General features: G+C 56.9%; 46 protein-coding genes and 3 pseudogenes (1 of these 49 running past the window's edge). 19 read left to right on the top strand and 30 right to left on the bottom strand.

Going from position 1 to position 57,671, the window contains the following annotated elements:
• Window positions 1-370 carry the 3' end of a helix-turn-helix domain-containing protein gene (locus tag FHC48_RS05855; protein WP_059363634.1) on the top strand. 395 nt of this gene lie to the left of the window's left edge, so the window shows 370 of its 765 coding nt (coding positions 396-765); its start codon lies beyond the left edge, outside the window; it ends in the stop codon at window positions 368-370.
• Here the strand turns inward: FHC48_RS05855 and leuA are convergent.
• From leuA to FHC48_RS05790, 13 genes are all read right to left on the bottom strand, one after another.
• A complete protein-coding gene (leuA, locus tag FHC48_RS05850) occupies window positions 357-2,012 on the bottom strand; it encodes a 2-isopropylmalate synthase (protein ID WP_220418779.1) in 1,656 nt (551 codons plus the stop codon). The genes FHC48_RS05855 and leuA overlap by 14 nt on opposite strands.
• 195 nt (window positions 2,013-2,207) lie before the next feature.
• Window positions 2,208-3,755, bottom strand: a complete 1,548-nt coding sequence (gene emrB / locus FHC48_RS05845) for a multidrug efflux MFS transporter permease subunit EmrB (protein WP_008502580.1) — start codon at window positions 3,753-3,755, stop codon at window positions 2,208-2,210.
• Between the two features lie 16 nt (window positions 3,756-3,771).
• Window positions 3,772-4,944 carry a multidrug efflux MFS transporter periplasmic adaptor subunit EmrA gene (emrA, locus tag FHC48_RS05840; RefSeq protein ID WP_021241959.1) on the bottom strand — a complete coding sequence of 391 codons (1,173 nt, stop codon included), beginning with the start codon at window positions 4,942-4,944 and terminating at the stop codon, window positions 3,772-3,774.
• A gap of 126 nt (window positions 4,945-5,070) precedes the next feature.
• Window positions 5,071-5,601, bottom strand: a complete 531-nt coding sequence (mprA, locus tag FHC48_RS05835; RefSeq protein ID WP_008502578.1) for a transcriptional repressor MprA — start codon at window positions 5,599-5,601, stop codon at window positions 5,071-5,073.
• Window positions 5,602-5,915: 314 nt separating this feature from the next.
• On the bottom strand, window positions 5,916-7,100 hold the full coding sequence (locus tag FHC48_RS05830) for an MFS transporter (RefSeq protein WP_023325947.1): 1,185 nt from the start codon (window positions 7,098-7,100) through the stop codon (window positions 5,916-5,918).
• Between the two features lie 184 nt (window positions 7,101-7,284).
• Window positions 7,285-8,280, bottom strand: a complete 996-nt coding sequence (gene proX, locus FHC48_RS05825) for a glycine betaine/L-proline ABC transporter substrate-binding protein ProX (RefSeq protein WP_021241961.1) — start codon at window positions 8,278-8,280, stop codon at window positions 7,285-7,287.
• Window positions 8,281-8,289: 9 nt separating this feature from the next.
• Window positions 8,290-9,354, bottom strand: a complete 1,065-nt coding sequence (gene proW / locus FHC48_RS05820; RefSeq protein ID WP_059363618.1) for a glycine betaine/L-proline ABC transporter permease ProW — start codon at window positions 9,352-9,354, stop codon at window positions 8,290-8,292.
• Window positions 9,347-10,549, bottom strand: coding sequence for a glycine betaine/L-proline ABC transporter ATP-binding protein ProV (gene proV / locus FHC48_RS05815; RefSeq protein ID WP_220420514.1), 1,203 nt, complete (start codon window positions 10,547-10,549; stop codon window positions 9,347-9,349). Before proV ends, proW begins: the two co-directional genes overlap by 8 nt.
• A 330-nt stretch (window positions 10,550-10,879) precedes the next feature.
• Window positions 10,880-11,839 (bottom strand): class 1b ribonucleoside-diphosphate reductase subunit beta, encoded by a 960-nt coding sequence (nrdF, locus tag FHC48_RS05810; RefSeq protein ID WP_039025232.1) that lies wholly within the window; start codon window positions 11,837-11,839, stop codon window positions 10,880-10,882.
• A 9-nt stretch (window positions 11,840-11,848) separates the two neighbouring features.
• On the bottom strand, window positions 11,849-13,993 hold the full coding sequence (gene nrdE, locus FHC48_RS05805) for a class 1b ribonucleoside-diphosphate reductase subunit alpha (protein WP_119312217.1): 2,145 nt from the start codon (window positions 13,991-13,993) through the stop codon (window positions 11,849-11,851).
• Window positions 13,966-14,376 (bottom strand): class Ib ribonucleoside-diphosphate reductase assembly flavoprotein NrdI, encoded by a 411-nt coding sequence (gene nrdI, locus FHC48_RS05800; RefSeq protein WP_023617657.1) that lies wholly within the window; start codon window positions 14,374-14,376, stop codon window positions 13,966-13,968. The genes nrdE and nrdI overlap by 28 nt, the downstream gene beginning before the upstream one ends.
• Window positions 14,373-14,612 carry a glutaredoxin-like protein NrdH gene (gene nrdH / locus FHC48_RS05795; RefSeq protein ID WP_008502570.1) on the bottom strand — a complete coding sequence of 80 codons (240 nt, stop codon included), beginning with the start codon at window positions 14,610-14,612 and terminating at the stop codon, window positions 14,373-14,375. The genes nrdI and nrdH overlap by 4 nt, the downstream gene beginning before the upstream one ends.
• A gap of 243 nt (window positions 14,613-14,855) precedes the next feature.
• A complete protein-coding gene (locus tag FHC48_RS05790; protein WP_008502569.1) occupies window positions 14,856-15,182 on the bottom strand; it encodes a DUF883 domain-containing protein in 327 nt (108 codons plus the stop codon).
• Window positions 15,183-15,342: 160 nt separating this feature from the next.
• On the opposite strand from FHC48_RS05790, the gene FHC48_RS05785 reads away from it, so the two are divergent.
• Window positions 15,343-15,687, top strand: a complete 345-nt coding sequence (locus FHC48_RS05785) for a DUF2002 family protein (protein WP_008502568.1) — start codon at window positions 15,343-15,345, stop codon at window positions 15,685-15,687.
• 32 nt (window positions 15,688-15,719) lie between these two features.
• Here FHC48_RS05785 and alaE read toward each other — a convergent pair whose 3' ends face one another.
• Window positions 15,720-16,169 carry an L-alanine exporter AlaE gene (gene alaE / locus FHC48_RS05780; protein WP_008502567.1) on the bottom strand — a complete coding sequence of 150 codons (450 nt, stop codon included), beginning with the start codon at window positions 16,167-16,169 and terminating at the stop codon, window positions 15,720-15,722.
• 493 nt (window positions 16,170-16,662) lie between these two features.
• Between alaE and stpA the strand changes: the two genes are divergently transcribed.
• Complete coding sequence (gene stpA / locus FHC48_RS05775; protein ID WP_008502566.1) at window positions 16,663-17,067, top strand: DNA-binding protein StpA; 405 nt, start codon at window positions 16,663-16,665, stop codon at window positions 17,065-17,067.
• Between the two features lie 38 nt (window positions 17,068-17,105).
• Here the strand turns inward: stpA and FHC48_RS05770 are convergent, their stop codons facing one another.
• From FHC48_RS05770 to FHC48_RS05760, 3 genes are all read right to left on the bottom strand, one after another.
• Window positions 17,106-17,285 carry a hypothetical protein gene (locus FHC48_RS05770; RefSeq protein ID WP_008502565.1) on the bottom strand — a complete coding sequence of 60 codons (180 nt, stop codon included), beginning with the start codon at window positions 17,283-17,285 and terminating at the stop codon, window positions 17,106-17,108.
• A 79-nt stretch (window positions 17,286-17,364) separates the two neighbouring features.
• On the bottom strand, window positions 17,365-17,886 hold the full coding sequence (locus FHC48_RS05765) for a rhodanese family protein (protein WP_021241967.1): 522 nt from the start codon (window positions 17,884-17,886) through the stop codon (window positions 17,365-17,367).
• Between the two features lie 9 nt (window positions 17,887-17,895).
• Window positions 17,896-18,195, bottom strand: a complete 300-nt coding sequence (locus tag FHC48_RS05760; RefSeq protein ID WP_008502563.1) for a helix-turn-helix transcriptional regulator — start codon at window positions 18,193-18,195, stop codon at window positions 17,896-17,898.
• A 190-nt stretch (window positions 18,196-18,385) separates the two neighbouring features.
• Between FHC48_RS05760 and FHC48_RS05755 the strand changes: the two genes are divergently transcribed.
• Window positions 18,386-18,544 carry a YqaE/Pmp3 family membrane protein gene (locus tag FHC48_RS05755; RefSeq protein WP_008502562.1) on the top strand — a complete coding sequence of 53 codons (159 nt, stop codon included), beginning with the start codon at window positions 18,386-18,388 and terminating at the stop codon, window positions 18,542-18,544.
• Here the strand turns inward: FHC48_RS05755 and FHC48_RS05750 are convergent.
• The gene (locus tag FHC48_RS05750) at window positions 18,541-19,470 is read right to left on the bottom strand and encodes a LysR substrate-binding domain-containing protein (protein ID WP_008502561.1); all 930 of its coding nucleotides are present in this window, start codon (window positions 19,468-19,470) and stop codon (window positions 18,541-18,543) included. The two genes, FHC48_RS05755 and FHC48_RS05750, sit on opposite strands and share 4 nt — an antisense overlap.
• Window positions 19,471-19,789: 319 nt before the next feature.
• Between FHC48_RS05750 and FHC48_RS05745 the strand changes: the two genes are divergently transcribed.
• From FHC48_RS05745 to FHC48_RS05715, 7 genes are all read left to right on the top strand, one after another.
• A complete protein-coding gene (locus FHC48_RS05745; RefSeq protein WP_008502560.1) occupies window positions 19,790-20,395 on the top strand; it encodes an ankyrin repeat domain-containing protein in 606 nt (201 codons plus the stop codon).
• 108 nt (window positions 20,396-20,503) lie between these two features.
• Window positions 20,504-22,045 carry an acyl-CoA synthetase FdrA gene (fdrA, locus tag FHC48_RS05740; protein WP_059364738.1) on the top strand — a complete coding sequence of 514 codons (1,542 nt, stop codon included), beginning with the start codon at window positions 20,504-20,506 and terminating at the stop codon, window positions 22,043-22,045.
• Window positions 22,045-23,460, top strand: coding sequence for a DUF1116 domain-containing protein (locus FHC48_RS05735; protein WP_032675378.1), 1,416 nt, complete (start codon window positions 22,045-22,047; stop codon window positions 23,458-23,460). Before fdrA ends, FHC48_RS05735 begins: the two co-directional genes overlap by 1 nt.
• 11 nt (window positions 23,461-23,471) lie before the next feature.
• Window positions 23,472-25,025 carry a xanthine permease gene (locus FHC48_RS05730; protein WP_220418782.1) on the top strand — a complete coding sequence of 518 codons (1,554 nt, stop codon included), beginning with the start codon at window positions 23,472-23,474 and terminating at the stop codon, window positions 25,023-25,025.
• Entirely contained in the window at window positions 25,022-25,978 is a 957-nt protein-coding gene (locus tag FHC48_RS05725) for a carbamate kinase family protein (RefSeq protein WP_032653115.1), read from the top strand. The genes FHC48_RS05730 and FHC48_RS05725 overlap by 4 nt, the downstream gene beginning before the upstream one ends.
• Before the next feature lies 1 nt (window position 25,979).
• Window positions 25,980-27,359 carry an amidohydrolase family protein gene (locus FHC48_RS05720; RefSeq protein ID WP_059364732.1) on the top strand — a complete coding sequence of 460 codons (1,380 nt, stop codon included), beginning with the start codon at window positions 25,980-25,982 and terminating at the stop codon, window positions 27,357-27,359.
• Window positions 27,360-27,485: 126 nt separating this feature from the next.
• Window positions 27,486-28,220, top strand: a complete 735-nt coding sequence (locus FHC48_RS05715; RefSeq protein ID WP_059364728.1) for a bifunctional 2-polyprenyl-6-hydroxyphenol methylase/3-demethylubiquinol 3-O-methyltransferase UbiG — start codon at window positions 27,486-27,488, stop codon at window positions 28,218-28,220.
• On the opposite strand, the gene FHC48_RS05710 is transcribed toward FHC48_RS05715, so the two are convergent.
• Window positions 28,214-28,816 (bottom strand): short chain dehydrogenase, encoded by a 603-nt coding sequence (locus tag FHC48_RS05710; RefSeq protein WP_008502553.1) that lies wholly within the window; start codon window positions 28,814-28,816, stop codon window positions 28,214-28,216. The genes FHC48_RS05715 and FHC48_RS05710 overlap by 7 nt on opposite strands.
• Window positions 28,817-28,913: 97 nt before the next feature.
• Here FHC48_RS05710 and FHC48_RS05705 point away from each other — a divergent pair, with 97 nt between their 5' ends.
• The 3 genes from FHC48_RS05705 to FHC48_RS05695 all read left to right on the top strand — a co-directional run bounded on the left by FHC48_RS05705 (window position 28,914) and on the right by FHC48_RS05695 (window position 31,598).
• Window positions 28,914-29,801: a LysR family transcriptional regulator gene (locus tag FHC48_RS05705; protein ID WP_059364725.1), complete on the top strand. Its 888-nt coding sequence runs from the start codon at window positions 28,914-28,916 to the stop codon at window positions 29,799-29,801.
• Between the two features lie 20 nt (window positions 29,802-29,821).
• Window positions 29,822-31,003: a PLP-dependent aminotransferase family protein gene (locus FHC48_RS05700; RefSeq protein ID WP_059364721.1), complete on the top strand. Its 1,182-nt coding sequence runs from the start codon at window positions 29,822-29,824 to the stop codon at window positions 31,001-31,003.
• Window positions 31,004-31,088: 85 nt separating this feature from the next.
• Complete coding sequence (locus FHC48_RS05695) at window positions 31,089-31,598, top strand: DUF6622 family protein (RefSeq protein WP_039024815.1); 510 nt, start codon at window positions 31,089-31,091, stop codon at window positions 31,596-31,598.
• Between the two features lie 83 nt (window positions 31,599-31,681).
• Here the strand turns inward: FHC48_RS05695 and FHC48_RS05690 are convergent, their stop codons facing one another.
• The 4 genes from FHC48_RS05690 to FHC48_RS05675 form a co-directional block, all read right to left on the bottom strand.
• Window positions 31,682-32,851, bottom strand: a complete 1,170-nt coding sequence (locus tag FHC48_RS05690) for an HlyD family efflux transporter periplasmic adaptor subunit (protein WP_086374946.1) — start codon at window positions 32,849-32,851, stop codon at window positions 31,682-31,684.
• 10 nt (window positions 32,852-32,861) lie between these two features.
• Window positions 32,862-35,060 (bottom strand): type I secretion system permease/ATPase, encoded by a 2,199-nt coding sequence (locus FHC48_RS05685; protein ID WP_059364718.1) that lies wholly within the window; start codon window positions 35,058-35,060, stop codon window positions 32,862-32,864.
• Window positions 35,057-36,460, bottom strand: coding sequence for a TolC family outer membrane protein (locus tag FHC48_RS05680; protein WP_032653105.1), 1,404 nt, complete (start codon window positions 36,458-36,460; stop codon window positions 35,057-35,059). Before FHC48_RS05680 ends, FHC48_RS05685 begins: the two co-directional genes overlap by 4 nt.
• 81 nt (window positions 36,461-36,541) lie before the next feature.
• Window positions 36,542-46,609 (bottom strand): BapA/Bap/LapF family large adhesin, encoded by a 10,068-nt coding sequence (locus tag FHC48_RS05675; protein WP_119312216.1) that lies wholly within the window; start codon window positions 46,607-46,609, stop codon window positions 36,542-36,544.
• 757 nt (window positions 46,610-47,366) lie between these two features.
• Here FHC48_RS05675 and FHC48_RS05670 point away from each other — a divergent pair.
• The 3 genes from FHC48_RS05670 to FHC48_RS05660 are packed head-to-tail and all read left to right on the top strand — an operon-like array spanning window position 47,367 to window position 49,220.
• Window positions 47,367-47,894 carry a tetratricopeptide repeat protein gene (locus FHC48_RS05670; protein ID WP_032675369.1) on the top strand — a complete coding sequence of 176 codons (528 nt, stop codon included), beginning with the start codon at window positions 47,367-47,369 and terminating at the stop codon, window positions 47,892-47,894.
• Window positions 47,875-48,432: an RNA polymerase sigma factor gene (locus FHC48_RS05665; protein ID WP_059364242.1), complete on the top strand. Its 558-nt coding sequence runs from the start codon at window positions 47,875-47,877 to the stop codon at window positions 48,430-48,432. The genes FHC48_RS05670 and FHC48_RS05665 overlap by 20 nt, the downstream gene beginning before the upstream one ends.
• Complete coding sequence (locus FHC48_RS05660) at window positions 48,429-49,220, top strand: anti-sigma factor (RefSeq protein ID WP_059364244.1); 792 nt, start codon at window positions 48,429-48,431, stop codon at window positions 49,218-49,220. The genes FHC48_RS05665 and FHC48_RS05660 overlap by 4 nt, the downstream gene beginning before the upstream one ends.
• Here FHC48_RS05660 and FHC48_RS05655 read toward each other — a convergent pair.
• The 4 genes from FHC48_RS05655 to FHC48_RS05640 all read right to left on the bottom strand — a co-directional run bounded on the left by FHC48_RS05655 (window position 49,212) and on the right by FHC48_RS05640 (window position 51,776).
• Entirely contained in the window at window positions 49,212-49,772 is a 561-nt protein-coding gene (locus FHC48_RS05655; protein WP_059364246.1) for a YceI family protein, read from the bottom strand. The two genes, FHC48_RS05660 and FHC48_RS05655, sit on opposite strands and share 9 nt — an antisense overlap.
• A gap of 105 nt (window positions 49,773-49,877) precedes the next feature.
• Window positions 49,878-50,234, bottom strand: coding sequence for a hypothetical protein (locus tag FHC48_RS05650; RefSeq protein WP_023333137.1), 357 nt, complete (start codon window positions 50,232-50,234; stop codon window positions 49,878-49,880).
• A gap of 502 nt (window positions 50,235-50,736) precedes the next feature.
• Window positions 50,737-51,204: a hypothetical protein gene (locus tag FHC48_RS05645; protein ID WP_045336593.1), complete on the bottom strand. Its 468-nt coding sequence runs from the start codon at window positions 51,202-51,204 to the stop codon at window positions 50,737-50,739.
• A 2-nt stretch (window positions 51,205-51,206) separates the two neighbouring features.
• Window positions 51,207-51,776, bottom strand: coding sequence for a hypothetical protein (locus tag FHC48_RS05640; RefSeq protein WP_227028229.1), 570 nt, complete (start codon window positions 51,774-51,776; stop codon window positions 51,207-51,209).
• Window positions 51,777-52,382: 606 nt separating this feature from the next.
• Here FHC48_RS05640 and FHC48_RS05635 point away from each other — a divergent pair.
• Window positions 52,383-52,806, top strand: a pseudogene (locus FHC48_RS05635) (phage polarity suppression protein); the annotation flags it as partial.
• 679 nt (window positions 52,807-53,485) lie between these two features.
• Here FHC48_RS05635 and FHC48_RS05630 read toward each other — a convergent pair.
• The 3 genes and pseudogenes from FHC48_RS05630 to FHC48_RS05620 form a co-directional block, all read right to left on the bottom strand.
• Window positions 53,486-55,180: a DEAD/DEAH box helicase gene (locus FHC48_RS05630; protein WP_259281134.1), complete on the bottom strand. Its 1,695-nt coding sequence runs from the start codon at window positions 55,178-55,180 to the stop codon at window positions 53,486-53,488.
• A gap of 1 nt (window position 55,181) precedes the next feature.
• Window positions 55,182-56,099, bottom strand: a complete 918-nt coding sequence (locus tag FHC48_RS05625; protein WP_059364248.1) for a DUF1837 domain-containing protein — start codon at window positions 56,097-56,099, stop codon at window positions 55,182-55,184.
• Between the two features lie 179 nt (window positions 56,100-56,278).
• Window positions 56,279-57,399, bottom strand: a pseudogene (locus FHC48_RS05620) (tyrosine-type recombinase/integrase).
• A gap of 88 nt (window positions 57,400-57,487) precedes the next feature.
• On the opposite strand from FHC48_RS05620, the pseudogene FHC48_RS05615 reads away from it, so the two are divergent.
• Window positions 57,488-57,671, top strand: a pseudogene (locus tag FHC48_RS05615) (IS5/IS1182 family transposase); the annotation flags it as partial.

The following is a 57,671-nucleotide window of genomic DNA, read 5'->3' as shown; positions in this document are numbered from 1 at the left end:
GATTCTCGATGAAATCCGCACTATGCCGGTGCTGCCGTTTCACCTGCCGGAGCCGGAAAGCGAGGCGTTACGTCGCCTGTGCCTGCAAATCCGGCAAAACCCGGGGGAAAGCTGGAGCAGCGCGCAGGCTGCGAGCCTGATGAACATGAGCGAGCGCACCCTGAACCGCCATTTTCAGCAGCAAACGGGTTTAAGCTACAGCGAGTGGTTGAGAAGGGCGCGTCTGCTGGAAGCCTTAGTGCGGCTGGCGCAGGGCCAGCCGGTATTACGCGTGGCGTTGGATCTGGGATACGGGAGCCACAGCGCCTTTACGGCCATGTTCCGTCGGGTGATGGGCGTCTCCCCCAGCGATTACTTTAAGAACGACTGACGGCGTTAAAGAGCGCCTGAAGCGACGCGCGCGCCACGTCGCTATCAATGCCCACGCCCCAGCGGCTGCTGCCGTCCTGGAACAGGCAGCGGATGTAGGCCACCGAGCGGCTGTCGCTGCGTTCGCCTAACGTATGCTCGTGATAATCCTTAATCACGAACGGGGCGTTGACCCAGCGGCTCAGGCCATGAGCGGCGGCGGAGAGCAGACCGTTGCCGTGACCTTCCAGCTGGCGCGTTCCTCCCTGCGTGACGACGCTTGCCGTCAGCCGCAGCTGGCCGTCCTGCTGGCCGTCGCTGCGGTAGGATTGCAGCGCATAGTGCGGCGTGGCTACCAGGCCGTAACGGGTGCGGAACAGCTGCCACAGCGCATTTTGCGTCATCTCTTTTCCGTGACGGTCGGTTTCCTGCTGCACGTGCTGGCTGAAATCCTGCTGCAGGGCGCGGGGCAGTTTCAGACCATGATTCTGTTCGATCAGCCACGCGCTGCCGCTTTTCCCTGATTGGCTGTTCACGCGGATCACCGCTTCGTAGGTGCAGCCGATATCCTGGGGATCGACGGGCAGGTAAGGCATCTCCCAGCGATCGCCAGGCCTGCGGGCATCAAAGCCTTTTTTGATTGCGTCCTGGTGCGAGCCGGAGAAGGCGGTATAGGCCAGCCGTCCTGCCCACGGATGGCGCGGGTGCACCGGCAGCTGATTGCAGGTTTCCACCACTTCCACCACCCGGTTCATATCGCTAAAGTCCAGAGTCGGGCTGATACCCTGGCTGTAGAGGTTCATTACCAGCGTCACCAGGCAGACGTTGCCCGTGCGCTCGCCGTTACCGAACAGACAGCCCTCCACGCGGTCAGCCCCCGCCATTACGGCCAGCTCCGCGCAGGCGACGCCGGTACCGCGGTCGTTATGCGGATGCACGCTGATGCAGACATCGCGGCGGCGGCTGAAGTGGCGACAGAAGTACTCGATCTGGTCGGCATAGACGTTCGGCGTGCTCACTTCGACGGTGGCGGGTAAGTTGATCACCATCGGGCGTTCGTCGCAAGGCTGCCAGATCTCCGCCACGGCTTCACAAATCTCCAGCGCAAATTCCGGCTCGGTAAAACAGAAGGTTTCCGGAGAGTATTCGTACTGCCAGCGGGTGTCGGGATTTTCTTCACACAGCTGACGAATAAGCCGCGTGGCACGCGTCGCCAGCTCAACGATTTGTGCTTTCTCCATGCCGAATACCAGGCGGCGGAACAGCGGGGCGGTGGCGTTATACAGATGCACGGTCGCCTGCTTCGCGCCGCGCAGGGATTCAAAAGTGCGATGGATGAGATCTTCCCGTGCCTGAGTGAGCACCTGAATCGTCACGTCATCCGGGATGCGGTTCTCTTCAATCAGCTGGCGAACGAAATTGAAATCCGTCTGCGAGGCGGAAGGAAAGGTAACTTCAATCTCTTTAAACCCGCAGCTTAACAGCAGATCCCAGAACTGCAGCTTGCGCGTGCTGTCCATCGGTTCGGCCAGAGCCTGGTTGCCGTCGCGCAGGTCGGTCGAGAGCCAGCGCGGCGCGCGGGTGATGCGTTGTTCCGGCCAGCGACGGTCGGGCAGGGAAAGGGTGGGAAAGGGTTGGTACTTGTCGGCGGGTGTGTTCAGCATGATGCGCTCCTGTTGTCTTTTCACTATCGTGAATCGATTTCAGGCGCGCTGCTTTATCGGCACTGACAATGGCTGTCGCGTTCTGGACACGGTGGCAATGGTTGCCCGGTGGCGCTGCGCTTACCGGGCCTACGGAAGTGTCAGTTATCGTAGGTCGGGTAAGGCGTAACCGCCACCCGGCAACCCGCGCACAAACTAGTGCGCGCCGCCACCGCCACCACCGGCACCAAACGGCGGTCTGGCAAACCACACCAGCCCCAGCAGGACGATAAAGATCCCTGCCGATATCCAGAAAATCTCGTTGGCCGAGATAATCAGCCCCTGGTTGGTGATCTGCTGGGCGATCCAGCCGGACGCCTGCTGCTCCGTCATCCCCATTCCCTGCAGCTGACTGTACATCTGCTGTGCGTTAGGGTTGAACGGGTTCACCGCTTCGGTCAGCTGCGCGTGGTGCATTGATTCGCGGTTTGTCCACAGGGTGGTGGTGATCGACGTCCCGATGGAGCCCGCCAGCGTACGGGTGAAGTTCGACAGGCTCGACGCGGCCGCCAGACGCTCGGGCGGCAGGCCAGAGAGCGTGATGGTGGTCAGCGGCATAAAGAAGCACGCAACCGCAAAGCCCTGAATGAACTGCGGCCACGCCGAGGCGCCAAAGTCCATTCCCGGCTCAAAGGTATACGCACGCCAGTAGAAGCACACCGCGTACATGATGAAGCTGAACGTCACCAGCCGACGCATGTCGAGCTTATGGGCGAAGCGGCCAATAATCGGCGACAGCAGGACCGGGATCACCCCGACAGGTGCCGACGCCAGACCCGCCCAGGTGGCGGTATAGCCATACACCTCCTGCAACAGCTGCGGCAGCAGAACAATCGCGCCGAAGTAGAGCATATAGGCGAGGCTGATACACAGGCAGCCGATGGTGAAGTTTCGCGACTTAAAGAGCGAGAGATCGACGATCGGGTTGTCGTCCGTCAGCTCCCAGACGATCAGGAAGCTTATCGACACCACCGCGACAATGGTCAGGATGATGATCTCCTGCGAGTTGAACCAGTCGAGCTCTTTACCGCGGTCGAGCATGATCTGCAGACTGCCGATACCCAGGATCAGCAGCGCCAGCCCGATGCTGTCGATACGGCGCTGTTCGGTGCGCGTCTCTCGTCCCCGCAGCGACTGCAGCGTCATCAATACCACGACGGCGCCAATCGGTACGTTGATGAAGAAGATCCAGCCCCAGTGGTAGTTATCGCTGATGTACCCGCCCAGAATCGGTCCGCAGATAGGCGCGACGATAACGGTCATCGACCAGAGCGCCAGCGCGACGGAACGTTTTGCGGGAGGGTAGTTGCTCAGCAGCAAACTCTGGGAGAGCGGGATCAGCGGCCCCGCGACAATCCCCTGAATGACGCGGAAGAAAATCAGCATCGTCAGGCTGCTGGACATGCCGCACGCCCACGAGGCCAGAACAAACGCCACCGTGGACCAGAGGAACAGCTTCACCTCACCGACGCGCTTTGCCAGCCAGCCGGTGATCGGAATGGATATGGCGTTTGCCACCCCAAACGAGGTAATGACCCAGGTCCCCTGGCTCAGCGACGAGCCAAGGTTACCGGCGATGGTCGGGATCGCCACGTTTGCGATGGTGGAGTCCAGCACCTGCATGAATGTCGCCAGCGACAGCGCGATGGTCATAATGACCAGCTGCGCGCCTTCCAGCGGTTTTTGCGGCTTTTGCTGTTGCATAACGCTCACCTTCGGATTAACCGGCGTTTGCCTTCACGATGTCATCGATCAGCTTGTTGACCGGATCGAGGCTAATTTCACGGGCGTTACTTTCATAAACCGGGCTGCTACGCACCTGGCTTGCCAGGATCTGACCGTCGCGGTTGGCGGTGTCAACCGTCACCAGCGTGGAGAGGCCGATACGCAGCGGGTGATCCGCCAGCTGTTTGGCATCCAGTTCGATACGCACGGGCAGACGCTGTACGACTTTGATCCAGTTACCGGTGGCGTTCTGCGCAGGCAGCAGGGAGAAGGCACTGCCGGTCCCCATATCCAGACCCACCACTTTGCCGGTGTACTTCACGTCATCGCCATAGATGTCGCTGACAACCGTTGCGGTCTGGCCGATACGCATATGCGCAAGCTGCGTCTCTTTAAAGTTGGCGTCGACCCACAGGTTGTCCGCCGGCACAACCGCCATCAGCGGCGTGGTTGGGCTGATCTGCGCCCCTGGCTGGACGGAACGGCGGGAGACATAGCCGGTCATTGGGCTGACGATTTTAGTACGCTGCAGGGCAAGCCACGCGTTGCGGACTTCGGTCGCCGCCTGCTGAACGGCAGGCTGGTTTTCCAGGCTGGTGCCCAGCACCATCGCCTGGTTGGCGTTGTACTGCTGAATGGCCACGTCCAGCTGTGCCTGAGCGCTGGCGACGGCGTCGCGGGCGTGCTGCAGCTCTTCACGGCCAATCAGGTTGGCGGTGCCGAGCGGCACGCGACGGTTCAGATCGCTCTGCGCCTGCGCGAGTGCGGTTTTCTGCACGTCGATATTGGCCTGCAGCTGTTTGCTGTTGATCATCAGCTGGCGGGTCTGACGAACGCTGGAGGCCAGCGCGGTCTGCGCTTTTTCAAACGCCTGCTGGGCGTCGGTTGGATCGAGCGTCACCAGCACATCGCCTTTTTGCACAAAGTCGGTATTGTCAGCCCAGACTTTCGTCACGCTGCCCGACACCTGCGCCATAATTTGTACCTGGTTCCCTGCCACGTACGCGTCGTCAGTCTCTTCAGCATGACGCAGTACTAAAAACCAATAGATCCCATATGCCACGGCAATAATGATAAAGAGCAAGGTCAACAGAAGAAGGGCGCTCTTACGTTTGCCTTTCTTGTTGGCCGGTTGCTGCGGGGTAGTGCTCTCCGCATTTGCGCTCATTGTTGTTCTCCACGATCTTCTTATTTTCACATCGGCTGAGCCGACCTGTTGTCAGAAAGGCCAGCAGTGTGACGTGCTGGCCTGTCGGTTTTCTTATAAATCTGGATTGTTGAGCGTGTCGTCGCGTTAGCGCAGCGCCTCAAGAACGGCGCCTTCTTCATCCATCTGGTCCAGACGGGTGAGCAGCTTGCGAGTGATGTGCTCAAGCTGGTCGCGCTCGGCGGTGCTGAGAGCGGACCAGAGTTTGTGCAGGCAGTTGTGCTGAGGTGGCAGCACCTCGCGCAGGAATTCGTGACCTTTATCGGTCAGTTGCAGATGCAGGCAGCGGCGATCGTTATCGCTTTCACGGCGCTCAATCCAGCCGCGCTTTTCCAGCTCATCGGCAATTCGGGTGGCGTTGGTGCGGGAGGAGCCCAGCGCGCAGCTCAGCTCAGAAGGCTGAATGCTGTGGTTTTCCTGAGACTCCAGCGTGATCAACGCCATAAACAATGTCTCGTTAATCCCTTGAGCTTTCAGCATTTTATTGCGGTTTTCCAGTAGCTTACCCTGCATGTGCATGCACAGGCGAGTCAGCAGGATTTCCTGATACGGGAAGTCCTCATGGCGACTGGCGCGGAATTTAAGCATTTGTTCAATGGGCGTAAACGAACTATCCATTTGGGCATAACCTCATTAATTACAGCCGATATAGTAACGATAGTGACAAATAATGTAAATGAATTATTTGTGCGGTTATATCCGCCAAATTAATGTCACCATCAGAAAGCGCCGGGTAAGTCCGTGACCCGGTGAGCACAGAAAGCGTAGGGGATGAACCCGCTGAAGAGAGGATGTGAGGACGGGGGTCTGAACTATTCATGCCGATTGTAAATATGTCACCCACATTAAAATTTCTGGGATAAATGATTACGTTTACATTAACAGAGTGAGGGGCCCCTTTACACCCTAAGAGGCCCAAAGCAATGTAAAACTTAGTGAATTGCATCCTGGCGATGGTAGCCGCGCCACCATACAAGCAGGTTAATCGTGGCGACGATGGCGCCAATTGCACATACCCCTGACCAGCCAGCATGCTGCCACGCCGAGGCGGAAATGAGCGAGCCCGCCGCGCCGCCAATAAAGTAGCTGGTCATGTACCCGGCCGTCAGGCGGTTACGCGCCTCCGGCTTCACGCGATAGATGACGGTCTGATTGGTAATGTGAACGCCCTGCACGGTGAGATCGAGTACCAGGATACCGACGATCAGCGCCAGCACCGAGACGTGCCCATACCAGATTGCCGCCCAGGAGAGCAGAAGTAACACCAGCCCCGCGGAGGTTGTCAGATGGGATTTGCCCTTGTCGGCCAGCCCGCCTGCGGGGCGCGCGCCCAGTGCGCCTGCGGCACCGGCCAGGCCGAACAGGCCAATCACCCCTTCGGAATAATTAAACGGCGGCGCGGCCAGCAGAAACGCCATCGACGTCCAGAGAATGCTGAAGTTGGCGAAGGTGAAGCAGCCCAGCAGGGCGCGGGTGCGCAGAAGTTTATCCTGGGTGAACAGGCTGAAAACGGAGGCCAGCAGCTGCGGGTAATTCAGGTGATTTTCCTGCTTCACTTTTGGCAGCCCGCGCCACAGCGCCAGCGCCATGACGACCATCAATACGCTCGCCACCCAGTATACGGTGCGCCAGCCGCCGAGGCTTGCCAGCAGCCCGGCGACGGTACGCGCCAGCAAAATCCCCAGCAGCAGGCCGCTCATGATGGTGCCCACCACCTTGCCACGTTTTTCCGGTGAGGCGAGGGTCGCGGCGAGCGGCACCAGGATTTGCGCCACCACGGAGAACAGCCCCGTCAGCGCGGTACCGATAATCATCATCGTCAGCGACTGGCTGCTGGCGGTGATCAGCATCCCGCCGGCGGCCAGCAGGGTCATGGACACGATCAGCATCCGGCGTTCAAACATATCGCCGAGCGGCACCAGGAACAGCAGCCCGGCGGCATAGCCGAGCTGGGCGGCGGTGACGATAAAGCCTGCGGAACTGGCGGAGAGATTGAACGCGCGGGCGATGGTGTCGAGAAGAGGCTGCGCGTAATAGTTGCTGGCGACGGCCAGACCCGTTGCCACGGACATTAAAAGGATGAGTGCGGGGCTAAGCCCTTGAGTGGTTTTTGTCATTAGTTTCAGGAATCGTTAGTGAAGTGATTATTTTTCCGGAAACCATAATAGCCAATGATTGTGAATGTGGGGCGATTGTTACGTGCTGGATTGTGCGGTTTAGGTTGGGTGCGGTCTGATCCCCTCACCCCGGCCCTCTCCCAGTGTACGATCCGGGGAGAGGGTTAGGGTGAGGGAAAAGGTTTTACTTCTGCGCCGCCAGCGCCGCTTTCACCCAGCCGTCAAACTGCTGCTGGTGGGCCTTGATCCAGCCGTCGACGTGGCCTTTAACATCCGCCTCAGACGATTTGCCCGCGTGCATCATCGCGTTCTGGGCGTTGATGTCTGCCAGCGGCAGCTTCATCACCGAGAACAGCTTCGCCGCCGCCGGGTTTTTCTCCGCCCAGGCTTTGTTCGCCACGATATGCATGGTGTTCACCGGGAAGCCGTAGTTCATGCCGTTCGGCAGTTTGGTGTCGATATCTTTCTGCTCGCCCGGCAGGGAGGAGAACGGCACCTGCAGCCACACCACGTCTTTACCCGGCTTCAGCACGTCGCTCACCCAGTACGGCGTCCAGGTGTAGTAGATCACCGGTTTACCCTCTTTGAAGCGGGCAATGGTGTCGGCCATCATCGCTGAATAGTTGCCGTGGCTCACGTCGACCGTTTTCGCCAGATCGAACGCCTTGTTCTGGTGGTTAATCACCGCTTCGCAGCCCCAGCCCGGCGAGCAGCCCATCATGTCGGCCTTGCCGTCACCGTTGGTGTCAAACAGTCTGGCGATCTTCGGATCCTTCAGCTGTTCGATGTTGGTGATGTGGTACTGGTCGGCGGTTTTCTTGTCGATCAGGTACCCCTGCGCCGCGCCGGTGACAAAGGTGCCTTCACGGTAGAATTTCTTATCGCCACCGGCGGCGGCATACATATCGTCATGCAGCGGCTGCCAGTTTACGGCGGTAAAGGTGGCGTCACCGGAGGCAATCGAGGTGTAGCCCACGTTGTAATCCACTTCGCTCGGCGTGTTAACCGTATAGCCCAGTTTTTCCAGCGCGCGGCTGACCAGCAGGGTCTGGAAGCTCTCTTCCGAAATAGTGCTCTGCACCGGCTGCACGGTAATGCCTTTGCCCGGCAGGTCAGCCGCGAACGTGCTGGTGGAGACAAGGGTGGCAAACGCTGTGGCAAAAAGTACGTTATGTCGCATCGTTGTTCCTTATTTTCTAAAGGGGCGGGTGAGTAACCCAACAGGGCCGGTGGAATACCAGCGACGGTTGCCGCGACTGCGTGAATCGCGACCGACGGCCTGGGTCAGGCGGTCAAGAATAATGGCGAGGATCACAATCCCGACGCCGCCAACGGTAGCCAGCCCCATGTCGAGACGGCCAATGCCGCGCAGCACCATCTGACCGAGACCGCCAACGGCGATCATCGAGGCAATCACCACCATCGAAAGGGCCAGCATCAGCGTCTGGTTCACGCCCGCCATGATGGTCGGCATCGCCAGCGGGAGCTGAACCTTAAACAGCATCTGGCGCGGGCTGGCGCCGAACGAGCGTGACGCTTCGATCAGGTCCGCAGGCACCTGATTGATCCCGAGAATGGTCAGACGAATAATCGGCGGCAGGGCAAAGATAATGGTGACCACCACGCCCGGCACGTTGCCAATGCCGAACAGCATCACAATCGGCACCAGATAGACGAATGCCGGGGTGGTCTGCATTGCATCCAGCAGCGGGCGGATAATCTTCGCGGCCCGCGGGCTGCGCGCCAGCCAGATCCCCATCGGCAGGCCGATGACGATGCAGAAGAGCAGGGCGGTCAGCACCAGCGCCAGGGTGATCATCGCCTGCGACCAGGCTCCAATTGCGCCGATGGCAATCAGCGAAATCAGCGTGGCGACACCCATCCCGGCGCTGCCAAACTGCCAGGCGATCAGGGAGAACAGGATAATCGCCACCGGGGCCGGCATGCCCAGCATCAGCTGCTGGAAGCCGTTCAGGATGTAATCCACCGGGATGCGGATCCCCTGGAAAACCGGGCGGAAGTGCGTGACCACCCAGTCGATCCCCTCCGTGACCCAGTTGTCCAGCGGGATCAGCGTTTTATGGAACGGGTCCATAATATTGAAGTGCTCTGGCGCAGGCGCGGGTGCGCTGTTCAGCCAGTCCGCCGCACCGCCACCGTCGGCGGGTGCTGGCGTGGAACCCCACGCGTCGGCGGATTGCGCAGCGTTGTCCGCCGCTTCAGTGGTACCCCACGGGTTAGTTTGGTCAGCCATTGTTTGCCCCCTCGCGATCTAAAGCCTGCAGCAGCATCCGTTTGGAGATGATGCCGACGTACTGTTGTTCCTCACCCACGACCGGTACGGCGCAAGGCGCCTGCCCCACGTGAGAGAGCAACTCGCTGAGCGGCGTTTCGGCGTCCACGGCAAGCGGAGCGTCAATTAACGCCGCATCGATGCCCTGGTTTTCGCTGAGCGCGGTTTTCAGAGAATCGATGGAGACAACGCCGACAAATTTATTGCCGCGTTCAACCAGATAACCGTATTCACGGTCTTCGTCCTGCAGCAGCTTCAGCGCGGAGCGCGGGCCGAAGCCAGGGGTTTTACGGATAATGCCGTTTGGCGTTCGACGGGCAATATCTTTGGCGCTAAAGACCTGGCTAATATCCACGCCGCGGAAGAAGGTGCGCACATAATCATTTGCCGGATTATTGAGAATTTCATCCGGCGTGCCGACCTGCACCACTTCACCATTTTGCATAATGGCAATACGGTCGCCAATACGCATGGCTTCATCCAAATCGTGGGAAATAAAGACAATGGTCCGCTGATGTTTCGCCTGTAATTTTACCAGCTCATCCTGCATCTCGGTGCGAATTAACGGATCGAGGGCAGAGAAGGCTTCGTCCATTAATAAAATGTCTGGATTAATGGCTAATGCGCGGGCTAATCCCACGCGCTGACGCATACCGCCGGAAAGTTCATCCGGGTACGCATGCGCATAATTTTCCAGCCCAACCTGACGCAGGGCGTCAAGGGCTTTTTCCTGACGTTCCTGCGCGGGTGTGCCGGCTAATTCCATGCCGAAAGCGGTATTATCCAGCACCGTCATATGTGGCATCAGCGCGAATGACTGGAATACCATCGCAATCTTCTTTCTGCGCACCTCGCGAAGCTCGGCGTCTGATATTCTGGCGATATCCACGCCGTCAATCAGCACCTGTCCGTGGGTGGGTTCAATCAGGCGATTGAGAAGGCGAACCATAGTGGATTTACCCGAACCGGATAATCCCATGATGACAAAAATCTCGCCTTCTTCAATGGCCAGACTGGCGTCTTTAACGCCAAGCGATAGCCCGGTTTTTTCCAGAATTTGCTCTTTCGAAAGGCCTTTCTCAATATATTTGAATGCGCGCTGAGGATGCTCGCCAAATACTTTATAAAGATTTTTCACTTCTAATTTAATTGCCATGCAATAGAGAGTGTCCTGTTATTTGTTTATGTCGATATGATTACCATGGTAAATTGTTAACGGGCATAACCCTAACATACTGAGAATCTGAGACAACCCTGGGTTTGCTTATGACGTAAATTTTCAGGGAGGCGAAACGGCTGAATTTCCCATGAGTAAAGGGCTGAGCGGGATTTGAATTTTTCTCAATTTTTTGCTGCGGCATCGGGGAATTTCGCCTGAATCGGGTGATTCAGGCGAATAGGGCACGGAAATGACAGTGTAGTTGCTTTGTAAATATTGGAGAGGAAATTGTTGGGTTTATATTAAATTAACGAACGTTAACGTTCATTAAAAATCCCAGTCCTCATCCTCGGTTTCCACCGCTTTGCCCATCACGTACGACGAACCCGATCCGGAGAAGAAATCGTGGTTTTCGTCGGCGTTGGGCGACAGCGCGGAGAGAATCGCCGGGTTAACCTCCGCCATCTCTGGCGGGAACAGCGCGTCGTAGCCGAGATTCATCAGCGCCTTGTTGGCGTTGTAGCAGAGGAAGGCTTTCACGTCCTCCTCCCAGCCGGTGCCGGCGTACAGTTCCTCCGTATAGCTCAGCTCGTTGTCGTACAGATCCATCAGCAAATCGAGCGCAAACCCTTTGAGCTCCTCGCGCTCCGCGTCGCTGACCTTTTCCAGCCCTTTCTGATACTTATAGCCGATGTAATACCCGTGCACCGCTTCATCCCGGATGATGAGGCGAATCAAATCGGCGGTGTTGGTGAGCTTGCCGCGGCTCGACCAGTACATGGGCAGCCAGAAGCCAGAATAGAAGAGGAATGATTCCAGAAACACGCTGGCGATCTTCTTCTTCAGCGGCTCGTCGGCCCGATAATACGCCAGTACCAGCTCCGCCTTTCTTTGTAACGACTCGCTCGCTTCGCTCCAGGCGTAGGCCGCGTCCACGTCTTTGGTCTGGCACAGCGTGGAGAAAATCGAGCTGTAGGAGCGGGCGTGCACCGCCTCCATAAAGCTGATGTTCGACATCACCGCCTCTTCGTGCGGCGTCAGCGCGTCACCCATCAGAGCCGGTGCGCCAACGGTATTCTGAATGGTGTCTAGCAGCGTCAGGCCGGTAAAGACGCGGATCGTTAGCTGCTGCTCGGTGTGGCTCAGGGTTTGCCAGGCCGGAATATCGTTGGAGAGCGGGACCTTTTCCGGCAGCCAGAAGTTGCTGGTCAGGCGGTTCCACACTTCCAGATCTTTCTCGTCCTGGATCTTGTTCCAGTTAACGGCGCTCACGCGTGACAGTTTCATCCTTTCTCCTTACAGCGCGCAGGACACGCAGCCTTCGATTTCGGTGCCTTGCAGCGCAAGCTGGCGCAGGCGAATGTAGTAGAGCGTCTTGATACCTTTCTTCCAGGCGTAGATCTGCGCTTTGTTGATGTCCCGCGTGGTGGCGGTATCCGGGAAGAACAGCGTCAGCGACAGTCCCTGATCCACGTGTTTCGTCGCCTCGGCGTAGGTATCGATGATTTTTTCCGGGCCAATCTCGTATGCGTCCTGGTACAAAGCCAGGTTCTCGTTGGTCATAAACGGGGCAGGGTAGTAAACGCGTCCGGTTTTGCCTTCTTTGCGAATTTCAATCTTCGACACGATCGGGTGAATGCTCGACGTGGCGTGGTTGATGTAGGAGATAGAGCCGGTTGGCGGCACCGCCTGCAGGTTCTGGTTGTAGATGCCGTAGCGCATCACGTCATCACGCAGCCGCTGCCACATCTCGCGCGTCGGCAGGACGATCCCGGCGCGGGCAAACAGCTCCCTTACTCGCGCCGTTTTCGGCTGCCAGTCGCCTTCCAGATACTGGCTGAAATACTCTCCGCTGGCATAGCGCGACTGTTCAAAGCCCGCGAAACGCTGGTTGCGCTCGCGCGCCAGCATCATCGAAGTATGCAGCGCGTGCCAGGTGACGGTGTAAAAATAGAGGTTGGTGAAGTCCAGCCCTTCCGGGCTGCCGTAGGCGATGCCTTCCCGCGCCAGGTAGCCGTGCAGGTTCATCTGCCCAAGGCCAATGGCGTGCGACGCGGCGTTGCCCGCCTCGATGGACGGCACGCTGCGGATGTGGCTCATGTCCGACACCGCCGTCAGCCCGCGAATGGCGGTTTCTATCGTGCGGCCAAAGTCGGGGGAATCCATGGTGTGGGCGATATTCAGCGACCCGAGGTTGCAGGAGATGTCTTTGCCGATCTCCGCGTAGTCCAGATTCTCGTCATAGCGGGAGGCGCTGTTGACCTGCAAAATCTCCGAGCACAGGTTGCTCATGTTGATGCGCCCGGCAATTGGGTTTGCGCGGTTCACCGTGTCCTCGTACATGATGTACGGATAGCCGGACTCAAACTGAATTTCGGCAAGCGTCTGGAAGAAATCGCGGGCGTTGATGGTTTTTTTGCGGATGCGATCGTCGGCCAGCAGCTCGTCGTACAGCTCGCTGATGGCTACGTCGCCAAACGCTTTGCCGTAAATTCGCTCAACGTCATACGGCGAGAAGAGCGCCATGTCGGCATTCTCTTTAGCCAGCTTAAAGGTGATATCCGGGATCACCACGCCCAGCGACAGGGTTTTGATGCGGATTTTTTCGTCGGCGTTTTCGCGCTTGGTATCGAGGAAACGCAGAATGTCGGGGTGGTGCGCGTGCAAATAAACCGCGCCCGCGCCCTGACGCGCGCCAAGCTGGTTGGCGTAGGAGAAGGCATCTTCCAGCATCTTCATGACCGGGATCACGCCGGAGGACTGGTTTTCGATGCGCTTAATCGGCGCGCCCGCTTCACGCAGGTTCGAGAGCAGAAACGCCACGCCGCCGCCGCGTTTGGAGAGCTGCAGCGCCGAGTTCACCGCGCGGCCTATCGACTCCATATTATCTTCAATGCGCAGCAGGAAGCAGGAGACCAGCTCGCCGCGCTGGGCTTTGCCGCAGTTGAGAAAGGTCGGCGTGGCGGGCTGGAAGCGGCCGGAGAGGATCTCGTCGGTGAGCTGTTGCGCCAGCGCTTCATCGCCCTGCGCCAGGGTCAACGCGACCATCACCACGCGATCTTCAAAGCTTTCTAAGTAGCGCTTACCGTCGAAGGTCTTCAGGGTGTAGCTGGTGTAGAACTTCCACGCGCCAAGGAACGTCTGGAAACGAAAGCCGCTGGCGTGGGCGCGTTCAAACAGCTTCACGACGAAGGCGCGTTCGTAGCGGGTGAGGACGCGTGCGTCGTAGTAACCTTCGTTAACCAGGTGGTCGAGACGTTCATCCTGGCTCGCGAAGGTCACGCTGTTGGGCCGCACGTGGGCGGCAAAAAAGGCGTCCACCGCCTCACGGTCTTTATCAAACTGAATGCGTCCCTCCCGGTCATAGAGGTTAAGCATCGCGTTTAATGCGTGGTAATCCGGCGTCGCCTGTATTACCCGTTCTGCGGTTGTCGTTGCCAAAATTCGTTCACTCCTTTACGCACGTTTTCGACGTCCTGCTGCGTCCCCATCAGCTCAAAGCGATAGAGATACGGCACGCCGCATTTTTGAGAGATGACATCTCCGGCGCGGCCAAAGGCATCGCCGAAATTGCGATTGCCCGCCGCGATCACGCCTCGGATTAACCCGCGGTTATGCGGATCGTTCAGAAAGCGGATCACCTGACGAGGCACTGCGCCCGCCGTACCGCCGCCGCCGTAGCTGGGCACCACCAGAATGTACGGTTCTTCTACCCGGATGCGCTCCCGTTCGTTAAGGGGAATGCGCACCGCAGGCAGCCCGACGCGCTCCATAAAACGGAGCGTGTTTTCCGAGCTGCTGGAGAAGAAGACCAGCCCACTCATGCCCGTGCGGCCTGCGCGGCGATGCGGTTGATCATGTCCGGGCGGAAGCCAGACCAGCTGGTCTCCCCGGCCACCACCACCGGAAGCTGACGGAAACCCTGCGCGCGAAGGGTATCGGCGGCCTCGGGCTGCTGGTCAATATTCACCATCTCAAACGCCACGCCGCGGCTTTCCATCGCCCGTTTGGTCGCGTGGCACTGAACACAATCGTTACGAGTGTAAATAATAATGCTCATGATTCGTATTTCCATTTAAAATGAGAGAGCGGCGCGAATCATCGCGTCAGGTTGTATGTATCTTGCTAAAGGGAATACTAGATGTAGTTGTCTTAAGTTTCAACCATACAAGATATGGGAAATTTAGATTGATGATGCCCTGATGATGAGCACAGCGGGGCAGGGGGTGTTATACGGGTTTTTCAGGCTTGCGGGCATTAAAAAGCCCCGGCGCCAGCGGCGACCGGGGCTGATGGCTCGCGCTTACTTACGCAGGCTAAGCAGAGCGCCGACGAAGATCCCGACTGCCGCTACCGTGCCGAGCGTGCAGAGCGGTTTTTCGCGCACGAAGGTCGTTGCGCAGCTGACCGCATCGCAGGCAGCCTGTGTGGTACGCGTGCGGCCATTTAGGCGTGCGCGGGTTTCACGGAGCAAAGACTGAGCCTTACGTTTTGCGGCATCCGCTTCGTCCTTCGCGTCACTTCCCCAGGATTTCAGCACCTCTTCCAGCGTGTCTGCTAATTGGCTGACATCATTACGAATATCCTGAGCGTCGTCGTTAATATCGTTTCGGTTCGGTCTGTTAAACATACGATCCTCCGTAATTTTGTGTTCCCGTTCAGTTTAGTTCAGAAATTTAATATCTGAAGCGCATCACGCGATATCCGCCAGTTTATGGACTATTCTGAAAGCCCTGCTAATGCTGAATACTGTAAGGTTGCCGGGCAGGAAAAGATAACGAGGAAAAGATATGTATTTACGACCTGACGAGGTGGCACGCGTTCTTGAAAAAGAGGGATTCACCATGGATGAGGTGACGCCAAAAGCGTATGGATATCGCCGTGGCGAGAATTATGTTTACGTTAATCGTGAAGCAAGAATGGGACGTACCGCTCTCATTATTCACCCGACGCTGAAAGACAGAAGTCTGTCATTTGCTGAGCCTGCCTCGGATATTAAAACCTGCGATCATTATCAGCAATTTCCGCTCTATTTAGGCGGAGAGACGCATGAGCATTATGGTATTCCGCATGGTTTCAGCTCGCGTATGGCGCTGGAACGGTTTTTGAAGGGACTGTTTGGCGACGTACAGTAAATTTGCGACTGGCCTGCGCCAGTCGCTTCACATCACGCTTTAGCCTGGCTGTACTGGCTGACCTTAAACAGGCGGCGACAGTAGTCGAGGAAATAGCCATACACCGCCCCCATCAGCATTGAAATCACAATATTCGAACTGACCGCCGCCGCGATCTGGTGCCAGTCCGCGCCCACCGTCAGCAGAATGGCCACGTAAACCGGCGACTGGAACGTCACATAGGCCAGAACGTCTGCCAGGTTTTTCACCCAGCCTGCGGGGCTGATACGCCGCGCGAAGCGCATGACGGCATCGCGGTATAAACCGTAAGGCCAGGCAATAATAATATTGACCGGAATCGCCACCAGACGAGAAGAAAGTGACTGCTCGAAGGACATTCCGGAGAGGAATATTTCGATCAACATGTTCACAACGGAACAGTAGACAACCATCGCGAAAGTATCCGCCACAGCATGGCGAAGGCGTGATTGCGGTGAGAACATGTCTGAACTCCTTGAGAAGAACACAAAAGAAACGATTTTCCCGAAGCGGTTAGTGCTTTAGGTTGGTTTGTTTGACGTGTATAGCGTATATCTCTACGTTTGAACTAACAACTAGTGATTAATTTTTATTTAATCGCGTTTTGTCCACAAAATTCTCTAAAATTGATGGTTTTTTGTTCGCTTCGTTATAATCTGTCTCGTGCGATGGTTTTTTGTTTTAAATCATTAGCTTAACTATCTTGATGTTGAAAGGTGAGTCAGTGCTTTTGTGGGTAGCGCAGAATGCTGAAATTTTGATTAAGGTTGACCCTTTATATTGCAGTGATGATTGAATCCCTGCGTATCGCTCAGACGTTATAAGATAATATTAACGGCGACAGTTAAACATATTTACGCTATTGGCAGGGCAGCCCGCGGGTAGATATTTCAGCGGAAATGAATTATTCTGTCGGTGATTTATCTATTTACCCTAAACAAAAGGTTTTCAAATAATATGTCTTTGACGTTACAGAATCTTAATAATATCCGAACTCTGCGCGCCATGGCACGCGAATTATCCCTGGACGTTCTTGAGGAAATGCTGGAAAAAGTCAGGGTCGTTGCTGAAGAGAAACGTAGTGAGCTGGCGGAATTAGAGCAGCAGAGAGCCGAGCAGCAGGAGAAAATTAATGCTCTGCTGGAGCGGATGAAAGCCGATGGTATTTCACCGACCGATCTGCTGGGCTCTGAACTGGCGCAGACGGGTAAATCCACGAAAAAGCGTAAGCCGCGTGAAGCGAAATACCGCTTTATTGACCAGAACGGTGAAGAGAAAACGTGGACCGGCCAGGGCCGTACGCCAAAGCCTATTGCCAGCGCGCTGGCAGAGGGGAAATCACTGGATGATTTTCTGATCTAATGCGTGAACCGGGCGGAACATACCGCCCGGCACTCTTTTCAGCAGACGCCGAAATCACCGTCTTCAGTATACGGCGCTAGCTCGGCGGCTTTCAGGGTATATTTCTCGCCTTGTTCATTGCTGGCCTGTACCGCCACCACGCTTTCACCGTTCACTTCGAGCACTTTCAGCTTCGGGCCGCCTTTACGCGGTTGTACATAATCACCGACAGAAAACATATTACCTCCTCATCGTTTTAGCGATCTTCACCTTAGCCCACGTATGACACCGGGTACAGCGTATTTCACCGATTACTGCTTATGAGGTACGCCGGTTCCAGGGCATCACCTTCAGCAGTCGCGCCATGCCGCAAAAACCGGTCACACCGGCGAACAGCAGCCCGGCCCCCACGAAGCCGCTGAGCAGGAAAAAGCCGTCTGAGACGCTATAGCCCAGCACTACGCCGCAGAGAATGAGCAGCCCGGCAGCAATTTGCACCTGACGCATCAGCGGCAGCGGCTGGGTTTTGTCTTCGACTGTCTGCAGACCCGCCTGCTTCCAGCCCTGAATGCCTCCTTCGACCACAAATGCCTGAGCGGGGGCGGCCGCCTGCGCAAGGCGATCGGCATTGCCTGAGGTGCGGGCGCCAGACTGGCAGTGAAAAATCACCGTTTCACCCGCCTGCGTTTTAAGTCCGCCGGGTAAGGTATCCAGCGGCACGGACTGCGCGGCGGGAATATGCTCGCGGGCGTACTCGTCGGCATCACGAATATCAATCAGTTTTGCGCCATCGGCGATGCGGGCATTGGCCTCGCGCGGCGAAAGAAGGGGAAGTGACATGGCGGCTCCTTACGGGCAATAAAGGGTTTTCAGGGTGCTGATAAGCTGATGCACCGCGTCGTTTTTAATGAAATAGAGAATGCGCTGCGCCTCGCGGGTGCTGGCGATCAGGCCTTCCTCACGCATGCGCGCCAGATGCTGCGACGTGGCGGAAGGGCTAAGACCCGTCGCGCGGGCCAGCTCCCCCGCGCTGGTGCCGGGGGCGCCGCACAGCGTGCAGAGGATCAGCAGCCGACGCGGGTTGCTCATCGCTTTTAAAAGCGTTGCGGCCTGCTCTGCGCTGGCCTGAAGCTGTTCGAGTTCAGTCATAGTACTTTAGCGTTTTCTTAATTAAGGTAATGCTAAAGTACTTGCGCGCATTCTGCCAGCGTAAAAAGCGTAAAAAGCGTAAAAGAGGGTAAACGCGGAGCAGGGATCTGGCGCAGACAGGTAAACTGGCTATGCTTAGAAAGGGTTCTCTCTATTATTTTCAATGGATTAGCTTGCACGGAGTGTTAATATGGGTTTTTGGCGTATTGTTTTTACCATCCTGCTGCCGCCGCTGGGCGTGCTGTTGGGCAAAGGGCTTGGCTGGGCGTTTATCATCAACATTCTTCTGACGCTGCTGGGCTACTTCCCCGGCCTCATTCACGCGTTTTGGGTACAGAGCAAAAGCTAAGCGCGCCACAGTAAATCGCTATAGATATCGGTCAGCACCCCCGCTGGACCAAACTGCTGTTTGATCCAGCGCGTGACCTGGCCTGTCGCGGCATGCTGCGTGGCGAGCAGCATGCGCGAGTCCTGACGCGGGTTATTGATACGCCGCGTCACCAGCAGCCCGTCTTCCACCGCGTCCCGCGCCATATACTCCGGTAAAAAACCTATCCCTTCGCCCAGGATCTGACACTGGCATTTGGTATTAAAGTCCGGCACCAGAATCGCCTCCTGACCGTGCAGCAGCCAGCCCACCTTCTTGTTAATGGTGTGTGCGGTATCTTCCACCATGATGTTGGGATACAGGCGCAGCTGGCTCTCCGCTATCGGTTCCGGAACGAACGCCAGCGGATGCGCCGGCGCAATGGCAAACACCCAGCGGATGGCGCCGATCTCGGTGTAGTCAATCCCACCGCCGTCGAGCAGCGTGTCCGGCGCGCCAATGGCGATATTGGCCTGGTTATTGATGATCGAATCCCACACGCCGTTATAGACCTCGGTGGTGACGGTGATCTGGCAGGTAGGAAACTGCTTTTTCAGCACCTGCAGCAGCCGCGCGGTATGGCGCGGCGTATATAACAGCTGGTTGATACAGATGCGCACCCGCGCCTCGATGCCCTGTGAAATGGTATCAATCCCGCGCTTGATGGCGTGGAAGTCGTTAAGCAGGTCGGTGGCTTTGCGGTAAAAGTAGAACCCGGACTCGGTCAGCTCAATGCTGCGCGTGTTACGCACAAACAGCACCACGTCCAGCCCGGTTTCCATCCGCTTGATGGTGTAACTGATGGCCGAGGTGGTGACGCCCAGCTCGGCGGCGGCTTTGCTGAAGCTGCCGAAGCGGGCGGCGGTGGTGAAGGCCAGCAGGTTCTCTTCGGTAAAGATGGAATTCATATCACAGCTTCCTCAGTCATCAGTTTTGAACATATTTTAACAACGCCTTTACAACACATTTGAAGCCGATCACAGTTCTGACTCTTTACGCAGAGCCCCGTCATGCAAGGCTTTTTCAACCATAAGGATAATGCAGCCTGAGGCGCTAAAAAGCGGTTAAACATAAGAAAAAGGTTGCACGGACGCACGTTTTATCCCGACTGTTGAATTTATCTCAACAATGAATTCACTGTCGATGAATCATTTTTAAGCGGATTCTTTTATGACCAGGCTGTTGCTATTCTCGGGTCAAGAGCAATAAAACATCGGGAGTCTGAATATGTCTGCAACTGAACTGGTTACGGAATTTCTGCTGGCGGCAGAAGAGGGAAATAGCGATGCGCTAAAAGCCTGTCTGGAAAAAGGCGTGGATATTAACGCCACTAACCGCCAGAAAAGAACCGCCGTTACGATTGCCAGCCTGAAAAAACACTATTCCTGCGTGGCGTTATTAATTGCCGCCGGGGCAGATATTGATAAACAGGACCAGACCTGTTTTAACCCCTTCCTGATCAGCTGCCTGACGAACGATTTAACCCTCCTGCGGCTGGTATTACCCGCGAATCCGGATCTCGACCGCCTTACCCGCTTCGGCGGCGTGGGCATTACCCCTGCCAGTGAAAAAGGGCACGTGGAGATCGTGCGCGAGCTGCTGGAAAAAACCGACATTAACGTTAACCACACCAACTTTGTCGGCTGGACGCCGCTGCTGGAAGCCATTGTGTTAAATGACGGCGGTGCGAAACAGCAAGAGATTGTGAAGCTGCTGCTGGATCACGGCGCGAACCCGCACATGACCGACAAATACGGCAAAACCCCGCTCGAACTGGCGCGGGAGAAAGGCTTCACTGAGATTGCCGACCTGCTGCTGGCCGCGGGCGCGTAAAACGACCGGTCAGCCCGTTCCGGCTGGCCGCTAATTTAAAAAAGCATTTTTACCGACGTGCATTTTGCACGACGGCGGCCCCCTTTTATCCGTATTCAGGAGAAAACAATGCCAACCAAAATCGTCATAAAAAAGAACACGTATTTCGATTCGGTTTCCTTAATGTCGGTTTCCACCAAAGCCAATAAATTGCCGGGCGTCGAACAGGCGTTTGTGGCAATGGCGACGGAAATGAATAAAGGCGTTCTGAAAAATCTCGGGCTGCTCACGCCGGAATTAGCGGAAGCCAAAAATGGCGACCTGATGATCGTGATTAAAGGCGACGCGGCGAACGATGAAACGCTGGCGGAAATAGAAGCTTTATTTACCCATAAAGCGAGCAGCGGCACCCATGAAGCGCGCTACGCGACGATTGCCAGCGCCAAAAAACATCGCCCGGAGAGCAACCTCGCGGTGATTTCCGTCAACGGCACCTTCGCTGCCCGCGAAGCGCGCCAGGCGCTGGAAAACGATCTCAACGTGATGCTCTTCTCCGATAACGTGTCGCTCGACGACGAGCTGGCGCTGAAGCAGCTGGCGCACCAGAAAGGGCTGCTGATGATGGGGCCGGACTGCGGCACCGCCATTATCAACGGCGCGGGATTGTGCTTCGCCAACGCGGTGCGTCGCGGGCCGATTGGCATCGTCGGCGCGTCCGGCACCGGCAGCCAGGAGCTAAGCGTGCGCATCCATGAATTCGGCGGCGGCGTGTCGCAGCTGATTGGCACCGGCGGGCGCGATCTTAGCGAGAAGATCGGCGGCCTGATGATGCTCGACGCCATCGACACGCTGGAAGCCGACGAGGGCACAGAGGTGATTGCGCTGATCTCCAAGCCGCCTGCGCCAGCCGTGGCAGAGAAGGTGCTGGCTCGCGCCAAAGCCTGCCGCAAGCCGGTGGTTGTTTGCTTCCTCGGGCGCAATGAACCGCCCGCCGATGAGGACGGACTGCAGTTTGCGCGCGGCACCAAAGAGGCGGCGCTGAAGGCCGTTCTGCTTACCGGCATCAAAAAAGAGTCCCTCGATCTGCACCCGCTCAACTGGCCATTGATTGAAGAAGTGCGCGCCCGCCTGACCCCACAGCAGAAGTACATTCGCGGCCTGTTCTGCGGCGGCACCCTGTGCGACGAGGCGATGTTTGCGGCGCTTGCGAAATTCGACGACGTTTACAGCAACATCCAGCCGGATCCGGCTAAGCGCCTGAGCGACATAAGCGTCAGTAAAGCCCATACCTTCCTCGACTTTGGCGACGATGAGTTCACCAACGGCAAGCCGCACCCGATGATCGACCCGACCAACCGCATCAGCCGCCTGCTGCAGGAGGCGCGCGATCCGGAAGTGGGCGTCATCGTGATGGACTTCGTGCTGGGCTTCGGCGCGCACGAGGATCCGGTAGGGGTGATGATCGAGGCGATCAAAGAGGCGCAGGCCATCGCGAAGGCCGATAACCGTCCGCTGGAGATCCTCGGCTACGTGCTCGGCACCGACCAGGATCCGCAGTCGCTGGCGCAGCAGTGCCAGCGGCTGACCGACGCAGGCGTCATCTGGGCCAGCAGCAGCACCAATACCGGATTACTGGCACGCGAATTTGTCTGCAAAGGGGAGAACGCATAATGACCACCTTATTCAACCAGCCGCTGAACGTCATTAACGTGGGTCTCGCGATGTTCAGCGACGATCTTAAAAAGCAGCACGTACCCGTGACCCCGCTCGACTGGACGCCGCCGGGGCAGGGCAATATGCAGGTGGTGGAAGCGCTGGATCAGCTGGCGGAAAAACCGCTGGCGGAGAAGATCGCCGCCGCCAACCAAATCGCCCTTGAGCGCATTATCCAGTCCCATCCGGTGCTGGTGGGCTATGACCAGGCGATTAACGTTGTGCCGGGGATGACCCGCACCACCATTCTGCACGCTGGTCCGCCAGTCTCCTGGGAAAACATGTGCGGCGCGATGAAAGGCGCGGTCACCGGGGCGCTGGTGTTTGAAGGTCTGGCGAAAGATCTGGACGACGCGGCACGGCTTGCCGCCTCCGGGGAGATCGCCTTCTCGCCGTGCCACGAGCACGACTGCGTGGGCTCGATGGCGGGCGTCACCTCTGCGTCGATGTTTATGCACATTGTTGAGAACAAAACCTACGGCAACCGCGCGTTCACCAACCTCAGCGAGCAGATGGCGAAGATCCTGCGCATGGGCGCCAACGACCAGAGCGTCATCGCTCGCCTGAACTGGATGCGCGACGTGCTTGGCCCGATGCTGCGCGACGCGATGAAGATTATCGGCGAAATCGACCTGCGCCTGATGCTGGCCCAGGCGCTGCACATGGGCGACGAGTGCCACAACCGCAACAACGCGGGCACCACGCTGCTGATCCAGGCGCTGACCCCGGGGCTGATCCAGGCGGGCTATCCGGTGGCGCAGCAGCGCGAGGTGTTCGAGTTTGTCGCCAGCAGCGACTACTTCTCCGGCCCGACGTGGATGGCGATGTGTAAAGCCGCGCTGGACGCTGCCCACGGCATTGAATACAGCACCGTCGTGACCACCATGGCGCGCAACGGCTACGAGTTCGGCCTGCGCGTCTCCGGCCTGCCGGGGCAGTGGTTCACCGGCCCGGCGCAGCAGGTGATTGGCCCGATGTTCGCGGGCTATAAGCCGGAAGACTCCGGGCTGGACATCGGCGACAGCGCGATCACCGAAACCTACGGCATCGGCGGCTTTGCGATGGCGACGGCGCCGGCAATCGTGGCGCTGGTGGGCGGCACGGTGGAGGAAGCCATCGACTTCTCCCGTCAGATGCGCGAAATCACCCTTGGCGAAAACCCGAACGTCACCATTCCGCTGCTCTCCTTTATGGGGATCCCGACCGCCATCGACATCACGAAGGTCGCGGGCAGCGGCATTCTGCCGGTCATCAATACCGCCATTGCCCACAAAGACGCGGGCATCGGCATGATAGGGGCGGGCATCGTTCACCCGCCGTTTAGCTGTTTTGAAAAGGCGCTGTTGACCTTCCGCGATCGCTACTTTTTATAAGGCATGCATCCATGAAAAACATGAAACTGGAGTGGAAAAGAGGTGACTGGGCGGCGTATTTCGGGTTGATGACCAACAACCTGACCAATCTGCTGACCATGATGGGGTTGCTCATTTTTGTCGTCGGCATCCCGAAGGAGATTGTTTATGGACGCATTGCGCCAGCCTTCGGGCTGGCGGTATTGGCCGCGAGTATTTGCTATGCGTGGTTCGGCATGAAGATGGCGCGCCAGACCGGGCGTACGGACGTCACCGCGCTGCCGTCCGGCCCCAGCGCGCCGTCCATTTTTACCGTGACCTTCCTGGTGCTGATGCCGGTCTATCAGCAAACGGGCGATGCGGAGTTCGCGATTCAGATTGGCCTGGTGTGGTGCTTCGTGGAGGCGATGATCCTGGCGGGCGGCTCGTTTTTAGGGGAAACCATCCGCAAGATGATCCCGCGCACCGTGCTGCTGTCGTGCCTCTCCGGCCTGGGCCTGCTGCTGCTGGCGATGAACCCGATGCTGCAGGCGTTCGAAGCGCCCACCGTGTCGTTTATCGTGCTGCTGCTGATCTTCATCAACTGGTTCGGTAAAAAGCCGATTTTCGCCCGCATCCCGACCGGCCTGCTGCTGCTGATAGCCGGTACGGCCCTGGCGTGGATCTCCGGTCTGCAAAGCCCGGAAGCGATCAAAGCCTCCATGTCATCGTTCGGCTTTAACCCGCCGCAGGTGCATGTGGAGGGCTTCCTGCAGGGCTTGCCGCACGCGCTGCCGTATCTGGCCTCTGCCGTGCCGCTGGGGCTGGCGAACTACATCTTTGACCTGGAGAACATCGAAAGCGCTCACGCGGCGGGGGATGAATACCCGACGCGCAAGGTGATGCTGGCGAACGGTCTGGCGTCGATGCTCGGCTGCCTGATGGGCAACCCGTTCCCGGTGACGGTCTACGTCGGCCATCCCGGCTGGAAAGCGATGGGGGCCAGCATCGGCTACACGCTGGCTTCCGGCGTGACCATGTTCATCGTGCCGCTGTTCGGGCTGGGAGCCTTTATGCTCGCCATCATCCCGATGACCGCCATCGTGCCGATTCTGGTGTTTATCGGCGTGGTCACCGCCAACCAGGTGGTGAGGGAGACGCCGAAGGTGGAAGTGCCCGTGATCTTCATCTGCCTGTTCCCGTGGATCGCCAACTGGGCGCTGACCATGATGAACAGCGTGATGGGGGCGGCGGGCACGAATGCCGCCAAAATCGGTACCGACGTGCTGCACAGCAAAGGGATTTACTACGAAGGACTCGTCCATTTGGGGAACGGGGCACCGCTCGCCAGTATGCTCTGGGGCTGTATCGCCATTTTCGCCATCATCAATAAACCGCTGCGCGGCGCCGTGGCCGCCGCGGGCGGGGCACTGCTGGCGCTGTTCGGGGTGATCCACGCGCCGGTGGTGGGCTTTGCCGAAGGCAGTTCGCTGATGTTCGTCACCGCGTATCTGATGATGGGCGGCATGTTTGTGGTGAAGCATTTTCTCGACAGCCGGGAAGTGACGAGCGCTGCGTCGGGTACTGTTGCGAAGGAGCACGTATGAAAGAGCTTATGGTCGTTGCCATCGGCGGCAACAGCATTATCAAAGACAACGCCAGCCAGTCGATTGAACATCAGGCGCAGGCGGTTAAAGCGGTGGCAGAGTCGGTGCTCGAAATGCTGGCCTCCGACTATGACATCGTGCTTACCCACGGCAACGGCCCTCAGGTGGGGTTGGATCTGCGCCGCGCCGAAATCGCCCACGAGCGGGAAGGGCTCCCGCTGACCCCGCTGGCAAACTGCGTGGCGGACACCCAGGGCGGCATCGGCTACCTCATCCAGCAGGCGCTGAACAACCGCCTTGCCGCGCGCGGGGAGCAAAAAGCGGTCACGGTCGTCACGCAGGTGGAGGTGGATAAAAACGATCCCGGTTTCACGCACCCGACGAAGCCGATCGGCGCGTTTTTCAGCGAGGCGCAGCGCGACGAGCTGCAGCGCGCGCACCCGGACTGGCACTTTGTTGAGGATTCTGGCCGGGGATATCGTCGCGTGGTGGCCTCCCCGCAGCCGCTGCGCATTGTCGAGGCCGATGCGATCAAGACATTGACGCAAAAAGGGTTTGTGGTGATTGGCGCGGGCGGCGGCGGTATTCCGGTGGTGCGCACTGAGCAGGGCGATTACCAGAGCGTCGACGCGGTGATTGATAAAGATCTCTCCACCGCGCTGCTGGCGCGCGAGATCCGCGCCGACGTGCTGGTGATTACCACCGGCGTGGAGAAGGTGTGCGTCAACTTCGGCAAGCCAAACCAGCAGGCGCTGGACACGGTGAGCGTGGCGCAGATGACGCGTTACAAAGACGAGGGCCATTTCCCGGCGGGCAGCATGTTGCCCAAAATCGTCGCCTCGCTGGCGTTTTTACACCACGGCGGAAAGCGCGTGATTATCACCTCGCCGGACTGCCTGCCCGCCGCGCTGCGCGGGGAAACCGGTACCCATATTATTAATGAAGGAAGATAAGATGAGTGAAAATAAAAGCCGCCGTGAATTCATCAGCCAGAGCGGCAAAATGGTGACCGCCTGCGCGCTGTTTGGCGCGACCGGTTCCGTCGCGTATGCTGCCGACTCCGCAAAACCAACCTGCGAGACGGGTAAACCGATGACCATCACCGCGAAACATTACTATCTGGACAACGTGCTGCTCGAAGCCGGGTTTAATTTTGACGGCAACGTGGCGACGAGCACCCGCACCGAGCTGAAAACGCTGGAGATTCAAGACGGGAAGATCGTCGCCCTGCGCGATAACAAGCGCCACGACGACGCCACGCTGCCGCACTACGACGCGGGCAACACGCTGATGCTCCCGGCAATGCGCGACATGCACATCCACCTGGATAAAACCTTTTACGGCGGCCCGTGGCGTTCCCTCAACCGCCCGGCGGGCACCACCATTCAGGATATGATCCGCCTGGAACAGAAGCTGCTGCCTGAGCTCCAGCCCTACACCCAGGAGCGTGCGGAAAAGCTGATCGACCTGATCCAGTCGAAAGGCTCCACCCTCGCCCGCAGCCATTGCAATATCGAGCCGGTTTCCGGCCTGAAGAATCTCGAAAACCTGCAGGCGGTGCTGGCGCGCCGCAGCGCAGGTTTTGACTGCGAAATCGTTGCCTTCCCGCAGCACGGCCTGCTGCTCTCCAACTCTGAAAAGCTGATGCGCGAAGCGATGCAGGCCGGGGCGCACTACGTGGGCGGGCTGGACCCGACCAACGTCGACGGGGCGATGGAGAAATCTCTCGATCTGATGTTCCAGATTGCGCTGGACTACGACAAAGGGGTGGATATTCACCTGCACGAAACCAGCCCGGCGGGCGTGGCGGCGGTGAACTACATGGTCGAAACGGTGGAGAAAACCCCGCAACTGAAGGGCAAGCTGACCATCAGCCACGCCTTCGCGCTGGCGACGCTCAACGAGCAGCAGGTGGATGAGATTGCTACCCGCATGGCGGCGCAGCAGGTAACCATCGCCTCCACCGTGCCGATTGGCACCCTGCATATGCCGCTGAAACAGCTGCGGGACAAGGGTGTGTTTGTGATGACCGGCACCGACAGCGTAATCGACCACTGGTCGCCGTACGGTCTGGGGGACATGCTGGAAAAAGCGAATCTCTACGCCCAGCTCTACATCCGCCCGAACGAGCAGACGCTCTCCCGCGCGCTGGGAATTGCGACCGGCGACGTGCTGCCGCTGAACGACAAAGGCGAACGCGTGTGGCCGAAAGCGCAGGACGACGCCAGCTTTGTGCTGGTGGACGCCTCCTGTTCCGCCGAGGCGGTGGCGCGCATCTCCCCGCGCACCGCGACGTTCCATAAGGGCAATCTGGTCTGGGGTACGGTGGGCTAAAAGCGAGCCGGGTGGCGGCTTCGCCTTACCCGGCCTACTGAAACCCTCAAATCGTAGGCCGGGTAAGCGCAGCGCCACCCGGCAATGTTTTATACTGGAAGTCACATTATTAAAGAGGGATCTGCCATGGCACAAAACATCTACGACAACCCGGCGTTTTTCGAAGGCTACGCCCAGCTTCCGCGCTCGGTGCAGGGGCTGGACGGTGCGCCGGAGTGGCCCGCGCTTAAGGCCATGCTGCCCGTTTTAACCGGCAAATCGGTTGTCGATCTCGGCTGCGGCTACGGCTGGTTCTGCCGCGCCGCGCGCGAACTGGGCGCCTCTGAGGTCACGGGCGTTGATATCTCCGAAAAGATGCTCGCCCGCGCAGCGGAGCTTACGGTGGACCCAAAGATTCACTATCAGCGGAGCGATCTGGACGCTCTCAAGCTCGACGAAAGCAGCCTCGACCTCGTCTACAGCTCGCTGGCGCTGCACTACCTTCCGGAACTGGACACGTTATTTGCCAGGGTTCAGCGCGCGCTCAAGCCCGGCGGCAGCCTGGTCTTTTCCATGGAGCACCCGATTTACACCTGCGCCTCGCGTCAGGGCTGGCTGACCGACGATAACGGCGAGCGGTTCTGGGGCGTGAATCATTATCAGGACGAAGGCCAGCGCGTCAGCAACTGGCTGGCGGACGGGGTGATCAAATACCATCGTACGCTGGGCACCACGCTTAACGCGCTGATTAAAGCCGGATTAACGATAAGCAACGTCAACGAATGGGGGCCAACGCAGGCGCAGATTGACGCCTGGCCCGCGCTGGCCGAAGAGGCGGAGCGCCCGATGCTGGTGCTGATCGCCGCCCGCAAGGTTCAGTAGCCGACCTTGTACACCCGCCCGGTCTGCACGCCTTCCACGCTGCGACGATAGGCTTGCGCCACCGTGGCGGCAGGCACGCTTTCGAAGCCCGGGAAGAAGCCATCGTACGTGTCGACCGATTCGGTGAGCACCGTTGGGCTAATCAGGTTGATGCGGATCCCGCGCGGCAGTTCGCAGGCTGCGGCGCGCACAAACCCTTCCAGCGCCGCATTTACCGTGGTGGCATTTACCCCCTGCGCAATCGGCTCGTGCGCCACGATCCCGCTTATCAACGTAATCGAGCCGCCTTCGTTCAGGTAGTGCTGGCCGGTCAGCGCCAGACGCACCTGCCCGAGCAGCTTATCCTGCAGGCCCTGGTTGAAGTCACTGTCCTTCATGGTCGCGAGCGGGCCGAAGTAGAGGCCGCCGCTGGCGGACACAATGGCATCCACCGGGCCGATTTTCTCAAACAGCGCCTGAACGCTCGCCTGCGAGGTGATATCCACCTGCTCGTCGCCCTGCGTGCGGCCCACGCGGATGACCTCGTGGCGACGACTCAGCTCATCCGTTACCGCACGACCGACCGTACCGCTGGCACCAATAATGACGATTTTCATAGCCGACTCCTTATGTTGTGAGCCTTCATTCTTTAATAAATTAAAATGCGGATAAACTGGGCTAAAGTTAGAAGATTGCTAACCAGAGGTTTGGAATATGGATAAGCTTCGCAGCATGGAGACGTTTATTGCCGTGGTGGAAAGCGGCAGCTTCACCGGCGCGGCGGCGCGGCTGGAGATGTCGGCGGTGATGGTGGGCAAATACGTTGCGCTGCTGGAAGCACAGCTGGGCACCCGCCTGCTGGAGCGTAATACGCGCCGTCAGAGCCTGACGGATGCCGGACGCGTCTATTTTGAAGAGGCCCGACGGGTTCTGGAGCAGGTGTCGATTGCCGAAAGCGCGGTTGAACGGCTGCGCGCCACGCCGTCAGGCACCCTGCGCGTCACGGCGCCTACGTCGTTTGGCGGCTGCGCGATCGCCCCGCTGACGGCAACCTTTTTGCAGCGCTACCCGGAGGTACGCATCGAGCTGGATCTGACTAACCGGATGGTCGATCTGGTGGAAGAGGGCGTCGATCTGGCCATTCGCATTGGCGACATTCGTAATGACGATCTGGTGGCGAAATACCTGTGCCCCTACAACATGGTGATCTGTGCCGCGCCGGACTATTTAGCGCAACACGGCACGCCGCAAACGCCAGACGATCTGGTGGATCACCTCTGTCTTTCGCACACGGTGTGGACCGCGCGCAACGAGTGGCGGCTGCCGGGCGTGGAAGGGGAGGTGCGCTGGAAGCGCGATGCCGTTTTACGATGCAATGACGGCTATGGCTTATGCATGGCGGCGCGCGCGGGGGCGGGGCTGTTGCTGCAGCCGGAGGTGCTGGTAGCGGAAGAGCTGGCAAGCGGCAAGCTGGTTCGGGTGCTGGAGCCGTTCACGCCCGCGCCGAGACCGGTGCATTTACTGTGGCGTCAGGATTTGCGGCCGCTGCCTAAGCTGACGGAATTTATTGCCCATATTCTGCTAAGATTGGGCACAATATAAAAAAAGAAGGTAATCAAAGAATGTCTGCAAACAAACTCGCCCGCAGCGCGCAGGGCCTGCAATCCTCTGCCATCCGTGAATTATTAAAACATAGCAAAATGGCGGGCGTGATTTCGCTGGGTGGGGGTATCCCAAACCCGGACCTGTTCGATCGCGAAGGGCTGAAAATTGCCTCTGATGCCGTCTTATCGCAGCATTTTGGGGAAGCATTCCAGTATGGCCTGACGGAAGGCGTGCCGGGGCTGCGCGAAGAAATTAAACGCATCTGCGAGGGGCGCGGCATCACCTGTAAGGCCGATGATGTCGTCATTACCTCCGGCTCTCAACAATCTCTGGACGTGCTGGCGCGCGCGTTAATGAATCCGGGCGATACGGTTGTCGTTGAGCGTCCAACCTATCTTGCTGCGCTGCAGGTCTTTGGCCTGGCGCAGGCCAACTTTGAATCCGTCGGCACCGACGGTGACGGCATGAAGGTTGATGAACTTGAGGCGTTGGTGGCAAAGAAAACCATCAAAGCGGTCTATATCGTTCCAACCTTTGGTAACCCAGGTGGCGTTACGCTGTCTGAGGCGCGCCGTAAACAGCTGGTGGCACTCTCGAAGCGCTATGACTTCGTGATTATCGAAGACGATCCGTACAGCGAAATTAACTATACCGATGACCTCTTCCGCCCGTTAATTGCCCATGCTAAAGATATCGGCAACGAAGAGAATGTGGTGTATACCTCCACCTTCTCTAAAATCCTCGCGCCGGGTACCCGCGTGGGCTGGGTGGTGGTACCGGAGTGGCTGAAGCGCGCGGTGGTGAACCTTAAGCAAACCACCGATCTGCACACCAGCACGCTGTCGCAGCTGATGACATATGAGTACCTGAAGACCGGCCGTCTGGCCGATCAGATTAAAACGATCCGCGAGGCCTATCGCCAGAAATACCGGACGTTCGCCACGGAGCTGGAAGCCGAGCTGGGCGACGTGATGTCGTTCCACAAGCCGAAGGGCGGCATGTTCCTGTGGGCGAAAATGAACAACGGCATGAACACTACCCGCTGGCTGGAAAAAACCTTAAGCAACGGCGTGGTCTTTGTGCCGGGCGAATTTTTCTACTGCAACGAGCCGGACCAGACAACGCTGCGCATGTCATTCGTCACCCCAACGGATGAGCAACTGATAGAAGCGGTTCGACGCCTGAAAAAATCGCTGTAAAAGACCTGCGCATAACGGTGGTTTTGCCGTTATGCGCAATACGCGTTCAGGGCGGCACGGGCCGCAATCGTCCATGGAGATCTCCATGTTTGAATTTCTGATCGGTGTTGTGACGCACACGCCCGTCTGGGTGTGGGTGCTGTTTATCTTCCTTATCTCCCGCGGCATTAAAGCCCGACGGCCCGCCACCGTGACGCTGGAGCGGCTTGCCATTATTCCGGGCATCTTTCTTATCTGGGATATTTACGATCTGATAGTCTATCGCACGCTGACTCCCGGGACTGTTGCATTGTGGACGGCGGGGATCCTTGCCGGTGCCGCGCTGGGGTATGTCCTGATTAAGCAGGCTGTGATTACCCGCGCAGAGGCGCCACGCAGCCTTTACCGCCAGGCCGACTACACCGCGCTGCCGTTTATGATGCTGGCGTTCGGGGTGAAGTATGTGCTGGGCGTGATGAGCGCGGTCTCTCCCCAGACGATGCAGCAGCCCGCCATGAGCGCGCTGGCGATCGTCTCCGGCGGCGTGTTTGCCGGCGTCTTTATCGGGAAATTTGCGCGCTATGTTGGAGTCTATGTCGCCCGGGTTCCGGTCTGATGCCCTCACCCCAACCCTCTCCCGCAGGGAGAGGGAGAAAACCATGTAGGCCGGGTAAGGCGCAGCCGCCACCCGGCGATTGACTACCGCTCCCTCAGCGCCTCTTTCGCTCGGTTGAACGGCTTAATCAGATAATCCAGCACCGTTTTCTCGCCGGTTTTAATATCCACTGTCGCAATCATCCCCGGCACAATCGAGAAATGCCTGCCCGCCTTATTGACCAGGTAATCCTGGCTGGTGCGGATAAACACACGGTAGTAAAACACCTCCGGCTTGGCCTCATCCTGAATGGTGTCCGGGGAAATGGTCTCGACCACGCCGTGCAGCCCGCCGTAAATGGCGTAGTCGTAGGCGGTGATTTTGACCAGCGCTTCCTGGTTCGGATGGATAAAAGCGATATCACGCGGCGAGAGTCGGGTTTCGATCAGCAGGTGATCGTCCACTGGCACAATCTCCATCAGCTCGCCGTTGGGCGGGATCACCCCGCCGATGGTGGTGACCTTGATGTTTTTGACGATCCCGCGCACCGGCGATTTAACCGTCAGGCGGGTGACGGAATCCTGGCGGCCCTTGAGGATCGCCGACACCATATCCACCTCCGCATTGGCCTTGGAGAGCGCCTCGCGGGCCTGGACGTAATACTGCGAACGCACGTCGGTGAGCTTCAGTTCCAGATCGCTTTTCTGCCGCTGCAGGCGCAGCACCTCCACGTGGCTGGCGGCCCCGGTCTTTACCAGCCGCTGGGTAATGGCCAGCTCTTTATTCGCCAGATCTAACGCGGCGCGAAGCTCCCGCTGGGTATCCTCCAGCTGCGCGCGGCGCGAGTTGTACAGCCGCGTTTCGTCGGCAATCAGATCCGGCCATTTCGCCAGTGAAGGCGGGAACTTCAGCGGCAGATCGTTTACCTCGGCGTAGAGGCGGGCGCTGGAGGCCAGCGAGGCGCGGTAGCGCGCCGCGCTTTCGCCGACGTTTGACTCGGAACGGGTCGGATCAAGCCGCGCCAGCACCTGTCCGGCCTGCACCTGATCGCCCTCGTGGACGTTCAGCTCGGTGAGGATCCCGCCGTCGAGAGACTGTAAGACCTGCTCGCGCGAGCTGGGGATCACTTTCCCCGATCCGGTTGACACCTCATCCAGCACGCCAAACCACGCCCAGACGCCCAGCACCACAAACATCAGCAGCGAGAAGATCACGATCCGACGCGCGCCGGTGTAGCCGCTTTCGGAGTCGAGGGCGTTATCCAGATCGTCCATTGCCGCCACGTCACGCTGACTGATTTTCATTTTTCCACTCCCGTCCGGTTGCTGCCTGCTGCTGTTGCTGCTGCATGCGGCTGTTGCTCAGCGCCTGGGCTTTTGGCGCATCCATCACCAGCATGCCCTCTTTCAACACGACCACGCGCTCCACCAGCTCCAGCACCGGTACGCGATGGGTGGCGACGATCAGGGTGCGGTGCCCGAGCCAGTCGCCCAGCCGCTGGATGAATTCCCGCTCGGTGTGCTCGTCCAGCGAGGCGGTGGGTTCATCCATCAGCACAATATTCGGATCGCGCAGCAGCATTCGCGCCAGCAGAATCGACTGGCGCTGCCCGCCGGAGAGCCCCACGCCGTTTTCCATGATCGGGTAGTCCAGCCCCTTGGGCAGCTTCTGCACGAAGCCCGCCGCGCCGGTCAGCTCCAGCGCCTCGAAAATCCCTTCGTCGGTGGCGCGCGGCATGCCGAGGGTGATGTTCTCGCGCAGGGTGCCGTAAAACAGCCGCGCGTTCTGGGTCATAAAGCCGACGTTGCGCCGCACGTCCGCCACGTCGAGATGCGGCAGGCTGAAGCCGTCGAGCCGCAGCTCGCCCGCCGCCAGATCCATCCCGCCCGCCATCGCCTGCAGCAGGGTCGATTTGCCCGCGCCGTTGCGCCCGAGGATCGCCACTTTCTCACCCGGCCCGATCTCGAGGCGGTTAATGCGCAGCGCCATGCGCGGATCGTCCGGCTGATAGCGGAACTGCGCCTGCTCAAAGAGGTAGTGGCCGCGCAGCACGTCCTGGCGGATCGGCGTCTCCTCGCGCTGGTTTTCGGTGGGGAGCTGCATGATGCTGTCTAGCCCCTCTTTTGCCGCTTTGACCTGCTGCCAGCGGGCCAGCACGCCGCACAGCGTCGCCATCGGGGCGATCATGCGGGAGGCCAGCATCGAGGCGGCGACCACCGAGCCGGTGGTCAGGGTGCCGTCGATCACCATCGGCGCGCCGACCACAATCACGGCGGCGTAAACCAGGCTCTGAATGGTCATCCCCCAGCTGATCAGGTTCTGCGTCAACTCGCGGGTGCGCAGGCCGGATTCGGCGGTGATCTGGATATAGCTGTTCCACTGCTGCAAAAAGCGGTTTTCCGCCTGCATCAGCTTGATGTCTTCCAGCCCCTGCACGCTCTCCACCAGCACCGCGTTGCGCAGGGTCGATTCATGGGCCGACTGCTTTGCCAGCTCCGCCAGCTTCTTCTGCAGCAGCAGGCCGGGCAGGACCATGATCACCGCCGCGACCGGGGCGATCCACGCCAGCTGCGGGGCGATGATCGCCAGCACCACCACGAACAGGAGAAAGAAGGGCAGGTCGACAATCGTCGAGATGGTGGACGAGGTGACCATCTCGCGGATCTGCTCCAGCTCGCGCAGCTGTGAGATAAAGCTCCCGGTTGAGCGGGGAATCGCGCTGTTGCGCAGCCGCAGCGCGTGGCCGAAGACGCGATCCGAGACGCGCATATCCGAGCGCTTGCCGAGCAGATCCATAATGTGGCCGCGCGCCACGCGCAGCACGAAGCCAAACAGGGTGGCGATCAGCACCCCGATGGTCAGGACGTACAGCGTCGGGTAGGACTGGGCGGGGATCACCCGGTCATAGACCTGCATGGAAAAGACGATCCCGGAAAGCGACAGCACGTTGATAAACAGCGCGGCGAGCATCACCCAGCTGTAGGGGCGGAGATCGCGCATCACCAGCCGGTAGAGCCAGTCCGGGCGGTACTTTGAAATATAGGCATCCACGCGGCTGTCCTTCAGCGCGGCGAGAGGACGCAGGGCAATGACGTGGCGGATGGCGGGCAGCATGGCCGTCATCGACAGCCGGTTGGTGTAGGCCTGGTCGTCGAAGAAGCTGACTTCCAGCGTGTCGTCGCCGTCGAAGTGCTCGATCGCCCCGACCCGGCCGTCATTCAGCGCCACCACCACCGGCAGACGCCAGCTGTTGATTGACTGCTGGTCAGCGGTGAGCAGCTGAAACGACAGCCCCGCCTCACGCGCCAGCTGGGTGAGGGCGGGCACCATCGGTTTGCCTTTCAGCCACGGTGCGCCTGCGATCAGCGCGCCGGGCGAGCAAGCGACGCGGTAGCGGGTGGCGATAAAGCCAAAGGCCTGCGCCCACTGGGCCAAGGCCGCATCCGTCATGTTTTCACCTTGCGGGATATCACGCTGCTTCATGGCTGGATCTCCACGGTCTGGATGGTGCGGTTATCAAGGTCGAACGCATGACGCAATTGCCCGGTGTTATACAGGCAGTTGAGCTGTAGCTGGTGCAGCTGACCAACGGTCTGCTGCTGGGTGAAGCGCGCCTGATAAACCTCCTGTTCGGCGTTGAGCACGTCGAGCAGGGGGCGCGAGCCGAGGTCCAGATACTGCTGCTGGTACAGTTCGCGGGTGCGGGCGCTGAGCGCCTCCTGGCGACCCTGAATTTGCAGCGTGCTTTGCAGGCTCATCACCTGGCTGCGGGCTTCCAGCAGTTTCTGGCGAACGTCAAGGCGCGTGCGCTGAATGGTGGACTGTGCCGCCTCCACCGCATGTCCGGCGGCGTTACGCCGGGCGGTGAGGCCGCCGCCCTGATAGAGCGGCATCTGCACTTTCACCCAGGCGGAATACTGGGTGCGATCCCGCGTGTCGCTGCCCGCGTAGCGATCGTTCATGTAGTGGCGGACCTCCGGCTCCAGCGAGACGGTGGGCGTCATCTGCGCGTCGGCGTAGTCGAGGTTAGCCTGGGCGACGTTAGCCTGCGCCCAGGCGGCGAGTACCGCGGGAACCAGGCGGTCGTCCGGCTCGGCGACATCGCAGCTGCGGGCCAGCTTTTGCGGAAAGTCGTTGCTGATCGCGTTCAGGCTGTTCCAGCCGAGAAAGCTCATCAGCGTCGCGCGGGCGCTCTCCAGGCTGGCCTGGTACTGCATCAGCTGGGCGCGCGCGCCTTCGATACGGGCATCGGTCTGCACCACGTCAGAGAGCGACGTAGCCCCCTCGTCGTTACGCTGGCGGGTCAGCGTGCCGATGGAGGAAAGAGCCTCAAGCTGCTCTTTGGCGGTGTCGACCATCTGCTGCCAGGTCTGCACCTGTACCATGGCGACGGCGGTATCGTGGGCGATGGTGTCGATACTCACCAGCACGTTGGCCTGCTGCTGCGCCACGCCGGCGCTTTCGGCGCGCACCTGGCTGGCCACTTTGCCGAAGTCATAGAGCATTTGAGAGAGAGAAAGCACCAGCGACGGCGTAAAGCCGTTCTGGTCGCCGTCGTGGGAATACCCGTTGTCCACGCCGGCATTAATCTGCGGATAGTATTTTGACTTCGCGACGTCCACCTCTTCGCTCTGCTGGTAGAGTTTGCCCACGGCTTCGCTGATGGCCGGGTGCCACGTGACGGCACGGTTGACGGCCTCGCCAAGCTGTAATGAGCCGGGCGCGGCGTTGCCAGCCACCGGGGCCACGCGACCGTTGAGCGAGGGGAGTTCCTGCGTTTCGCGAAGCTGTCCGGTATTGATGGTTGCCGCCGGATTTGCGCAGAAAGCGGGCACAGATATCAGGCAGCACGAGAGCCACCAGTAAGGCATCTTCATTCCCATGTCATGTCCCTAATAAATAAAGTACAGCTTTATTATTAATGCCCGGGCGCTGTGCGCCCGGGTCATCTCTTGCAGGTGCTATCAGGTAATGATGTGTTGCTGGTTAACGAGCTCGTCGTACGTGGTCTGCACGTTATCAAGCGTAACGAGTGCAGTATTAGTGTAGGTGGACCCTGCACCATCACGGTCGATGGAGATCACAGTGTTGCTACCGCTTTGTGTGACATGGATATAATTCCCCAACGAGGCGGTATTACCGTCCCAGCCCACCAGCAGATCGCCGATGTCGATCTTGTCCCCCTGCGCCAGCGAGAACCCGGTCCAGTGATCGCCTCCGGCGCTGCTGACGTTACCCGCCGTGGCATTCCCCACCGTACTGTTCAGCACCTGGTAAATCAGCGTATCGCCGTAGGCCGTACCGGTGATGGCGTCGTTATGCTCAGAGCTGATGAACTGCGGCGCCATATTGATGGTCAGCGTAGCGGTATCCGTTCTTCCGGCAGAGTCGGTCAGGGTGTAGTTGAAGGTCTCCTTCGAGGTCATGGTTGAGAGCGATACCCCGCTGTTCAGGGTGTAGGTGTAATGGCCGTCAGCGCCGATCGCCAGCGTGCCGTAGTGGCCGACAATGTTCACCGTTGCGCTGCCGGTATACGGATCCAGCGTGGTGGTCACGCCGTTGTAGCCGGTCACGCTCAGACGGGTATCCACCGAGTGGAGCTGATCCAGCACGCCGCCAGAGTCGGTGCCGTCAAAGATATTGCCGTTGACGGTGTGGCTGCCGGTGACGTCGAAATTACTCAGCGAGTAGGTGGTGCCGTTTACGCTTGGCGTGATGGTGATGGTCCCGACGCTGAGCCCCGGTACGCTACCGGTAAAGCTCAGCGTATAGGTCCCGGCGTTGAGATCCAGCCCGGTCAGCGGGACGTCGATACTGCCGCCCAGCAGCGAGGCGCCGCTGAAGGAGCCGCTGCGGATCGCGCCGTTGGCATCGCTAATCGTCCAGTTCACCGTCAGCCCGCCCAGCGCCAGCAGCGAGGCCACGTTAAAATGCAGCGACGCGTTGTGCAGCGCGGTGTTCGGGTCGACCACAAAGGTTCCGCTGCCGCTGCCCTGGGTTGACGAGAGCAGGGCCGTTGTCCAGCTGGCGACGCCCACGGTGGTATCCGAGTAGACCGACGTGTGGTGCACCGAGGTAAGGTCCATCGTGGCGCTGACATCGTTGACCGCATTCATTGCCTGCGCGGTTGGGGTGATGTTGAGCGATGCCGTATCCTTCGAGCCGTCAGGCGCGGTAACGGTGTAGACGAACGTATCCGGCGTGCTGATATGGTCCGCGCCTACACCGCTCCTCAGGGTATAGGTGTACTGACCGGACGCATTGATGGTCAGCGTGCCGTATTCCCCCTGAATGGTGGTGGTGCCGCTGCTGTTGACCGTCACGCCGTTCACTTCGGTAACCAGCGTGCCCGCTGGAACCGGGTCATTCGCCAGCACGTCGCCGGTGGTCGTTTCGCTGATACTCGCCACGCTGTAGACATGGTCCTGCAGGACGCTCAGCGTGTAGGCCGTCAGGGCGGTGATCCCGGACGCGGTATTCAGCAGGAACAGGTACTCCCCGGCAGGCAGGTTCAGCGTCAGCTGCGGTGACGTGCCCCCCAGCAGCGGCGCGCGCAGCCAGCCCGACTCGACGCGAACCTGCTCGAAGGTCTGGGTCGCATTGTTGAACTTATAGACGTACAGATCGAACACCGATGCCAGCGCCACGCCGCCCACGGAGGCCTGGATGGTCATGGTGCGGGTCGTCCCTTCCTCCACGTTGTAAATAATCGGGTTGGTCAGGTCGTCCAGCAGGTTAAGCCCCAGCGTGCTGCCGAGATTAATGCCCACCAGGGTAAAACCGTTCTGAGACGAGGCGCCGTTATTCACCTCACTTACGGTGGTGTCAAAGGTCAGCGAGGCCGTGTCGTCCACTGCCACAATGCCATTGATGACCGTACCGGCACCCAGAGACAGCACCAGGTTTGCCGACGCGCTGACGCCGTTATGGGTGATGGTGTAGGTGAAGCTCTCCGTCCGGCCAACGACCGCGGCGCTGGTGTCAGTCAGGTTGTAGGTGTAGCTGCCGTCGCGGTTGATGGTCAGCGTACCGTATTTGCCCTGGATCACCGTGCCGTCGGCGTTCACGCTGGTGGTCACGCCCTGCGCGTTAGTGACCGTGGAGATAGTGGTGCCGGCCGGCGCGTTGTCGCTGCCGGCGGTCGGGTCCGTATCGAGGATCACGTTGCCGTTGAGGCTGGTATCGCCCGTGACCGTACCCGGACCGGTCTCTTTCACCGCCACGTCGAGGCTGGTGTAGGAACCGGTCGCCAGCAGGTTGGTGTTGTAGCTCAGCACGCGGTAGTTGCCGTCGGCCAGCCCGGTCAGGTTCAGCGAGACGCCGGTGGCGCCGAGGGTCAGGAGATCGGCAAACTGCGGCTGGCCGGTATCCACCACGGTTGTCCAGACACCGTTGACGTAGTGCTGCACCACCAGCTCAAGGGTATTGAGCAGAGAGAGCACCGCCCCCGTAGCGTTGGCGTTTACCACGATGTCCGCGCTGCCGCCGTTGCCCACCGTGAAGTTCACCTGCGCGGTGTCATTACCGATCAGCGTCAGGACGTTGCCCACGGCGCCGACCAGCAGGAAGCCGTAGTCGCTGTACTGGCTGTTGGTGACGGTCGCCGTGGTGCTGAGGTTCAACTCCTCAACGTTATTGCTGGCGGAGAGCGGCACCACCGGCGCAAGGGCAGAGCCCGGCAGGGAGGTGTTGCCTGCGACGTCGGTCGCGGTGATCTGCAGCGTCTGGCCTTCGATCTGTTTGTTAATGAAGGTGTAGCTGTAGGTGCCGTTGCTGCCCGCAATGGCGGTCACCGTTGAACCGTCCGCAAGGCGGATAGTGACGGTGCTGCCCGCCTCCGCGCTCCCGGTCAGGACGCTACCGTCGGCGTTGAAGGTTCCGGTCGGCGCCGTTGGCGCGGTCGTATCGACGATAATCGTCGTCACGGCTGACGCCACGCTGGTGTTGCCCGCCGCATCGGTGGCCGTAGCGGTAAAGTTATGCGTGCCCTGCGTCAGCGTGGTGGTGGTTTGTGGCAGGGTCCAGTTGCCGCTGCCATCGGCGGTGACCGTGCCCACCAGCGTGATGCCGTCGTAGATCCGGACCGTGGCATTCGCTTCGGCAGTCCCGTTCAGCGTTGGACGGGTGTCGTTAGTCGGGTTCGTACCGGTCACGGGCCCGGTGACGCTGCCGACATCATCAATGACCGAACTGATGACCGGCGCGGCTGGCGGGAGGGTATCGACGTTAATGACATATCCGGCGGTGGGGGCGCTGGCGTTGCCCACCGCATCGGTGGCGGTGAAGGTCAACGTGTGCGCGCCGTTGCTCAGCGCCGGAGATGGCGTAAAGCTCCACGCCCCGCCGGTCGCCGTTACGCTGCCGATCTGGACCCCGTTATCAAAGATTTTCACCGTCGACCCCGCTTCTGCCGTACCGCTGAGCGTCGGCTGCGCGTCGTTGGTGAACCCACCGTTGGCAACCGGCGTCGCCGCATTGCCCACGTCATCCAGAATGCTGGTCAGCACCGGCAGCGCAGGCGGCGTGGTGTCGACGGTGAGGCTGAAGCTGGTGGACGACACGCTGGTATTGCCTGCCGCATCCGTGGCTTGCGCGGTAAAGCTGTGCGGACCACTCGCCAGCGTTGTGGTGAGCACGATGCTCCAGCTGCCGCTGCCGTCCGCGGTGCCCGTGCCAACCAGGGTGGTGCCTTCATAGATCTTCACGGTGGCAAACGGTTCGCTGGTTCCAACAAGCCGAGGTACGGTGTCGTCGGTTGTCTGCCCGGACGTGAGCGGGCCGGTGATGCTGCCCACGTCGTCGATTGCCTGGCTGATAACCGGCGCGTTCGGTGCCGCGGTATCAACAATCAGGGTAAAGCCCGGCGAGGTCGGGCTGACGTTGCCCGCTGCATCGGTGACCGTGGCGGTCCAGGTATGGCTGCCGTTGCCCAGCGGCGCTGATGGCGTAAAGCTCCATGCGCCGGTGCCGTCCGCCTGCACGGTGCCGACCGGCTGTCCGTTTTCATACACGGTAACCGTGGCGTTGGCGGTCGCGGTGCCGTTCAGCGTCGGCGTGGTGTCGTCGGTGCTCTGCCCGGAAGAGAGCGGGGTTTGAATACTGCCCACGTTGTCACCCGCGGTCGAGATGACCGGCGCTAACGGCACGCCCGTATCGACCGTCAGGTTAAACGGTGCCGTTGTGGCGCCGGTGTTGCCTGCCGCATCGGTCGCGTTAAAGGTGATGGCGTGTGGACCTTCGGCCAGATCGCTGCCCGGGGTGAAGCTCCAGTTGCCCTGGGCATTGACCACCGCCGTGCCAATTTCGTTGCCATCAACGAGCACGTGCACGGTAGAACCCACTTCGCCCGTGCCGCTGAAGGTCGGACGCGCGTCGTTGGTGCTGTTACCCGACGTGAGCGTCCCGGTGACCGGACCGATATCGTCAACCACGCTGGTGACTACCGGTACACCAGGGACTGCGGTATCCACGGTAAAGGCGAAGACCGATGAGTTCGCCGAGGCATTGCCTGCCGCATCCGTTGCATACGCGCGCAGGGCGTAGCTGCCGTCGCCCAGCGGCGCGGTCGGCGTAAAGGACCAGTTCCCGCTTCCGTCAACGGTCGTTGTACCAATCTGCGTGCCGTTATTCATGATGTGAATAGTGCTGCCCGCCAGCCCGGTGCCGCTGATGGTTGGGGTGCTGTCGTTGGTCACCTGGCCGCTGGTGAGGTTACCCTGGACGCCGCCAGGGACATCGTCGTTCACATTATCCAGCGTCGGAACCGTCGGAGCAGTCAGGTCAACCACCACGCTCCAGGGGGCGGAGACCGCGCTGAGGTTGCCCTGCGGGTCGGTCGCCCGGACGGTGAAGCTGTGCGAGCCTTCGCCGAGGGCGGTATCAGGAGTAAACGTCCAGGTACCCGTGTTGTCAGCCGTGACCACGGCAATCTGGGTGCCGCCGTCGAAAATAGTCACCACGCTGTTTGCGTCCGCTGTCCCTGTAAGGGTTGGCGTGGCGTCGTTGGTGAGCTCGCCGCTGACCACCGTGGTGGCGGCATTGCCCACATTATCCGTGACGTTGGTGATGACCGGCGTGGCGGAAACGGAATCCACCACGACGGTGAAGCCCGCCGAAGGACCGCTCTGGTTCCCTGCCGGATCGGTCTCGCGGATGGTCAGGACGTGATTGCCCTCTGCCAGGACAGGCGTGGTGTAGCTCCAGGTGCCGGTATTGCCGATTACCACACTGTCCAGCAGCACGCCGTTGTTGTAGATCGAGATGGTATCGCCCACCGCGCCGGTGCCGGTGAGCGTCGGCTGGTTGTCGTTGGTGGTCTGGCCGCTGGTCAGCGGGCCGGTGCCCGGACCAACGTCGTCAATCACGGCGCCGATGGTCGGCGTGCCCGGCGCGGTAAGGTCAACGGTGACGCTGGCCGCCGGAGAGCGGCCGCTGGTCTGGCCGTTAAGGGTCGCGGTCACCTCAAAGGTGTGCAGCCCCTCGCCAAGCGCGGCTGGGGTATAGCTCCAGTTGCCGCTGCCGTCAGCGGTGACCGTCGTCAATGGCGTCGCGCTACCGTCCAGGTAGATAGCGATCTGGCTCCCCGCCTGAGCCGTACCGGTGAGGGTTGGGGTGGTGTCGTTGGTCGTTTTGCCTTTCACGTCGCCAATGATTGGGTCGACGTCATCGTTGATGGCCACGATCACGGGCACGTCAGGAAGATTCGGAAGCGTACCGGTGACGTTATAAGTTGCATCAACGCTGGTACGTCCGGAAGCATCGGTCGCGGTCACGGTCAGGGTCGCGCCATCCTGCGGGGCCGGGCTGACCGCAATGGAGAAACTGCCGCCGGTCGCGACCCCGGTACCAATGACGTTACCGCCACTATCCTTAATGGTGATGAGTGCGCCTGCTTCGGCGGTACCGGTCAGCGGTGTACCTTCTGGAGCAAGGCTAAGATTGCCCGGTGCGGTTGGGTCCTGGGTATCCACCGTCACGCTCAGTGACGCTGAACCGTTTGACGGATTGCCTGCCTGATCGACTGACGAGACAGTAAAGGTATGCGAACCATCCAGGAGCGTTGTGCCTGCGGTCCAGCTCCAGCTGCCGTCCGGCTGGATCGTGATCGGCACACCTGACGCAGTACCGTCGACGGAGACGATAACGGTGGTGCCGGGCTCGCCGGTCCCGGTTAGGGTCGGCGTGCCGTCGCGGGTGTAGAGCACGTTGTTGGTGAGCTGGCTGTCTGAGACGGCATTAATTTGCGGTATCCCGGGCGCAACGGTATCGAGCGTGACGGTAAAGACCGAACTCGGCGAGCTAAGGTTGCCCGCTGCGTCCACGCCCGCTACGGTAATGTTCAGCGGGCCGTCCGTTTGTGCTGGAAGCGTCAGGCTCCATTCTCCGTTCACCACCACGACACGGCCCAATTCGACACCGTTGTTGTAGACGATCACCGTCTCACCGTTAACCCCGGTTCCGCCCACTGTCGGCGTGGTATCCGTGATGTAGCCTCCGTTCGGTTCACCGCCCACGGCGCTGATCGCTGGCGTAGCCGGTGCCACGGTATCCACGGTGATCGCGATCGCCGGGGAAGCGTCAGAGACGTTGCCCGCTTCATCGGTGGCGGTGGCGGTATAGACGTGGCTGCCCTCCGCAATATTACTGTCAGGGCGCCAGCTCCAGTTGCCGTTGCTGTCTACCGTGACGGTACCAACGATAGTTGGCGTGCCGCCGTTAACCGTGTCAGTGATGTTGATTACGTCGTTTGGCGTACCGGTGCCGCTCAGCACCGGGCGCGGATCGTTGGTGGTGCCGCCATTGGGGACGGGACCGGTGATCTGGGTGACGCTGTCAGTAATGACCGGTGCTGCAGGCGTAGCCGGCGCCTCGGTATCAATGGTGATGGTGACCGGCTGCGACGGGGCGCTTTCGTTGCCCGTGCCGTCCACGTTGGTGACGGTCAGGGTGATGTCATAGGTGCCGCCAGCCAGGGGGGATGGCGGCGTCCAGGTCCAGTTGCCGGTATTGTCCACGACAGCGTCGCCGATTTTGACGCCGCTGTCGTAGATCGTCACGGTATCACCCGGATTGCCGGTACCGCTCAGGGTCGGCGTGGTGTCGCGGGTGGTTTCGCCCGGATTCAGCGGCGTTGTTGTGCCGTCAGGATTGACGGTAATGGCCGGGATATCCGGCGTGGCAGGCGCAACGGTATCCACCGTCAGTTCAAATGGCGTTGAGAGGGTGGTATTGCCCGCGGCATCCGTGGCGTGCACCGTCAGGGAATGCGGACCGTCGGTGAGCGGGGTAACGGGCGTGAAGCTCCAGCCGCCGCTGCCGTTGAGGGTGGCGGTGCCGAGCAGAGTCGTGCCGTCATAGACGGTGATCACCGTGTCTGCCGGGGCGGTGCCCTGCAGCAGGGGGCGAGTGTCATCCGTGGTATCGCCGCTGTTGAGCGAACCCAGTACACCGCCGACGTCGTCGGTCACGGTGGTGATGGTGGCCGCCGCTGGCGCAGTGATATCGACGTTCAGGGTGAAGTCGTCTGACGGCTGGCTGGTGTTACCCGCCGCGTCGGTGGCGACGACGCTAAAGGTATGAGGACCTTCGTCAAGCGGCGTGGGAAGGGTATAGGTCCAGGTGCCGCTGCCGTCGATCGGGATCGTAATAAGATCGGCACCATCCAGGCGAATAGTGACGGTTGAGCCCGGTTCAGCCGTGCCGTTGAGCGTTGGCGTGGTGTCGTTGGTGCTGTCGCCAGAATTGAGGGCGCCGAGGCGCTCCGGCACATCATCCAGCACCTGGGTAATGACCGGCGCCGCAGGCGCGACGCTGTCAACCGTCAGAGTCCAGGTGTTGGAGACGGGGCCGGGGTTACCTGCCGCATCGGTCGCGACGGCGGTCAGAGCATGGGGGCCTTCACCGATTGGGGAGGAAGGGGTAAAGCTCCATACGCCGAGGCCATTGGCAACGGTTGTACCAATTTCAACACCGTCCACGCGCAGGCTGATCGTCGCGTTTGCTTCAGCGGTACCGCTGAGCGTCGGGGTGGCGTCGTTGGTGGTCCCGTTCACGTCGATCGCGCCGGTCTGCCCAGGGATATCGTTTGCAACCTGTAAAATCACCGGGGCGCCAGGTACCGTCCCGTCAACGTTAATTGTCCACGTGTTTGAAATCCCGCTCGGGTTACCGGCGGGATCCGTCGCCTTCGCGGTCAGCACCCAGGTGCCGTCGGTCAGCGGTGTGGGCGGCGTAAAGCTCCACTGGCCGGAGGAGGGAACAACCACCGTACCGAGGGCATCGCTGCCGTTATAAATCGTGATGGTCGAACCTGCCTCGCCCGTGCCGTTCACGGTCGGTGCCCGGTCGTTGGTCAGCCCATTCTGGGCCACGGGGCCGGTGGTGGCCTGCACGTCATCAATCACCGACAGGATGACCGGGGTCTGCGGCGGGGTAATGTCCGGTGCCGCCGCGGAGGTGGTTGGACTGGTGTTGCCCGCCGTGTCGGTGGCGTCAGCGGTCAGGATTTCGCCGTTGATCCTCGGCGGGCTCAGCGTCAGGCTGAAGTTCCCTTGGCTATCAACAACCACTGTGCCAAGGGTGAAATCGCCTTCACGAATGGTCACCGTGCTGCCTGCTTCTCCGATGCCGCTGATGGTGCCGCCATCATTCGACACCACGAGGTTTCCTGGGGCTGACGGCGGCGTGGTGTCCACGGTAAAGATGATAGGCTCAGAGGCCTTACTCTGGTTTCCGGCGGCATCGGTTTCAGTGACGGTGATCGAGTGCGTTCCGTCCGGGAGCGGGCCCCCTGGGGTAACGCTCCATGTACCGTTAGGCAGCACCGTCGTTGTGCCAATCGCCACGCCGTTATCGTAAATGGTGATGGTTCCACCGGGTTCGCCCGTTCCCGCCAGAATCGGCTGCGAGGCATCGGTAGGCACGCCCGACGTGATTGTTCCTCGGATAATGCCCGTATCGTCGAGCAGCACAATCGCGGTGGGCGCTGTCGGAGGGGTGAGATCGACGGTGAGGGTGAATACCGGTGAGGCTGGTCCGGTGTTGCCGGCGGCGTCGGTTGCCCGTACGGTAATCTGGTGGGTGCTTTCATTCAGGTCGACGGACGGGGTGAATGTCCATGTGCCATTGCTGGCGACGACCGCGGTGCCAATGGCTGTTCCGCCGTCATAAATCGTCACGGTGGAGCCCGCTTCGGCGGTGCCGGTGAGCTGCGGCCGCCGATCGTTGGTGCTGCCGCCGTTGGTCACCGTCCCCGTCTGAGGGGCGATATCGTCGATTACGCTGCCAATCGTTGGTGCATCGGGTGCGGTGAGATCCGGTGCGATGACGCTTGAACCCTGGCTGATATTCCCGGCGTTATCCGTTGCGGTGGCGGTTACCTGCTCGCCGTTGGTCAACGGTGTCCCGAGGGAGACGCTAAAGTTGCCGTCGCTGCCCGTTTTTCCTGTACCAATGACGTTGCCGTTCGCGTCTTTCAGCGTGATGGTACTGCCGGGTTCGGCGGAACCGGTGACGGTTTTACCGTCTGAGGAGAACTTAAGGCCGGAAGGTGCATTTGGTGCAGTCGTATCCGGATCGGCCGAATTGTTACTGCTGCCACCACCGCCGCCACCGCCGCCGCTACTTGCCGCGGCCGCGATGCCCCCTGCAGCGGCAATACCACCCAGGGCCCATGGCCAGATGGCGGCGCCACCGGCGTCACTTCCTGACGCCGCAAGCAGCACGTCCGTGGACGCGATAGATTCGTACGTGGCGGCCCCGGTCGGATCTTCAATCCACCATAACGCGCCGTTGCTGTCCTGCAGAACCAGCTGGCTCACGCCCTGCGCGTCCGCCACATAGAAGTTTTTAAGGGTGATCACCTCGCCGGAGTGCAGTGTCACCAGCAGGTCGTTACCGCTTCGCGCGAAGTGTGAGACGCTCGCTCGCTCGACGTGAAGCTCAACGACAGAGGAATGGTTCAGCGTAACCTGTGTACCTTCCAGGGTCGTTTCTACACCAGTAAGTTTTGAAATAACAGAGATTTGGCTCATTTTGTTATTACTCCAGCAGAAGTGTCATGAACGGCGAGCAAGACGAGCCATCTCTGCTGAAGGTAAAGGGCGCCCCCGGCGCAGCTGCTGTTATAAAACAGCGCTCACCGTAGATTTCAGCGCGCACGATGCCCGCCATGCGTCAGAGTGGCAACATCAGAGCGAATCTAATGACTTATGAAAAAACCGTTTAATGGGTGTTTTGTATTTTATAAAACCCTGTAATTAATAGAGGAATTGGTTTCTGGAATATAAAAATGATATAGACAGAAAATGAGGGTTGTGCAAATTAAGCTTTGGTAAATAAAGATGGAAACAATGAGTGGGGCATTAATGGATTGCTCTTTTTTATAATTGTTGTTTTTTATATCGTTGTTTTTAATGCCTTTTTTGTTTTATTTTGTGGTGCTGTTATTTAACGTTTACGACCCAGTATGATAATTGGTAGGGAGCATTTTAAATATCATGTCAAACGTTATTATTTAAGTGCGCTTAATGTGTGTTTAAGTTAGGGTAACGTTTTTGATGTAAGATATATTATGTCACTTAGGTAATGAAATATATTCTTGTACTGGGTTAAAACTCTGCTAATGGGCGCAAGGAATAATAACGAGAAAACAAAAAATAACCTGGTTTATTACCTTTACAACTGAAGTGCAGGCAGGGTTTTAGGACAGAAAAAATTCACCGAAGAATGAATAAAAATCCTCACCCGGACGTTTACTGACGTCACTCCCCACTCACCCTGGAGTTTTATATGCGCAAAACCTCGTTTCGTTTGATCCCGGTGCTGATTTTTTCTCTGCTATCTCCACTGGCGCTGGCCATGGGCAATAATAGTACCGAGAGCAAAACGCCTGATTGTCCTTCCGGACAGGTGTATGACAGCGCCACGCAGAAATGCGTGCCGGACAAGAGCAGCAGCCTCAGCGACCAGGACAAAACCAACTATGCGTACCATCTCGCGAAGAAAGGCGAGTACCAGGCGGCGCTGAACCTGCTGGATTCGCTGAAAAATGGCAACACGGCTGAAGCGTGGAACTATCGCGGGTTCGCCACGCGCAAACTGGGCCGAACGGACGAAGGGATTGGTTATTACCAGCGTGCGCTGGCTATCGCCCCGGATTACGCCAAAGCCCGGGAGTATCTCGGTGAAGCGTGGATGGTGAAAGGACGTCCCGACCTCGCGAAAGAACAGCTGAAGGTCATTGCCGGAATCTGTGGCCAGTCCTGCGAGGAGTACCGTGACCTGCAGGCCGCCATCAATGGACACCCGGAATCCTGATCTTCTCGTGGAGGGAAAAACCATCGCAACCCGTGAGGTTCGTCAACAGCTCGCCGCACACCTGCCGCGCCTCTGGCGCTATGGGCTGGTGCTGTCGCGAAACAGGGATATCGCCGAAGAGCTGGTTCAGTCCACCTGCGTGCGTGCGCTTGAAAGAAGCAGCCAGTATACGCCTGGCACGCGCATCGACAGATGGCTGTTCGCGATCCTGCACTCCATCTGGATCTCTGAGCTTCGGGCACGACACGTTCGACAGGGGCAGGGATTTGTCCCCAGCGACGAGCTGCTGGCGCCCGACACCCGCGAACAGGATGAGACGCGCCTGCATTACCTGAAGGTGATGCAGCGCGTGAACGCGCTGCCCGAAGCCCAGCGCAACGCGGTATTTTTGGTTTATATCGAAGGCCTTACCTACCAGGAGGCGGCGGAGACCCTGGCGGTGCCGATCGGTACCGTGATGAGCCGGCTGGCGACGGCGAGGGCTCGGCTTGCCAAATCCGCTGACGCACTGCCTCCGGTAAAGGAGAAACGCTCTTGAACGCGCACCGTTTTGCACCGCCCTATAACGACGACGCCATCGTGGCCTGGATAGATGGTGAGATGTGCCGCGCCGACGCGCAGTTATTTGAAGAACAGTTAAAATGTGACGAACGCCTCGCCGGGCGAACCGACGAACTGATGAAAAGCAGCCAGGATTACGCCGGGGCGTTTGCCTCCCTGCTGGATGATGCGCCTCTTGAGAGGATGCAGGCGCGTCTCGCGGCACTTCCCGACCCGCAGGTCTCGACGGCGGCTGGCGTCAGCCGACGGGCGCTGATCGCCGCCTCGGCCAGCTTTTTGCTGGTGGGTTCCGGGCTGGGGTATCTGCTGCGTCCCTCAGCTGCGCCTGCGGATGAGAACGCCCATATCCGCGACCTCGAAGCGCAATATATGTCCCTGTACAGCGTTGAGACGCTGCTGGATATGGACAGCGCAACGCCGGTTCTGCAGCGCGGGCTGGAACGGGCCGCGCAGGACATCGGCATGACGCTAAACCTGTCGCAGCTTACCCTGCAGGGGGCAGAGCTTAAAATGGTGCGCATGCTGCGCTATGAAACGACGTCTATCGCGCAGATAGCCTGGATCAACGCCGACTACGGCCCGATGGCCCTCTGCATTTCGCCTGTTGATGAGAAGACGACGGTCTCGCTCCAACAGGAGCAGCGGCACAGCATGAACCTGGCGTGGTGGCAGGAGGCGGGCTATCAGTTTGTCCTGATTGGCCGCAACCCGCCGTCTCACCTGCGGGGAAACGCTGAGCGGCTGCAGCGCGTGATCTCAGGATGACGGCACCTTGTTAGTCTGTATCGCAATGGCGATGGCAATACGATCGTCAACGACCAGGGCAAACTTATCCATCCCGTAGGACGCGCGTGAAATCGCGGTGGTGGCATCCAGGGTGAGGGCCTGCGCATGCGGGTCTTTCACCCCGGCCTCCAGGATCACCGGCCGGGCAATGTTTCGAACGGTCAGCGTGCCGAAGACCCTGAACCGTCCGGCGCCCTGGTCGACCACGCGAGAGCTGATGAACTCGATGGTCGGGTAGTGCTCCGCATCAAAAAACATGTCGCTTTTTAATTGCCAGGTGAGCAGCGTGTTTGAGGCCACCAGGGTTGCTACGGGAATGGTGACGTGGATGTGGTCGTCAACGTCGTTATCCGGATTGAGCGTTACGGCACCCGTCACGCCGCTGAACGTCGCCCAGGAGAGGATGCCGCCGAAGGCGTGCCACGAGAGCCGAATGGCGGTGTTTTCGGTGTCGATAAGGTAGCTTTTTGGGGCAGCATGCAGGGAAGGGCATAACAGCAGAACGGTCACAAAGGCCAAAAGGCGATACATAGTGGTTTCTCCGATAAGTGCGCACTGCGTAAACGCCTGAGGTGCTAATTATATTCGAAGAAATAAAAAAGGCCGCAAGCGCGACCTTTTCGTGAGTATAACTAATTACTCAGTGACTTTCTTTTCCAGCTCGCTGGCACCTTCTTTGGTTTTGTTCCAGCCTTTCTCCGCGCCTTCTTTGGTGGCATCCCACCCTTTCTCGGTGCCTTCTTTGGTTTTATGCCAGGCTTTCTGGGAATCTTCGCTGACCTTGCTGCCCAGGCTCTCGCTCTTGCCTTCCGCTGCATGCTTCTGTTTCAGCTTCAGCTCTTCACCTTTGTTCTGCTCTTCGTGCAGTTTTTGCTTCGCCTCGTTGGCGTTTGCGTTCGCCGCAGCGACGGTATCGTCAGTTGCATGTGTGGTCGCAGCAAATACTGGGGAAGCCAGCAGAACGGCAGATAATGCGATAATTGTTTTTTTCATAATATCCTCATTTAACGTTATCGGTTATGAGCGTGATTCAGCATGGCACAGGCGAAACGGGATGGCTTTAGGAAAAAACTGTAATGAGATCAACATGCCCTGATGAGAGGTATTAAGCCTGAGGATTATCCAAAGGATAAAAAGCCTATTTCCGCGAGGGCGGCGAGGGTCAGGAGAATGAATATTATGACGGTTATGGGTCTGTACATGATGGGATTCCTTCCGGGTTGAGCGGCTATTCCGTAGCGCTGGGTAGGGGTGTTTTTTTATTCTCCATAGGGGGAGGGGCGGTGTCGTTGATGTTGGTCAAAGGGAGAGGAAAACGGTGGGGGGATGGTACTGAAAAGCCCACAGGGGTTGTACCGTGTGGGCTTTCTGGATTTCATCAGATAAATAGGGTTATTACTGATGGAGATTCTGGTTGGCTATCTGAGTCTGCATAATTCTCAAGTGCATTTATCCCGCTCAGCAGAAAGCCTTTTCATTCTGTTAAATAATGACTTCAGCTTACGTTTTCCGACGCCGGTGTGGCAGAGATCGTTATGTATTTTTTCAGACCAGACTCCCGTTTAACACCTTTTGGATCGGAAACAAAAGGAAGCCGCAGGCGAGGTGAATCGGATACTTTCAGTGTCCAGATATAACCCCCAATAAACCTGAAGTCCACGCTATCGTCAGTGACCTGGAGATCCGCAAAAGTTCCTGTCGAGTACTCATTGCCCAAGCGAACAATTTCTTTAAGCCCGTCATGAACGTCAATAAGGGCAATCGTCAGGGACTCTTCAAAAATAATGTCATCCGTCAGAAACAGGATATAACGTTGCTCATTAACCTGGACCGCTGCTTCAAGCACTTGCCCCGGCACATTAATGCCGGTGCTTTTACCATTGAGCACAACGTCAGATTGAGCCTGGGATACATCGGTCGCGTCACTAACCTTAACCAATGTTATTGAATTAACCTGTTGCATAATCAATTCCACAAACGTCCCATTTCCCATGCGGCAAGCGCGCCGCCGACGAAGCCACCGATGAGCACGCAAACAGGTGCGCCTGGCCCACACATTAATCCCGCCATTGCACCACCTGCGGCAGCACCGGCAATACCTGCACCATTAATCGCTATCTGTCTGCCTGATTCAGAAACCTTATCATCAGCGGCATAAATTTCGTAAACAGAAATCGCAATCGAAAGAACAATTAACCCCCTTCCAACGCGCGAGAGCTGCATCATTTTCATGTTTACCTGTGGGTTAGACTTGCCTGCGGATTCAACGATACCTGCATATATCTGATTTTTTTGTACTTCCGAAAGGTTGTTAAAATTTGCCTGTGGGCCGAATAAAGCTTTCGCTTTTTTTGCTACCAACTCATTAAGCGTCTTACCCTCGCTTTTTATTCGTTCGGCCATTGCCCGTCCGAGTGGAGTACTGCGAGAGCGCACCATCTCCATGATCAAATTTCTCGTTTCCTGAGCCTCTCGTGCCGCTTTGTCCCAGGAGATCACACCAGCATTGGCCTTTGCGCGTAAGTCTGAGGACATTTCTTTGATTCTTTTTGAGTACTCAAGGCGTAAGCGGGGATCAACTTACAACCTCGCGGCCGCAGCGGAAACATCGCCTTGTAAGGCATTCATCGCGCTTTCGAATTTGTCGCGTCCATCGGTATCTAATGCGCTCAGCAACGTCGTATCCATATTCTCATTGTTCCTGTCATTGGCTCTGAGATGCGTTGAACAAATTTTTAGCACATTATCGGTAAAAGGTCTTTGTAATATTTATTAGGCAAGCTTTGAAAGTTATCTTTTTGTTTTTATTTCAATGTGATGAAAAGGAGGTGGGTTCGCTTCGCTATGAATGATTTGTTTTTTCAAAAGAATGGATATTGTTGTTAGTAGGGATTACTTTGCTGGATCAGCGCTCTTTGGTAGTGGGTTGATTTCAGGTTCTTCTCGAAAAGCAGGCTAAAGATGACTTAACGAAAGTGTGGCATAAACATATTTTATTTCTTGTCCTGCAAAACCAATGCGCATCCCACACTATCGTCAGTGTATGCATATCGAATGCTCGCCCACGTTTCGTACGCCTTAATTTATTGCGTTCACTGGCGACTGAGCCGGTTATCGATGTACTCGCACTGGCGGCCACAGCTGCGTGAAATTATTGACGTGAAAAAGTGGGAAATTAATCTGGAGGCCGGACGTTATATCCGCTCGCATAAAGAGGTGTAGCGCATCAGCATCCATATAATTCGTAACCGTCTGAATGATTGTATGCTGGGGTACAGCGCGGAGTTGACCGCCGCCCTTGCCCCTCGATCTGATGAATTATTCCGAGCAACATTCCGCCATTTAGCGCTGCGCCATGCGGCACTCGGTCGACTATCTGCGTAAGATGCTACAGGTCTGGCTGGCCGCCTGTGAAAAAATTAATTATTCGGCGCAGGATAATGACATTTTAACGGCCATCGGATTCAGGCCTGACACGGCTTCGCGCGATGATAATAGTGAAAAATCCACGCCTGCACAGAATCTCACTTATACCCACCGCCGCGCAGAACTGGTATGCCCTTAGGCCGTTCATGGGCCTGCATTAAAAGCGACTCCTTAAGTGGGCAGGTTGGATGGGGCGGAAATCGAAGGTGCTTAATTTAAAATGGATAAGATTCAAGCACACGCTTTTGTTTGGACAAGAATCGGCGTTCTTTAAGTGCATAATTTGCTTCTCAGATTAGCTCTAATGTTAGGATGCTTAAATTTCATTGAGGCCTATTATTCGGTATATCACTTATCGGTTATATGTAACACCTTCAAGGAAATTATTCAAGATATACTCCTCCATTGGGCTTGCATCCATTGAAGCTGACAATCCTTCAATTGATTCAATGCTTTTTAAGTGATCAATAACCTTATGCAAAGTTAAAGACTCGCTTTCGAAGTTTATTTTGTAAGTAATCGATATTTTTTTTGTGAGCATGCGAGGTAGGCCATATTCTTCTAACTGATAAACAATTGGAGGGAGAAACGCGTTTGATGTTTTAAATATAAATGGCGATATGTCTGTATTTTTATTAGGTAATAATTCAGATAGTAAAACATTAACATCATTTAAAAGTGAGGTTAACTTAAATGTTAAATTCTTCTCGAATTCAAAGAAGTCATCGATTGTTATTCCGTCATTAGATAAAGCCTCTAAAATTTGTGGAATCGTATGTTTCCAGTTTAAACTTGCTACCTTAATGTATGAAACGAATTTAGAGTATCTCCCCCCCCCATCCGGCCGGTTGTAGATTAATTATTTTATATAAGTAATAGTCCCATTCATCGGGAGTGTTTGAGTTGAGATATGCAATATTTGCCCATTCATTTGGTTTGCTTGCTATATCAATGGCTATATCTCTTATTAATAAATAATCACTGGATTTGAAGGCTCCTTCCTTTAAAAGTTTATTAAAGGTTTCATACCCTAAAATAGCACTCATTTCTTCTTTATACGCAATGATAGCTGAGATTTGCTCAGGCGTTAAATCATTTTTATACTCAATCTCGTCAATTCCTCCCACAAGGGATTCAGGAATGGTTAAATCCAATTCGTTGTTTTCCTCTTGTGGAGGTGTTGATAGTAAATACACTTTTCCAATAAAGTGTTTGAACATCCGCCCACTTCTACCAATAATATTCTTGTATGTAAAATCCTTAAGGTTACTTTTGCCATTTTTACATTGCCAAATTACAACGTTTTCAGCCGATGTATTTACTCCTTCCACAATGGAAGACGTCGAAACGATGTTTTTGATGCCATGCGTTTCCTCGAAGAGTTTTATTTGTAACTGACTGATCGAACGGTGTAATCGACCATTATGTATACCCATCCCTTTCTCAATAAGTTTGGCTAGTTTCCAATTTTGAGAGTAGTTAATTTTTAACCAATTTGAAAATTCTTTCAAAAGATATGGTTCATCTTCAAATTGTGTTTTTAAAACAAGGTTTGATATCTTTTCAATGTTTTTATATGTTCCAGCATATATTAAAGTCTTTCCGTTAGTATTCGAAAGAATCTTTAATAATGCTTTAGATTTTTTAGTGTCATCTTCATTAATTTCTTTAGAAAGATCATGTTTTTCCAAAAAAACAGTATTAAAATCTATTTTTACAAACTCCATTCCTTTAGTGAATGGGTTATTTGTGATCTCACTAATGTTAGGAGCTAAATAATATCGCTGTTTTGCGATTTTAGTAAATTTCATTATTGCTTTGATCAAGGCTGGCGCTCTGTCTCTATCATGCTTCTCACTGGCTTTATAAAATTCGTCAATAATGAAAAGATCTAAATCATCAATTTTTTCAAGATAGCTTATAGCCCTCTCTTGAGGAAACACAAAAATATTTTTTTCTGAGAGGTCAACATCTGCAGTGGTGATTATTTTATATTGTGAGGAGAATTTTCTATGCAATCTTCTGCGAGTTTCATCAGTCAGGGATATCGTTGGTACAATTATTAATACGTTATTAGGTTTTTTTAATGATATGAAAGCATCAATAATAAAGCTTTTCCCGAAGCTAGTAGGGGCACTAATTGCTAGGTTTTCTCCGCTCAATAGTCTTTTTAAAATTAATGATTGTTCTCGATGAAGGGTAATAGGATTAGCTAATCCTACATCAACTTTAAACAGGTCATAGACCAACCTGTCATGCCATTCAGAGGTGTCTGTTTGAAGGTATGGATATAACCCTAACGTTCTAATAAGATGATTAACAAGAGGATTGTAATGAAGGTTGTTTTTTTTATGATAGTCTAATAATGAAATTAGATTGTTTCTAGCCTCATTGTAATTTCTTTCATTAATTAGAGTGTTTATATTTTGGCAGTGCGAGAAGATGTATTCATCCTGTTGTGTAGGTTCTGCATGATGCGCTTTATTGCAATCCTTATTGATTTCATTATCCATATTATTGCTCCTTATGGTATCGTACAGTACTTACAAATTTATCAATTATTACTTCTTTTTTTGGTACAGGGAAGAGTATTAAATGAAATTTAATTTTATCATGATCATAAATATCTTTAATCTTCTCTTGGTGTTTTTTAAAAAAAGCTTGAGCTCTCTCTTTGTGCAATTTAGTAATGGAGGATTTATAACTATCAGATAAACTATTTGAGTTTTCTGTTATAGGACACTCATGCAAAATGAAAATCGGTATGTTGAGTAAAGGTTTAATATTATCCATTGAATTATTAGAAGATAAGGTATCAGATATTTTAAGTTTTAATTTTTCATCTTGTACTAATGCATAAAGATCTTGGGTGTTTAATATTATACTGTTCTCTTTTCTTAGTTTCTCTGTTGTGATTGAATTTCGTACAGAGGTGATTATAGTGTCAAAACGGCCATCTTCGATACTGTTGTAGAACTTGGCTTCACCAAACCATAATGAGAAAGTATTATTATCTACAATGACAACATGTACACTATCAGCACCTTTTGCGTTATCTTGACTATTTTGTTTATAGAATATTTTGGGCACGACTGGTAATGCTTTGAAGTGATGTCGCATTATTCCATACAAAAATATTTCCGCAAGTTCACTTCCTTTACTTATGTCCTGATCGCTATCAGTTAGCCTAAGATTTTTTGATGCAAGAGCAAGTGAGGTGAATGGGCCATCGATTAGGGCTTCTCTTTCTTGGTTTGAAAGAGCTGTTTGTAAAATATTATCCCATATGAATCTGTGAAATTTTTGATATCTCCAACTCCCATCTTCGAAATCATTAATAATAGAAAGGAGGCTGTTATTTGATATTTGGCTTGGCCCGCCTCCGGTAACGAAAGATGAAAGGCTTTGATCAATAAGAATATCAAAATCCATTGTTTTCCTCGCAATTCCATTGTTTATAATGAGAGCCTTAGCATGACTCTCATTAAGTGCTTGGTTGATAAGAGACTAAAGTTAATATTTATTCAGAACAAAAAAAACTGGTAATAAAACCATGTTTATTTAAACAGTTGTTTTGATCTTTTTCGGTTAAGACTTGCAAACAACCCCCACTAATCCCTTAGGTCAATGTGTTTATCTAAATATATTGAAAGATTATATATGCTTGGCCACATTCTATCGCTATGTACTAAACGCGCCTCAATCGCATCGGTATCAAACCAGCTTAATTCATTACAGTACTTGTTATAGGTCGAAGACCATGAGCATCAAGTTTTCCACCATAGCCAATACGTTTTAAAGCAGCATTAGCAGTCTGACTACTCATCGGTTTTTTGGATCGTCCCTGCTTGGGAAAAGTTGTTCTCGATAAGCGCTAACGGGCTCTATCACTTCAAGAATATCCATTACTTGAGAAGAAAAGGGAACAATGCGTTCACGCTGAGCATTCATTCGCTCGGCGGGAATTGTCCAGTGTTTGGCATCGAGATCGATCTCTACCCACCGAGCACTTGAAGCTTGTGAAGGACGCACAAGGGTAAGGAGCTGCCATTCAATTAGACAGCGAGTCAGAGTGATTCGACATCATGAAAGAGCGTATTAGCTTCGGCAATTCTTCTGACAGTAGTGCCGGCATACTTTGCTTTTTTGGTTTCTCAAAGGCCATATCCTCACTGATGCAGGAATTGCATCAAGCGGTCCATTATTAACAAGTAAATCATTATCTCATTAATGCGCTGTACCGGACGAAGAACTGTCTCCAGTTCCTCAATGATCGTTCTGGCTTTGATTTTCTGAATAGGTATCTCGCTTATAGCAGGGAATTCATCTTTATCAAAAGAACACCAAATATCTTTCGCATAATCCGGTGTGACGTTTTTGCTCTTTAGCTGGAACCAATTTTGGCAGCAATGGTAGTGAAAATGCTATCCAACTTGATTTGGCGCTGTTCTGAAAGCATTTCTTGCTGCTGAGGATCGATGTCCTGGGCTGAGAGAGAGAAATGCTGATCGCGTATCTGGCATGCTGCTGCAAGCGTAAGGGTAGGATATAAGCCAAGTCTCAGATTTATGGGGCTGGCAGTGTTTGGTCGCTGGTAGCGAAAACGCCAAAGTTTTTACCAGAGTTTTAATGAGTAAGAACAGGCCGTCACCATCGTGCAGGGTAAAGTCTTTTTCGCGAGGTTTAGCTTTTAAAATTTCGTTATTAGTGAGGGGCGTGTGATGCGCGCCATGTCTGGATCCCTTCCATAATTGGTACACGCTTCTTTGGCCACAGTATGGCTTGTACGGCTTTGTTGAATAAATCGAACTTTTGCTGAGTTGAAGGATCAGATCACGCATCTTCCCGACAACGCAGACCGTTCCGTGGCAAAGCAAAAGTTCAAAATAACCAACTGGCCCACCTACAATAAAGCCCTCATCAACCGTGGCTCCATAACTTTCTGGCTGGATGATGAAGCTATTCAGGCCTGGTATGAGTCGGCAACGCCTTCATCACGGGGAA

Origin of the sequence: Enterobacter sp. EC_50 (assembly GCF_019584525.1) — a bacterium.
In the GTDB taxonomy this organism is placed as follows: Bacteria; Pseudomonadota; Gammaproteobacteria; order Enterobacterales; family Enterobacteriaceae; genus Enterobacter; species Enterobacter roggenkampii.
Note: the sequence above shows the minus strand (reverse complement) of the source record. Positions and strands in the feature narration are given on the sequence as shown.

Excerpts from the sequence above, each read along its gene's own strand:
- leuA (WP_220418779.1), bottom strand. The coding sequence starts at position 2,012 with ATGCTGAACACACCCGCCGACAAGTACCAACCCTTTCCCACCCTTTCC.
- emrB (WP_008502580.1), bottom strand. The coding sequence starts at position 3,755 with ATGCAACAGCAAAAGCCGCAAAAACCGCTGGAAGGCGCGCAGCTGGTC.
- emrA (WP_021241959.1), bottom strand. The coding sequence starts at position 4,944 with ATGAGCGCAAATGCGGAGAGCACTACCCCGCAGCAACCGGCCAACAAG.
- mprA (WP_008502578.1), bottom strand. The coding sequence starts at position 5,601 with ATGGATAGTTCGTTTACGCCCATTGAACAAATGCTTAAATTCCGCGCC.
- FHC48_RS05830 (WP_023325947.1), bottom strand. The coding sequence starts at position 7,100 with ATGACAAAAACCACTCAAGGGCTTAGCCCCGCACTCATCCTTTTAATG.
- proX (WP_021241961.1), bottom strand. The coding sequence starts at position 8,280 with ATGCGACATAACGTACTTTTTGCCACAGCGTTTGCCACCCTTGTCTCC.
- proW (WP_059363618.1), bottom strand. The coding sequence starts at position 9,354 with ATGGCTGACCAAACTAACCCGTGGGGTACCACTGAAGCGGCGGACAAC.
- proV (WP_220420514.1), bottom strand. The coding sequence starts at position 10,549 with ATGGCAATTAAATTAGAAGTGAAAAATCTTTATAAAGTATTTGGCGAG.
- nrdF (WP_039025232.1), bottom strand. The coding sequence starts at position 11,839 with ATGAAACTGTCACGCGTGAGCGCCGTTAACTGGAACAAGATCCAGGAC.
- nrdI (WP_023617657.1), bottom strand. The coding sequence starts at position 14,376 with ATGAGTGGGCTGGTCTTCTTCTCCAGCAGCTCGGAAAACACGCTCCGT.
- nrdH (WP_008502570.1), bottom strand. The coding sequence starts at position 14,612 with ATGAGCATTATTATTTACACTCGTAACGATTGTGTTCAGTGCCACGCG.
- FHC48_RS05790 (WP_008502569.1), bottom strand. The coding sequence starts at position 15,182 with ATGTTTAACAGACCGAACCGAAACGATATTAACGACGACGCTCAGGAT.
- FHC48_RS05785 (WP_008502568.1), top strand. The coding sequence starts at position 15,343 with ATGTATTTACGACCTGACGAGGTGGCACGCGTTCTTGAAAAAGAGGGA.
- alaE (WP_008502567.1), bottom strand. The coding sequence starts at position 16,169 with ATGTTCTCACCGCAATCACGCCTTCGCCATGCTGTGGCGGATACTTTC.
- stpA (WP_008502566.1), top strand. The coding sequence starts at position 16,663 with ATGTCTTTGACGTTACAGAATCTTAATAATATCCGAACTCTGCGCGCC.
- FHC48_RS05770 (WP_008502565.1), bottom strand. The coding sequence starts at position 17,285 with ATGTTTTCTGTCGGTGATTATGTACAACCGCGTAAAGGCGGCCCGAAG.
- FHC48_RS05765 (WP_021241967.1), bottom strand. The coding sequence starts at position 17,886 with ATGTCACTTCCCCTTCTTTCGCCGCGCGAGGCCAATGCCCGCATCGCC.
- FHC48_RS05760 (WP_008502563.1), bottom strand. The coding sequence starts at position 18,195 with ATGACTGAACTCGAACAGCTTCAGGCCAGCGCAGAGCAGGCCGCAACG.
- FHC48_RS05755 (WP_008502562.1), top strand. The coding sequence starts at position 18,386 with ATGGGTTTTTGGCGTATTGTTTTTACCATCCTGCTGCCGCCGCTGGGC.
- FHC48_RS05750 (WP_008502561.1), bottom strand. The coding sequence starts at position 19,470 with ATGAATTCCATCTTTACCGAAGAGAACCTGCTGGCCTTCACCACCGCC.
- FHC48_RS05745 (WP_008502560.1), top strand. The coding sequence starts at position 19,790 with ATGTCTGCAACTGAACTGGTTACGGAATTTCTGCTGGCGGCAGAAGAG.
- fdrA (WP_059364738.1), top strand. The coding sequence starts at position 20,504 with ATGCCAACCAAAATCGTCATAAAAAAGAACACGTATTTCGATTCGGTT.
- FHC48_RS05735 (WP_032675378.1), top strand. The coding sequence starts at position 22,045 with ATGACCACCTTATTCAACCAGCCGCTGAACGTCATTAACGTGGGTCTC.
- FHC48_RS05730 (WP_220418782.1), top strand. The coding sequence starts at position 23,472 with ATGAAAAACATGAAACTGGAGTGGAAAAGAGGTGACTGGGCGGCGTAT.
- FHC48_RS05725 (WP_032653115.1), top strand. The coding sequence starts at position 25,022 with ATGAAAGAGCTTATGGTCGTTGCCATCGGCGGCAACAGCATTATCAAA.
- FHC48_RS05720 (WP_059364732.1), top strand. The coding sequence starts at position 25,980 with ATGAGTGAAAATAAAAGCCGCCGTGAATTCATCAGCCAGAGCGGCAAA.
- FHC48_RS05715 (WP_059364728.1), top strand. The coding sequence starts at position 27,486 with ATGGCACAAAACATCTACGACAACCCGGCGTTTTTCGAAGGCTACGCC.
- FHC48_RS05710 (WP_008502553.1), bottom strand. The coding sequence starts at position 28,816 with ATGAAAATCGTCATTATTGGTGCCAGCGGTACGGTCGGTCGTGCGGTA.
- FHC48_RS05705 (WP_059364725.1), top strand. The coding sequence starts at position 28,914 with ATGGATAAGCTTCGCAGCATGGAGACGTTTATTGCCGTGGTGGAAAGC.
- FHC48_RS05700 (WP_059364721.1), top strand. The coding sequence starts at position 29,822 with ATGTCTGCAAACAAACTCGCCCGCAGCGCGCAGGGCCTGCAATCCTCT.
- FHC48_RS05695 (WP_039024815.1), top strand. The coding sequence starts at position 31,089 with ATGTTTGAATTTCTGATCGGTGTTGTGACGCACACGCCCGTCTGGGTG.
- FHC48_RS05690 (WP_086374946.1), bottom strand. The coding sequence starts at position 32,851 with ATGGACGATCTGGATAACGCCCTCGACTCCGAAAGCGGCTACACCGGC.
- FHC48_RS05685 (WP_059364718.1), bottom strand. The coding sequence starts at position 35,060 with ATGAAGCAGCGTGATATCCCGCAAGGTGAAAACATGACGGATGCGGCC.
- FHC48_RS05680 (WP_032653105.1), bottom strand. The coding sequence starts at position 36,460 with ATGGGAATGAAGATGCCTTACTGGTGGCTCTCGTGCTGCCTGATATCT.
- FHC48_RS05675 (WP_119312216.1), bottom strand. The coding sequence starts at position 46,609 with ATGAGCCAAATCTCTGTTATTTCAAAACTTACTGGTGTAGAAACGACC.
- FHC48_RS05670 (WP_032675369.1), top strand. The coding sequence starts at position 47,367 with ATGCGCAAAACCTCGTTTCGTTTGATCCCGGTGCTGATTTTTTCTCTG.
- FHC48_RS05665 (WP_059364242.1), top strand. The coding sequence starts at position 47,875 with ATGGACACCCGGAATCCTGATCTTCTCGTGGAGGGAAAAACCATCGCA.
- FHC48_RS05655 (WP_059364246.1), bottom strand. The coding sequence starts at position 49,772 with ATGTATCGCCTTTTGGCCTTTGTGACCGTTCTGCTGTTATGCCCTTCC.
- FHC48_RS05650 (WP_023333137.1), bottom strand. The coding sequence starts at position 50,234 with ATGAAAAAAACAATTATCGCATTATCTGCCGTTCTGCTGGCTTCCCCA.
- FHC48_RS05645 (WP_045336593.1), bottom strand. The coding sequence starts at position 51,204 with ATGCAACAGGTTAATTCAATAACATTGGTTAAGGTTAGTGACGCGACC.
- FHC48_RS05640 (WP_227028229.1), bottom strand. The coding sequence starts at position 51,776 with ATGTCCTCAGACTTACGCGCAAAGGCCAATGCTGGTGTGATCTCCTGG.
- FHC48_RS05630 (WP_259281134.1), bottom strand. The coding sequence starts at position 55,180 with ATGGATAATGAAATCAATAAGGATTGCAATAAAGCGCATCATGCAGAA.
- FHC48_RS05625 (WP_059364248.1), bottom strand. The coding sequence starts at position 56,099 with ATGGATTTTGATATTCTTATTGATCAAAGCCTTTCATCTTTCGTTACC.